The organism is Streptomyces sp. NPDC048612 (assembly GCF_043199295.1).
In the GTDB taxonomy this organism is placed as follows: domain Bacteria; phylum Actinomycetota; class Actinomycetes; order Streptomycetales; family Streptomycetaceae; genus Streptomyces.
On record NZ_JBICVV010000013.1, the window covers coordinates 10,726 to 66,152 of the forward strand.

The following is a 55,427-nucleotide window of genomic DNA, read 5'->3' on the forward strand; positions in this document are numbered from 1 at the left end:
CGGGGGGGGCGGGGGGGCCGCCCGCGGGGGGGGGGGGGGGGGGGGGGGGCCCCCCGGGGGGGGGGGGGGGGGGGGGGGGGCGTGGCCCCCCCCCCCCCCCCCCCCGGGCGCCCCGTCACCTCCCGTGGGTGGAAAAGGTTGAGGTGGGTGGGGTGGTTGGGGTGGCTGTCGTCCGGGGCGATTGACGGGAACCGTCAATATGCGGATAGCCTCCTAACTCTCACGGGGGTACGAGGGCGCCTCTGCCCCGACCATCTTGCGAGGGGCGGAGAATGATCGAGGCAGTCGGCCTGACGAAGCGCTACGGCGCCAAGACGGCCGTGTACAACCTGTCGTTCCAGGTGCGGCCGGGTACGGTGACCGGCTTCCTGGGGCCGAACGGCTCCGGTAAGTCGACGACGATGCGCATGATCCTGGGTCTGGACGCACCGACCTCGGGGCATGCCACCATCGCCGGCCGCCCGTTCCGCAGCCTCCCCAACGCACCCCGCCAGGTCGGCGCGCTGCTCGACGCCAAGGCCGTGCACGGCGGGCGCAGCGCGCGCCAGCATCTGCTCTCGCTCGCCCAGGTGTCCGGCATCCCGGCCCGCCGGGTCGACGAGGTGCTCGGTGTGGTCGGTCTGCAGGAGGTCGCGGGGCGGCGCAGCAAGGGCTTCTCGCTCGGCATGGGCCAGCGGCTCGGTATCGCCGCGGCACTGCTCGGCGACCCGCAGGTGCTGCTCTTCGACGAGCCGGTCAACGGACTCGACCCGGAAGGCATCCTGTGGGTGCGCAACCTGATGAAGCAGCTGGCGAGCGAGGGCCGTACGGTCTTCGTCTCCTCGCACCTGATGAGCGAGATGGCGCTGACCGCCGAGCACTTGATCGTGATCGGCCGTGGACAGCTGCTGGCGGATATGTCCGTGAAGGACTTCATCTCGGCCAACTCCGCCGATTTCGCCCGGGTCCGTACTCCGGACACCGAGCCGGAGCAGCGCGAGAAGCTGACCGCGGCGATCGGTGAGGCGGGCGGGCAGACCGTGCCCGAGCCGGACGGTGCGCTGCGGGTGACCGGGCTGCCGCTCCCCCGCATCAGTGAGCTCGCGCACCAGGCCGACGTCCGGCTGTGGGAGCTGTCGCCGCACCAGGCGTCCCTGGAAGAGGCGTACATGCAGCTGACGCAGGGCGCCGTGGACTACCGCTCGACGGCGGACGCGCGGGCCGGCCTCCAGGAGGCCGCCGCCGGGTACGCACCGCAGGGCGGCGCACCGCAGGGCTTCGCGGGCGGCCCGGGGTACCCGGGCGGTCAGCCGGGTGTTCCCGGTCAGGTGCCGGCCGGGGTTCCCGGCCAGGTGCCGGCCGGGGTTCCCGGTCAGGGGCAGCCGAATCCGTACGCCCAGCAGGCACCGGGCTACCCGCCGCCCGCGCAAGGCCACCCGTACGGGGGACCCGAGCCGTACGGTGCGCCTCACCCGTACGGGCAACAGCCCGCCGCGCCGATGCCGCCCACGGCTCCCGCCGCCCCCGCCGCCCAGCCCACGCCGCACCACGAGGACGCCCGATGACCAGCCCTCAGCAGCCGCAGCCCCAGCCGCAGCCTGAGCCCGGCCCCCACGACACCGGCGCGCAGGAGCAGGCGGCGCCGGCCGCGCCGCCGATGCCGCCCGCCGCGCCGCAGGGCGCACCGCAGCAGCCGCAGGGCACGCCGCCGCAGACGCCGCCCGCCCCGCAGCAGCCCGCCCCTCAGCAGTCGGCACCGGAGCAGCCCGCGCCCGCCAAGGAGGCCGGCACGATGATGCTCCAGGCGCAGACCGCGCCCGGCCAGCAGCAGGCGCCCGGCCGGGAAGCCGGCACGATGATGCTTCAGGCCCAGGGCTCGGGCCCGGCGCCCGGCCCGGGCCAGGCCCCGCAGGGCCAGCCGGCCCAGCCCCCGGTCCAGGGTCAGGCCCCCGCGCAGCCCGCCCCGGCCAGGGAGGCCGGGACGATGATGCTCCAGGCCCAGCAGTACCCCGAGCCGCAGCCGCTCGCGGCGCACGGCCCCGGCAGGGAAGCGGGCACGATGATGCTCCAGGCCCAGGCACCGGCCCATGCCCAGGCACCCGCACCGGCCCAGCCCCAGGTCCAGCAGCACCAGCACCAGCAGCCGCCGGCCCCCCAGCCGCACCCCCACCAGGGCTTCGCCGGGGCGGGCGGCTATGTCTCGGCGATCCCGGTGCGCCGCACCCACCTCGGCCACGCGCTGCTCTCCGAGTGGACGAAGATCCGCTCGCTGCGCTCCACGATCTGGACGCTGGGCGTGATGCTGCTGCTGATCGTCGGCATCGGCCTGCTGGCTGCCCTCGCGGCGGGCTCGGACCGCGAGCTGGACCCGGTGCTCGGCCTCGGCTTCGTCGGCGTCCTGCTCGGCAGCCTGTGCGTGATCACCCTGGGTGTGCTGTCGATCTCGTCCGAGTACGGCACCGGCATGGTCCGTACGACGCTGACCGCCTGCCCCAGCCGGGTGCGGATGCTGACCGCCAAGGCGATCGTCTTCTTCACCCTCGCCCTGGTCATCACCACGGTCGCGACCACCGTGGTCGCCCTGCTCGACAGCGCGATGCTCAACGGCCCCGCGCCGACCGGCGACCAGTGGGTGCGCGCCACCCTCGGCGCCGGCCTGTACGTCGCGCTGCTCGGCCTGCTGGCGCTGTCCGTCGGCACGCTGCTGCGGCACTCGGCGGGCGCCATCAGCACGATGATGGGCGTGGTGCTGCTGCCGATGCTGCTGGCGCTGTTCCTGCAGGGCGAGAGCCTCAAGGACGTCCAGCAGGCGCTGATCGAGTACTCGGTGCCCAGCGCGCTGGCGACGCTGTACGACATCCCGTTCCTGAGCACCGGCCCGACCGGCTGGACCCCCGTGTGGATTCTCGCCGGGGTGACCGCGGTGGCGCTGGGCGGCGCCTACGCCGCCCTCATGCAGCGCGACGTCTGACGCCGCGCCCGCCCTCAGTAGCGGGGAGCATTCCGGGACCGCTGGAGCCGCGCGCTCCGGCGGTCCCGTGCGTTCCAGCAGGCCTTGTGCCAGTGCCGGCGGTCGTCGACGTCGCCGTGCTGCGGCCAGGCGACGACATGCGGCACCCCGGGCGGGATCTCCTGGTCGCAGCCGGGGCAGCGGTAGTGCTTGGCCGCGCCGCCGCCCCCGACCAGCCGGACGACCCACTCCTCGCCGCGCCACTCCTCGGTACGTTCCAGGCCGTAGCGGTCACCGCCCATGCGGTCGACGGGCTTCGCGCCGCCGTACTGGCGGTTTCGACGCGGGGACACAGAGCACCTCGGAGAGTGACGGGATCACGGGCTGTCACCAGCGTACGCGGCGCGGTCACGGGCGAACGCCCCTCGGCAGGATTCTGCGATCATCGGGAAATTTGTCGTCAGGCCGTGCCCTTGGCACGTGTCACACGTTGTTGCCTGTAAGGGGGAGTCGCGTCGGCTGCGAGGAGGCAGAGAGCGATGCGCGTTGGGGCTTTCATCCTGGCCGCTCAATTCCCCGGTCAGGGACAGGGGGAAGCACTGCACCGCGCGGTGCGCTCCGCGGAGGTCGCGGAGGAGGCCGGACTCGACGATGTCTGGCTCGCGGAACACCACTTCGTACCGTACGGCGTCTGCCCGAATGCGGTGACGCTGGCCGCGCTGCTGCTGGGGCGGACCCGCCGGATCGGCGTCGGGACGGCGGTGAGCGTGCTGCCGACCCAGCATCCGGTGGCGCTGGGTGAGCAGGCGGCGCTGCTGCATCTCACCTCCGACGGCCGGTTCACGCTCGGTGTCGGCCGGGGCGGGCCCTGGGTCGACCTGGAGGTCTTCGGCGCCGGGCTCGCCGCGTTCGACCACGGCTTCCCGGAGTCACTCGATCTGCTGATGCGCTGGCTGCGGGAGCCCCGGGTCGGCGCGCAGGGCGAGCGCTATGCGTTCCGGGAGGTGGCGGTGGTGCCCCGGCCGGCCGAGGCACTGACCGATCCGGACGCGTCCGGCCCTCCGGGCCCGCCGGTGGTGGTGGCCTGCACCTCCCCCGCGTCGGTGCGGACGGCCGCGGAGCGCGGTCTTCCGATGCTGCTGGGCATGCACTGCGGCGACGAGGAGAAGGCGGAGATGGTCGCGCTGTGGCGGTCGGCCGCCCTGGAGGCCGGCCGGGACGGCGACGAGGTGGCCGCTGCCGCGCATGTCTCGGCGGGGGTGGCACAGATCGCCGACGTCCAGGAGGCGGCGACGGAGACCCTCACGAAGGCGATGCCCGGCTGGCTGCGGCAGGGGCTGGGCGCGCATGTGACGGTCGACGGCCGCTACCGCGCCATGCGTGATCCGCTGGCCTATACGGAGCTGTTGTGCGGACTGCATCCAGTCGGCACGCCACAGCTGTGCGCCGACCGGCTGGCGGCGACCTCGGAGCGTACGGGCATCACCCGCTTCGCGCTGCTCGTCGAGGGCTCCGGCGATGTCGCGGCGACGGAGGAGAACGTACGCCGCCTGGGCACGGAGGTCCTGCCCCAGCTGGGGTGACGGGTACGGCGGACGGCGGTGCGGCGGCGGCCGGGTGCGGACGGCCGTGCCGGTCGTGTGGTGGCGCCGTACGGGGAAGGAACCGGGGGGACGGTGAGTGGTGCTGCCGCTGGCGCACCGGCACGGTGCGTCTGACCACCTTTGCGCAGCGGCAGCAACGCCGTTCAGCAGTCGCGGAGTTCGGGCGACTGGTTCAGCAGCTGGCCCCGGATCGAGGTGAATTTGGCCAGGCGGTCGTCCACCGCCGGGTCGAGCGGGAAGACCGCGACCCGGTGGCAGTTCTGGAAGGCGAGCCGCACACCGAAGTGGCGCTCCAGGGAACCACGGATGGCGTCACTCGCCAGCGCGCGCAGCAGCTGGCCGCGCGCCTGCTCGTCCGGCGGAGGCGTCTGATTGTCGGCGAACTGTCCGCCGTCCACCTTCAGCTGTGCCACCAGAGAGCTGATCATCTCCCATGCGAAGGGCAGGGAGTTCCGGACGCAGTCGACAAATGCGGCTTCGTCGACCTCGCCTCGCTCGGCCTGTTCGAGGAGGGCCGGTGAGACGTCGAGCGACATGAGGTTCTCCTCTCGCGGCCCCGCCGGGACGGACGGGGCCTAGGGACGGGACAAGGGGCTTTGCGACGGAGCGTGTTCGCCTCACAACCCCCCGCTTCAACGGTATGCCGCGCAAGAGGCCCGCACCAGGAGATTGCACATACAACCGGCCATTGGCGTGCGCCGGGGGTGCGGGGGTTTCCCCCGTAAAGGCACCGTGATCCGGGGCGAATCGCGCAGCGGGCCCCTGGTCGAGTAGCGTGACGCCCCATGCGTCTCGTCATCGCCCGCTGCTCCGTGGACTACGCGGGCCGGCTCACCGCCCACCTTCCCTCCGCCCCTCGCCTCATCCTGGTGAAGGCGGACGGCTCCGTCTCCATTCACGCGGACGACCGGGCCTACAAACCCCTCAACTGGATGTCGCCGCCCTGCACTCTCAAGGAGGGCGACGGTGCGGTGTGGACGGTGGAGAACAAGGGCGGCGAGAAGCTCATCATCACCCTTGAGGAGGTCATGCACGACTCCTCGCACGAGCTGGGTGTCGACCCGGGCCTCATCAAGGACGGTGTGGAGGCCCACCTCCAGGAGCTGCTCGCGGACCGGATCGAAACCCTTGGCGAGGGTTACTCCCTGATTCGGCGTGAATACCCCACTGCCATTGGCCCGGTGGATATCTTGTGCCGGGACGCGGATAACCAGACCGTCGCCGTGGAGATCAAGCGGCGTGGTGAGATCGACGGGGTCGAGCAGCTGACCCGCTATCTCGAACTCCTCAACCGCGACCCGCACTTGGCCCCGGTGAAGGGCATCTTCGCGGCTCAGGAGATCAAGCCGCAGGCGCGGGTACTGGCCACCGACCGCGGCATCGGCTGCGTCGTGCTGGACTACGACGCCCTGCGCGGCATCGAGGACGACAAGCTCCGCCTCTTCTGACCCCGCCCGCCCTCCAGGGGCGGCACAGCGCAACGGCCCGGTCGATCGCCGGGCCGTTGCGCTGTTCTGTGCCGGGGTGCGTCCCGTGGGCCGTCAGGAGGCCGGGGCGCTCTGCGTGCCGGAGGAGGTGGCCGTCCCGTCCGAGGGGGTGCCGCCGGAGGGGGTGGTCCCGGACGTGCCGCTCCCGGAGGTGCCGCTCGCCGAGGGGCCGGAGGCGGACTGCGAGGGGCTCTCGGTGGACGGCTTGCCCGTCGGCTCGGTGGACGTCGAACCGCTGGGCGAGGGGTCGGTCGGCTCCTCCGACGGCGTCCCGGTCGGCTCGTCCGTCGGCGGCTGCGTGGGCCGGGTCGGGCGGCCGGTGGGGGTGGTGGGCCGCTCGGTCGGCTCCGTCGGGCGGGCCGTCGGGTCCGTCGGCCCGGTGGCGGGGCCGCTGGGTGAGCCGCCGGCGGTGGGTTCGCTCGCCGAGGGCGACGGGCTGTCCGGCGGTCCGGCGGTGCCGGGGCGGGACGTGTCGGAGCCGGTGGGCGGCAGGCCGGTGTCCGTGGCGGGCTGTTCGGCCGGCAGGTCGGTGCTGTCGCTGTCGTCCGTGGTCTGTTCCGTACTGACCTTGTCGTCGGGCTGGTGGCTGCCCCCCGTCGCCCCGATGGTGACGAGGGTGCCGAGGACGGCCGCCAGCAGGGCACCGGCGCCCGCGGCCACGGCGTTGCGCCGCGCTCCGCCGAACCTTCGCCGGCTGTCCTTGCCCGCCTCGGAGCCGCCGGCCACCGCGGAGGTGACCGTGGGGGTGGCCGCCGCGGCGCCACGGACGGCCGGCGTCGCCGCGGTCCGCTCGGCGCCCGGCTTCTGCAGCTTCGCGGCCAGGCTGTCGAACGGCGTGGCCGCGGTGGCCTTGGCGGCGCCCTGGCGCGGTGTGGCGGCCGCCTGGGCCGTCGGCAGAGCGGTGGTGGGCGCCGCCGCCGAGTCGGCCCGGGTGCGGTCGGTGACCAGCGCCAGGGCGCGCCGGCCGGCCACCGCACCGTTGCGGTCGGAGAGCGCCCCGCGCAGCCCGATGGACGCCTCCAGTTCGGCGCGCGCCCGGTCGAGGCTGCCGGTGCACAGGGCCAGCACGCCCAGCTCGTGGTGGAAGTACGCCTCCTCGGCGACCTCACCGGCGAGCCGGGCGGCCTCCTGGCCGTGCCGCAGGGTGCGCTCCCAGGCGCTCCAGTGCAGAGCAGCGGCGAAGGCCGGGGCGGCCGTACGGGCGAGGAGCACGGCCGCGCTGGCGTGCCCGCTCTCCCTGCTGCCGGTCAGGGCGCCCATCGCGGCCAGCGCCACATCGGCCTCGGCGGCGGCCCGCTCGGGGGTCACCGAGGGGTGTCCGGCCCACCAGGCGTAGTGCTGGGCGGCGGTGTGCGCACGGGCGGCGGCGCCGTCCGCGTAGCCGGCCGCCGTCAGCTGGTCCCCGACCGTGGCGGCGAGCCGGTAGTGGCCGCCGGCCGGGGTGATCAGACCGCAGGCCAGCAGCTCGCCGAGGGCGGCGTCGGCGTGGGTGTCCTGGGTGAGGGCCGGCAGATGCGCCTGGTGCGGCAGCTCGCCGCCGAGCGCGACCGCGAAGCGCAGGGTCTCCCGGGCGGCCCCGGTCAGCCGTGAGGCGAGCAGCGGGGCGGGCGCGGCGGCCTCGCCGAGGGACGGCAGCGGCACGTCCGCGGGCTCGGCCGGCCCGTCGGACTCGGCGGCCGGGGCGGCGGGCTCCGTCCCGTCCTCGGGGAAGAGGCCGTAGCCGTCGTCGAGGGCGCCCGGTCCGGCCCGCAGCCGGTCGTACTGCCGCAGCAGGGCGGCGGCCTGGACGAACCGCAGCGGCAGGCCCTCGGACTCGAACCAGAGGTCGGCGGCCCAGGCCTCCTCGTCGTCGGTGAGCGGCCGGTCCACGGCGCGCTCCAGCAGCCGGCCGCAGGCGCCGCGGCCGATTCCGCCGAGGAAGACCTCTTCGAGGTGCGAGGCGGCGCTGGGGGCGGCGACGTCGGGGGTCGCGGCGATCAGGAAGGCGCATTCGGGGGTGGCGTCGAGCAGCTCGTCGAGCGCGGCGCCGCCGAACTCCAGGTCGTCCAGGACGACGATGGCGCCGATCTCGGCGACCATGCGCAGCATGTCGGGCCGGTCGGGGCGGTGCTGCGGGGCCCGGTAGACGCTGTCGAACAGCGCGTACAGCAGGTCGGTGGAGGTGCGGTGGTAGCCGGAGAGCCGGACCACGCCGTCGGGGGCGAGGTCGGCGCAGGCGGTGGCGACGGCGTCCAGCAGCCGGGTGCGGCCGGAGCCGGAGGGGCCGGTGACGCGGACGGAACGGCCCCGGGAGAGCAGCCGGACCAGGCGTTCGGTGTCCTCGGTGCGCTCTTCGAGTACGGCCTCGTGCCCGGCGAATCCGGGCGGTCCCGGCGGCAGCGGGGGCGTCGCGGCGCGGTCGGTCGCGGCACGGTCGGCCGCGGCGCGTCTGCCGGGGGCCGCGGGGCGCTCACCGGGCGGGCAGGGCTCTATTTCGCTGCCGTCGACGGGGTTGACGGTGACGAGGTAGCGGCCCGAGACGAGCCGGACGACACGGGCGAGCCGCTGGGAGCCGCTCTGCGTGCCGCCGAACGCGGGGGCCGGCGATGCGGCGGGGCCGCCCTGCTCGCCGTACTCCTCGGGCCCCGGGTGAGTGTTCGGGTCCATGCTGCAAGCTCCCAGATACTTTCGTTCCGCTTCGCCCCCGCCCGGCGTCCTCGGCCCAGGAGGCAGCGCGGCGTGCCGGCTGCGCTTCCGGCCGTCCGCACTCCCCCGGCTCCGGCAGGTCGCCCTCAGCCGTCGCGTCCGGTCCGGTACCCGCCGCGGATGATGGCATACGGGCGGGAACCGAACCATAGACCTGGACTGCGGGCCGATGCACCGCCGGGGGCGGGTCCTGACCGGAACTTCCGGGATTGCGCGATATTGCGCGGTTTACGACATTTCCCGGGTCCGGCTCTGCCTTCTTCGGCGCGCATTGCCTGCGAGCCGGATCGTTCCCCGGGCGTCCGCGAGACCACCGGGCGGCGCACCGCCCGTGTCTCACACCCGGGGAACCGATTCCGCTTCGATACCGCCCTCGATCGCGAGGATGCGGTGCAGCCGTGTGGCGACCAGCAGGCGCTGCATCTGCGGCGGCACTCCGCGCAGCACCAGCCTGCGGTTGACGCGGCCGGCGCGGCGGTGCGCGCCCATGATCACGCCGAGGCCGGTGGCGTCCCAGGAGTCCAGCTCGCTCAGGTCGAGCACGAGATCGCCCCGGCCGGAGTCGACGGCGGTGTGCAGGGCCGTCCGGGCGTCCGCCGCGCTGCGGACGTCAAGGCGGCCCCCGACGACCAGCTCGGCGTGGTCGCCCCTGATGTGCATATGCGCTCCCCGGTGTCATGGGTGGTGATGCCTGGACGTCTACAGATCTGACTGCCTCTCGCGCGGCGAAGTTGCCGCCTGTAAGCGAACCGATACCGAATTCACCCCATGGGGTGAGGTCATCGGGCCAATGGGCCTGACGCGGCATCAGTGCTCGTAGAAGCCCTGCCCACTCTTGCGTCCGATATCGCCCGCATCGACCATCCGACGCATGATCTCCGGCGGCGCGAACTTCTCGTCCTGGGACTCGGTGTAGATGTTGTCGGTGGCGTGCATCAGGATGTCGATGCCCGTCAGGTCGGCGGTGGCCAGCGGTCCCATCGCGTGGCCGAAGCCCAACTTGCAGGCGGTGTCGATGTCCTCGGCGCTGGCCACGCCCGATTCGTAGAGCTTGGCGGCCTCGACGACCAGCGCCGAGATCAGGCGGGTGGTGACGAAGCCGGCCACGTCGCGGTTGACGACGACGCAGGTCTTGCCGACCGACTCGGCGAACTGCCGGGCGGTGGCGAGGGTTTCGTCGCTGGTCTTGTAACCGCGGACCAGCTCGCAGAGCTGCATCATCGGCACCGGCGAGAAGAAGTGCGTACCGACGACCCGCTCGGGGCGGGAGGTGGCCGCGGCGATCTTGGTGATCGGGATGGCGGAGGTGTTCGAGGCCAGCACCGCCTCGTCCTTGACCAGCTTGTCCAGCGTCTGGAAGATCTCCCGCTTGATCTCGATCCGCTCGAAGACGGCCTCGACGACGATGTCGGCGTCGGCGGCGGCCTCCAGGTCGGTCGAGGTGGTGATGCGGGCCAGCGCCTGCTCGGCGTCGGACGCCGCCAGCTTGCCCTTGGCGACGAACTTCTCGTACGAGGCCTCGATGCCGCCCTTCCCCCGGGCCAGCGCCTCGTCCGTCACATCGCGGAGGACCACGTCCCAGCCCGCCTGGGCCGAGACCTGCGCGATGCCGGACCCCATGAGTCCGGCGCCGATGACGGCGAGCTTCTTTGCCACTGCTGTCCCCTCACACCCTGTGCATTTGACGGTCTTGGGTGACGTTAGCGGTCGTGAGCGATCCTTTGGAGGGTTAGAGATGCGCGTCACGCCCGCCCGTGGCCCCGCCGACGCCCCGCAACGAGGCCCTTCGCGCCCCGGGCGTCTTCAGCCCATGACGGACATCACACCAACGGGGCACGCCCGCGGGGAACGAACCGGACAGTCCGCCGTCAGCCGGCCGCCCGTACGGCGTAGTTGAGGACCTTCTCGCCCAGCAGCTCTTCCATCTCGTCGAGCAGGGCCAGAGCTTCCCGGGAGACCTCGACGGACTTGCGGCCCTCGATCATCTCGTGCGCGATCCAGCTCATCAGACTCTCGTGCACCCAGCCGATCTGTCCCGCCATCAGGCCGGGCAGCGGGTCGCCGGCCGCGGCCCCGGTCTCCTCCCGGAGGGTTTCCTCCAGGTTGGCGTGGGTCTCCTGCTGCATGTACCAGAGGCGCGCCTTGAGGGCCGACGCCCCGTGCACCACCCGCATGAACCGGTCGTACCCCTCGACGAGCCCGACCCGCGGCGAGACCGCCTCGACCTCGTCGCGCAGTTCCCGCAGCACGGCGGCGGCCGCGGACTCCCCCACCGCCCGGCCCCGCACGAAGCGGGCGAGGCGGTCCACGATGCCCTTGCTCCGGTCGAAGAAGAGGTCCTCCTTGGCCGGGAAGTAGTTGTAGACGGTGTTGACGGAGACCTCGGCCGCCTCGGCGATCTCCGCGACGGTCACCGCGTCGAAGCCGCGCGCCAGGAAGAGGCCGGTGGCCACGTCCGAGATGTACTGGCGGGTCTGCCGCTTCTTCCGCTCCCTGAGCCCCTCTGCCATGCCCTCACCCTACCCCTCGATGGGCACGGTGCAATTTTGGGGACGTTGCAATTTTTCAGTCCCTCTGTTTTTCTGTCACCATGCCAGTCCTCAGCGCGTCCGGACTCGCCCGGACCTTCACGACCAAGCGCGGCGCCGTCGAGGCGGTCCGCGGTATCGATCTCGTCGCCGGGCGCGGTGAGATCCTCGGCTTCCTCGGCCCCAACGGCGCCGGGAAGACCACCACCCTGCGGATGCTCACGACCCTGCTGGCGCCGACCGGCGGCACCGCGACCGTGGCCGGCTGCGACCTCGTCCGCGACCCGGTGGGCGTACGCCGCGCCACCGGCTACGTCGCCCAGTCCGGCGGCGTCGACCCGCACGTCTCGGTACGGGAGGAGCTGGTCACCCAGGCCCGCCTCTACCGCCTCGGCAAGGCCGAAGCGCTCGCCCGTACCGAGGAGTTGGCCGCCGACCTGGGGCTGGAGTCGCTGCTCGACCGCAAGACCGGCGCGCTCTCCGGCGGCCAGCGGCGGCGGCTGGACCTCGCGATGGGGCTCACCCACCGCCCCCAGGTGCTGTTCCTCGACGAGCCCACCACCGGGCTCGACCCGGGCAGCCGTGCCGACCTGTGGGAGCTGGTGCGCCGCATCCGCGCGGAGCAGGGCACCACCGTCTTCCTGACCACCCACTACCTCGACGAGGCCGATGCCCTGGCCGACCGGCTGGTGATCGTCGACAAGGGCGTGGTCGTCGCGGAGGGCACCCCGGAGGCCCTCAAGCGCGCCCACGCCGGGTCCCCCGACGCCTCCCTCCAGGACACCTTCCTCGCCATCACCGGCACCGGCCCCGTATCCCGGGACCAGGCCCCCGTCGCCCTCTAGGAGCTCCCCTTGTCCGCGCTGCTCTCCGACACCGCGCTGGTCTTCGGGCGGTACGCCCGCCAGACGCTGCGCTCCCGGCTCCAGATGCTCTTCGGCGTGCTGATGCCGCTGCTCTACCTGCTCTTCTTCGGCCCGCTGCTGACCGGTCTGCCGCTGTCCTCGTCCGGCAGCTCCTGGCAGGTACTCGTGCCCGGCCTGCTGCTCCAACTCGCCCTGTTCGGGGCCTCGTTCTGCGGCTTCGGCCTCATCGTCGAGAAGCAGTACGGGGTCGTCGAGCGCATGCGGGTGACCCCGGTGAGCCGGCTGGCGCTGCTGCTGGGGCGGGTGCTGCGGGACGCCGCGCTGTTCGTCTTCCAGGCGGTGCTGCTGGTGCTGGCCGCGCTGGTGATGGGGCTGCGCGCGCCCCTGCCCGGCGTGCTCATCGGCTTCGCGTTCACCGCCGTGCTGACCGTGTCACTGGCCTCGCTGTCGTACGCGCTGGCGCTGAGGGTCCGCACCCCGCAGGAGTTCGGGCCGGTCATCAACTCCGTCACGCTGCCCTCGATGCTGCTGTCCGGGCTGATGCTGCCGATGGCGCTGGGGCCCAAGTGGCTCGATGTGCTCTCGCACTTCATGCCGTTCCGCTATCTCGTGGACGCGGTGCGGGCGGGCTTCGTCGGCGCCTACGCGTCCTCGGCCATGCTCCACGGCGTGCTGGTGGCGGCCGCCTTCGCCGCGCTCTCCGTGACCTTCGGCACCCAGGCCTTCCGCAGGTCGGCGGCGTAGGCTCGCCCGTATGGTGAATCTGACGCGCATCTACACCCGCACCGGCGACAAGGGCACCACCGCCCTCGGCGATATGAGCCGCACCGCCAAGACCGATTCGCGGATCGCGGCCTACGCGGACGCCAATGAGGCCAATGCCGCGATCGGCGTGGCCCTGGCGCTCGGCTCCCTGCCCGAGGACGTCGCCGCGGTGCTGCTGCGGGTGCAGAACGACCTGTTCGACGTCGGCGCCGACCTGTCGACACCGGTCGTGGAGAACCCGGAGTTCCCGCCGCTGCGCGTCGAGCAGGGGTACATCGACAAGCTGGAGGCGGACTGCGACCGCTTCCTGGCGGAGCTGGAGAAGCTGCGCAGCTTCATCCTGCCCGGCGGTACGGCCGGCGCCGCGCTGCTGCACCAGGCGTGCACGGTCGTCCGCCGCGCCGAGCGCGCCACCTGGGCGGCCTTCGAGGAGCATGGCGAGACCATGAACCCGCTCACCGCCACCTACCTCAACCGCCTCTCCGACCTCCTGTTCATCCTCGCCCGTACGGCCAACAAGGAGGTCGGGGACGTGCTGTGGGTACCGGGCGGGGAGCGCTGACCGGGGACACGCCCTAGCCGAAGGTCTTCTCCGTCGGCCGGACCGCTTCCCCGTCGGCGGCGGTCCGGCCCGGGCCCTCCTTGTCCTTCTTCCGCCAGACCAGGTAGCTCAGCGCGATCAGTCCGTGGAGGCCGACGATCCGCACGGCGGTCAGCTGCCACTCGTGCAGCGACCGGGTGTCGCCGTCGTCACCGACGTACCAGACCGCGAGCTGCAGCAGTCCCGCGGCGACCGCGGCCATCACCACCGTGCGCACCCACAGCTTCCCCTCGTGCCGGGCGCGGGCCAGCCCGTGACGCGGCGGCTTGACCGGCGGCGGCCCGCCCCCGAGACGGTGCGCGGCATGCCCGTCGACCCACCTGATCGTGTAGTGGCCGTAGCCAACCGTGAAGCCGATGTAGACGGCGGCCAGGCCGTGTTTCCAGTCCGCCGGCGCCCCGTTCTTCAGGTCGATCGCCGTGACGATCAGCAGGATCAGCTCCAGCAGCGGCTCCATCAGCAGCACCGCCGCTCCGGCGCGCGGCATCCGCGCCAGGTAACGCAGCGCCAGACCGACCGCCAGCAGTACCCAGAAGCCGACTTCGCAGGCCACGATCAACGCGACGAGCACCGCTCTCCCCTTTCAGACACCCTCGAACGGACCTCTTCAGCCTTCCAGCGGCCCCCGGCCGGTACCTCGTCACCCATGACGATCCGGGACTGCATCTTTCGATGTAGCGCGCGCTCTGAGGGGAGGACCCGTACGGGGAGGCGGCGGGCCCCGGCGCCGTGTTGGATGGTGGGATGACCGCCGGCCCCCTCGACCCGCCGCGGTCCGCCGACGGCGTGGCAAGGTCTGGCCGAAAGACGCCGTCCGCGCGGGCCCTCGCGGGACCCGGGGATGTCCGGAGGGGGCACGGAGCCCGCCGCGATCCGCACGGTGGCGTGACCCGCCACCGGGGAGGAAGCAGGACCATGACAGCCGACGCCGCTCAGCCGATCCGGGTTCTCGTCGCCGAGGACCAGTCCTCCGTACGGGCCGGTCTGGTCCTCATCCTGCGCTCCGCCCCGGACATCGAGGTCGTCGGCGAGGCGGAGGACGGTGCGGAGGCGGTCCGGCTCGCCCGCGAGCTGCGCCCCGCCCTCGTCCTCATGGACATCCAGATGCCCCGCCTCGACGGGGTCTCCGCCACCCGCCAGCTGGTCTCCGAACGGCTGGCGGACGTGCTGGTGCTGACCACCTTCGACCTGGACGAGTACGTCTTCGGGGCGCTGCGGGCCGGGGCCGCCGGCTTTCTGCTCAAGGACAGCGACGCGGCCGACCTGCTCACCGCGGTGCGCACGGTGGCGTCCGGTGAGGGGCTGATCGCACCGGCGGTGACCCGGCGGCTGATCGCGGAGTTCGCCGGCCCGCGGACGGCGGAGCGCCCGGGGCGGGACGGCCCCGGGCCGGACCGGACGGTCCTGGACCCGCTGACCCCGCGCGAGCGGGAGGTGCTGGGATGTCTGGGGCGGGGGCTGTCGAACGCCGACATCGCGCTACGGCTGTCGATGGCGGAGGCCACCGTGAAGACCCATGTCAGCCGGCTGCTGGCCAAGCTGGATCTGCGCAGCCGGGTACAGGCGGCCGTACTGGCACAGGAGTTGGGCGTGGACGGTCCCGCGGACAGGCCCTAGTTTTCAGGCCACGTTGACGCGCTGGCCGGGCGGTGCCGCCTCCAGCCAGGCGAGGAAGCCGGTCAGCGCGTCCTCGCTCATCGCCAGCTCCAGGCGGGTGCCACGGTGCCGGCAGGCCAGTACGAGGGAGTCGGAGAGCAGTGCCAGCTCCTCCTCCCCCTGGGGAGTGCGGCGCTCCAGGACCTCGATGGCGGAGCGCTCCAGGATGTGTCGGGGCCGGGGCCCGTACGAGAACACCCGGAACCACTCGATCCGGTCTCCGTTGTAGCGGGACACGCCGTAGATCCAGCCCTTGCCGCCGGCCTCGCTCTCCGCGACGTTCCAGCGCAGGCTGCAGTCGAAGGTGCCGCCGGACCGCTGGATAAGCCGCCGCCGCAGCCCGAAGACGAACAACCCCAGCAGCACCAGCAGCACGACGATGCCGCTCACAAGCAGAGCGAGGAACATCTCGACCGACCTCCTCGCCTCGATGGGGGTCCCCCCGCGCCGGTCGAGCGCGAGGGACGGAAACGCACCTGCATTGCCTCAGCCGCGGGCCGCTCCGGACACGTCCGGGCAGCCCGCGGCTGAGGTTCGATCTCGCCGGTGGCGGGGCTCAGTGAACGCCCGTCACCGCACGCAGCCGGACATCGGCGCGACGCTCGGCGGCCGCGTCAGCGTCCGACTTCGCTCGCTCCAGGGCCCGCTCCGCGCGCTGGACATCGATCTCGTCCGACAGCTCGGCGATCTCCGCGAGCAGAGACAGCTTGTTGTCGGCGAAGGAGATGAAGCCGCCGTGCACCGCGGCGACGACGGTGCCGTCCCCGCTCTCGCCGGTCGTACGAATCGTCACCGGGCCCGACTGCAGCACGCCGAGCAGCGGCTGGTGTCCGGGCATGACGCCGATGTCGCCCGACGAGGTGCGCGCGACGACCAGGCTGGCCTCGCCGGACCAGACCTGACGGTCCGCGGCGACCAACTCGACGTGCAGCTCAGCCACGATGGCTCCTCGGGTCTCCACCTGCCTGGCTCGGCAGATGTTGGGTCAAATACTAGTGGTCGTACGGGCCGGGGGCGGCCAGGGCCGCCCCCGGGACCGGTGCCGGGGTCAGGAGACGCCCAGCTCCTTGGCATTGGCCTTCAGGTCCTCGATGCCACCGCACATGAAGAACGCCTGCTCGGGGAAGTGGTCGTAGTCGCCGTCCGCGATCGCGTTGAACGCGGTGATCGACTCGTCGAGCGAGACGTCCGAGCCGTCGACACCGGTGAACTGCTTCGCCACGTGGGTGTTCTGCGACAGGAACCGCTCGATACGACGGGCGCGGTGGACGGTGAGCTTGTCCTCCTCGCCGAGCTCGTCGATACCCAGAATCGCGATGATGTCCTGGAGGTCCTTGTACTTCTGCAGGATCGTCTTGACGCGCGAGGCGCAGTCGTAGTGCTCCTGCGTGATGTAGCGGGGGTCCAGGATGCGGGACGTCGAGTCCAGCGGGTCGACCGCCGGGTAGATGCCCTTCTCCGAGATCGGGCGCGACAGAACGGTGGTCGCGTCCAGGTGGGCGAAGGTGGTGGCCGGCGCCGGGTCGGTCAGGTCGTCCGCGGGGACGTAGATCGCCTGCATCGAGGTGATCGAGTGACCACGGGTCGAGGTGATGCGCTCCTGGAGGAGACCCATCTCGTCGGCCAGGTTCGGCTGGTAACCCACCGCGGAGGGCATACGGCCGAGCAGGGTCGACACCTCGGAACCCGCCTGGGTGTACCGGAAGATGTTGTCGATGAAGAAGAGCACGTCCTGCTTCTGCACATCGCGGAAGTACTCCGCCATGGTCAGACCGGCCAGGGCGACGCGGAGACGGGTGCCCGGGGGCTCGTCCATCTGACCGAAGACCAGCGCGGTCTTGTCGATGACGCCCGAGTCCGTCATTTCCTCGATGAGGTCATTGCCCTCACGGGTGCGCTCACCGACACCGGCGAACACCGACACACCGTCGTGGTTGTTGGCCACGCGGTAGATCATTTCCTGGATCAGAACGGTCTTGCCGACACCGGCACCACCGAACAGACCGATCTTGCCGCCCTTGACGTACGGGGTCAGCAGGTCGATGACCTTGACGCCGGTCTCGAACATCTCGGTCTTGGACTCGAGCTGGTCGAAGGTCGGGGCCTTGCGGTGGATGGGCCAGCGCTCGGTGACCTCGACCGTGGACGGGTCCACGTTCAGGATCTCGCCGAGGGTGTTGAACACCTTGCCCTTGGTGACGTCGCCGACCGGGACGGTGATCCCGGCGCCGGTGTCGGTCACCGCGGCCTGGCGGACCAGACCGTCGGTGGGCTGCATCGAGATCGCACGGACCAGGCCCTCGCCCAGGTGCTGGGCGACTTCGAGGGTCAGGATCTTCTTCGCCCCGGCCTGGGCCGGGTCGGAGACCTCGACGGTCAGCGCGTTGTAGATCTCCGGCATCGCGTCGACGGGGAACTCCACGTCGACGACCGGGCCGATGACCCGGGCGACGCGGCCCGTGGCGGCGGCCGTCTCAACAGTGGTCGTCATTACTTGTCACTCCCCGCGGTCGCGTCGGCCAGGGCGCTGGCGCCACCGACGATCTCGCTGATTTCCTGGGTGATTTCGGCCTGTCGGGCCGCGTTGGCAAGCCGCGAGAGCGACTTGATGAGCTCTTCTGCGTTGTCGGTCGCCGACTTCATCGCACGACGCGTGGCGGCGTGCTTGGAGGCGGCGGCCTGCAGGAGTGCGTTGTAGATCCGCGACTCGACGTACCGCGGAAGCAGGGCGTCGAGGACGTCCTCGGCCGACGGCTCGAAGTCGAACAGCGGAAGGATCTCGCCCTTGGCCGTCTCCTCCGACTCCGCCACCGTCTTGTCGAGGCTGAGCGGCAGCAGCCGGTCGTCGATCGCGGTCTGCGTCATCATCGAGACGAACTCGGTGGTGACGATGTGGAGTTCGTCCACCCCGCCCTCGGCGGTGTCCTGCTGGACAGCGTCGATCAGCGGTGCGGCGATCGCCTTGGCGTCCGCGTACGTCGGGTTGTCGGTGAAACCGGTCCACGACTCCACGACCTTGCGCTCGCGGAAGCCGTAGTACGACACACCCTTGCGCCCGACGATGTAGGCGTCGACCTCCTTGCCCTCGGCCTTGAGCCGCTCGGTGAGCAGCTCGCCGGCCTTGAGCACGTTGGAGGAGTAGCCGCCGGCCAGACCGCGGTCGCTCGTGATGAGCAGCACCGCGGCCCGCGAGGGCTGCTCCGCCTCCGTCGTCAGCGGGTGCTGGGTGTTCGAGCCCGTGGCAACCGCTGTCACCGCGCGGGTCAGTTCACTCGCGTACGGCGTCGACGCCGCCACCTGGCGCTGCGCCTTGACGACGCGCGAGGCGGCGATCATCTCCATCGCCTTGGTGATCTTCTTGGTCGCGGTGACGGAGCGGATGCGACGCTTGTAGACCCGGAGCTTGGCTCCCATGGATCAGGTCCCTTCCGTCGTCACTTGCTGGTGCCGGCCGGGGCGTCCTCGCCGAGCAGCTTGCCGTCCGAGGTCTCGAACTGCCGCTTGAAGCCGTCGACGGCCTCGGAGATCGCGCCGATGGTGTCGTCGGACATCTTGCCGCCCTCGACGATGCTGGTCAGCAGGTCCTTCTTCTCCCGGTGGAGGTGGTCGAGGAGCTCCCGCTCGAAGCGGCGGATGTCCTCGACCGGCACGTCGTCCATCTTGCCGTTGGTGCCGGCCCAGACGGAGATGACCTGGTCCTCGGTGGGGTACGGGGCGTACTGACCCTGCTTGAGCAGCTCGGTCATGCGCTTACCGCGCTCCAGCTGCTGCTTGGAGGCCGCGTCCAGGTCGGAACCGAAGGCGGCGAACGCCTCCAGCTCGCGGTACTGGGCGAGGTCCACACGGAGGCGGCCGGAGACCTGCTTCATGGCCTTGTGCTGGGCGGAGCCACCGACACGGGAGACCGAGATACCGACGTTCAGCGCCGGGCGCTGGCCCGCGTTGAACAGGTCCGACTCCAGGAAGCACTGGCCGTCGGTGATGGAGATGACGTTGGTCGGAATGAACGCCGACACGTCGTTCGCCTTGGTCTCGACGATCGGCAGACCGGTCATCGAGCCGGCGCCCATCTCGTCGGAGAGCTTGGCGCAGCGCTCCAGCAGACGCGAGTGCAGGTAGAAGACGTCGCCCGGGTAGGCCTCACGGCCCGGCGGACGGCGCAGCAGCAGGGACACGGCGCGGTAGGCGTCGGCCTGCTTCGAGAGGTCGTCGAAGATGATCAGGACGTGCTTGCCCTCGTACATCCAGTGCTGGCCGATGGCCGAGCCGGTGTAGGGCGCCAGGTACTTGAAGCCCGCCGGGTCGGACGCCGGGGCGGCGACGATGGTGGTGTACTCCAGGGCACCGGCCTCCTCCAGCGCGCCGCGCACGGACGCGATGGTGGAGCCCTTCTGGCCGACGGCGACGTAGATGCAGCGGACCTGCTTCTTCGGGTCGCCCGAGCGCCAGTTGTCGCGCTGGTTGATGATCGTGTCGACGGCCAGGGCGGTCTTGCCGGTCTGGCGGTCACCGATGATCAGCTGACGCTGGCCACGGCCGATCGGCACCATGGAGTCGACGGCCTTGTAGCCGGTCTCCATGGGCTCGTGGACCGACTTACGGACCATGACGCCCGGAGCCTGCAGCTCCAGGGCGCGGCGGCCCTCGGACTCGATCTCGCCGAGGCCGTCGATCGGGTTGCCCAGCGGGTCGACGACGCGGCCGAGGTAGCCCTCGCCCACGGCGACCGAGAGCACCTCACCGGTGCGCTGCACCGGCTGGCCCTCCTCGATGCCGCTGAACTCACCGAGGACCACCGCACCGATCTCGCGCTCTTCCAGGTTCAGCGCAAGACCGAGCGTGCCGTCCTCGAACTTCAGCAGCTCGTTCGCCATCGCCGAGGGAAGGCCCTCGACCTTCGCGATGCCGTCTCCGGCCTCGCTTACCGTGCCGACCTCCTCGCGCGAGGCCGCGTCCGGCTTGTACGCCTGGACGAAGTTCTCCAGCGCGTCCCGGATCTCCTCCGGCCGGATCGTGAGCTCCGCCATCTGGGTTCCCTGCTCTCCTTGTTGGGCCCGAAGTTACTTGCGGGTGTCCGGGGGGCTGTCCCCCGGGGGGTTTCCGCTTACGGCCCAACTCGGGCCGCCGTCATGCTTGTGCTGGTCCCCGGGGCTTCCTCCGGACCGCAGCCGGACCTCGTGGTCCGGCCGGCTGGTCCGGCGTGGCCGCCGGTTGTGCAGCTCTTGAGTTGGTGTGGCTGGGTCAGCCGGCCATCCGCCGGTCCGCCTCTTCGAGGCGTGCCGCGATGGTCCCGTTGATGACCTCGTCGCCGATCCGGACCCGGACTCCGCCGAGGACCTCGGGGTCCACGTCGAGGTTCAGGTGGACCTGCCGTCCGTACAGCTGCGCCAGGGAAGCGCCCAGGCGCTGCCGCTGCCCTTCACTGAGGGGCACCGCGGAGGTGACGACCGCGACCATCCGGTCCCGGCGGCTCGCCGCCAGCTTGGAGAGGGCGTCGAGCCCCGCTTCCAGGCTACGGCCCCGCGGCTGTACGACAAGACGGATCACGATGCGCTCGGTGACCGGGTTGGCCCGGCCGCCCAGCAGCGCACGCAGCAGCTCCGTCTTGGCCGCGACCGTCGCGTTCCGGTCGGTCAGCGCGCCGCGCAGCTCGCCGTTGGAGCCGACGATCCGGCCGAACCGGAAGAGCTCGTCCTCGACGTCGTCGAGCTGGCCGGCCCGCTGTGCGGCGACCAGGTCGGCGCTGTAGGCCAGCTCCTCGAGCGCGTCCGTCAGGTCACGCGAACCCGACCAGCGGGCCCGGACCATGCCGGACACCAGGTCGGCGGCCGGGCCGCCCACCTTGCTGCCCAGCAGGCGTCCGACCAGTTCGGCGCGCGCCTCGGCGGCCTGCGCCGGGTCGGTCAGGACCCGACGCAGCGACACCTCGCGGTCGAGCAGAGCGGTGACGGCAGCCAGCTCCTCGGCGAGCTTCGCGGCGTCGACGGAGGTGTCGTCCGTCAGCGCGTTGAACTGCTCGCGTGCGGAGGCGAGTGCCTCGCGGCTCGCTCCGTTCATCGTCCGGCCTCAGCCTTCGTCGCGTCCGACGCCGCCTTGGCCTCGACGTCGTCGAGGAAGCGGTCGATGGTCCGGCTCTGCCGGGCGTGGTCCTCGAGGGACTCCCCGACGAGCTTGCCGGCCAGGTCGACGGCGAGCTTGCCCACGTCCTGGCGCAGCGACTGCGCGGCCTGCTTCCGGTCCGCCTCGATCTGGGCGTGACCGGCAGCGATGATCTCCTCACGCTGCCGCTGGCCCTCGGCGCGCATCTCAGCGATGAGCGTCGCGCCCTGCTCCTGCGCCTCCTGGCGCAGACGCGCGGCCTCGTGGCGGGCGTCGGCCAGCTGTGCCCGGTAGTCCGCGAGCACCTGCTGGGCCTCGGCCTGAGTCGCCTCGGCGTCGTCCATCCGGCCTTCGATGAGCTTCCTGCGCTCGTCCAGAACCTTGTTGATGTTCGGGAGGAGCTTCTTGGCCAGAATGCCGAAGACGATGAAGAAAGCGATCAGGCCGATGACCAGCTCTGGAATCGGCGGGACCAGGGGGTTCTCGGGAACCTCCGCCGCCATGTTCACCAGGGCGTTCACATCAGTGCCTTCCGTCTGAATGGGTAGTCGAAGGTTCGTTTACTGGTAAACGAAGCCCATGACGATGCCGATCAGGGCGAGCGCCTCACAGAAGGCGAAACCCATGATCTGGTTGGTGCGGATCAGGCCGGCAGCCTCGGGCTGACGGGCCAGGGCCTGGGTGCCGTTACCGAAGATGATGCCGACGCCGACGCCGGGGCCGATCGCGGCGAGGCCGTAACCGATGGAGGCGACGTTGCCGACGACGTTGGTCTTGGCGGAGCCGGCGGCGAGGTTGACCATTTCGAGAGCAGCGGACATGCCGTTACTTCCTTCTCATTTCACGGACCGATGGGGGTTGGCCACCGGACAGCTGTTGGGCTGGGAGGCGAGGGTGCTCAGTGGTGCTCGGCGAGCGCGCCCTGGACGTAGTTGCAGGCCAGGAGGACGAAGACATACGCCTGGACGGCCTGGATGAAGAGCTCGAAGGCAGTCATCACGATGGTCATCACGAAGGATGCGCTCGCGTAGACGATGCCGATGCCGTTCAGCAGGTACCAGCTGGCAAGGGTGAACAGCAGGATCAGCAGGTGACCCGCGAACATGTTCGCGAAGAGCCGGACCGCGTGCGTGAACGGGCGGATGATCAGGTGCTGGAGCAGCTCGAGCACCATGATCAGCGGCAGCACCCAGCCGAGCGACTTGTCGTAACCCGTGATGTTCTTCAGGCCGCCGACGAAGCCCTGCTTCTTGAACGTCAGGGTCAGCCAGAGGACGTAGACCACCAGGGCCAGGCCCATCGGGAAGGCGATGACCGACGTCACCGGGAACGCCATGACCGGGATGATGGACCAGATGTTCATGATCCACACGAAGAAGAACAGCGAGACCATGAAGGGGACGTACTTTTCGCCCTCCTTCTTCCCCAGCGCGTCATAGACGAGCCCGCGGCGCACGAAGTCGTAGCCCGCCTCGCCGATCATCTGCAGCTTGCCCGGGACCACCTTCGCCCGGCCGAATGCGGCCCAGAAGAACCACACCACGACGATCGTGCTGAGGAACGCCAGCAGCATCGGCTTGTTGAACTCGTAGCCGCCGACGGTGAACAGGGGCTTGAAGACGAACGAATGAAGGCCCGGGGCATCGAAGCCACAGCCGGAAAAGATGTGGCAGTCGGTCTCGAAGGCGAGCATCGTTTCAGCACTCACCGCGAGCTCCTTCAGCGTGGCGCATGGGTACGGCAACCTCGTTGTGTCGGCGCGGCGTTGAGCCACGGAGCGGCACTGGACTGGTCTTACGGATTTGGGGGCGGCGGGCGGGCGCTGGGCCCTGCCACATCACAGGCATCGGCCGCGAGAACCGCCCGTTCCATCGAGTGGAACTCGGGAGCTCAGCCGCCTGCGCCAACTGTGCCGCAGTTGGCACCGGACGATAGCAGGCCCGCAAGAGGGCATTTATCTCGGCCCTACGTGTCACGTCGGCGACCCCGCCGTCTCCGCCTTCTTCGATTCGGCGGAGTCGGGTTCCACGTACAGAATCTTCGCCTTCATGTGACCGCGGGTCTGTGCCGCGATCCACACGAGGGTGGCGCCGAGCAGGGTGAACGCAAATGCCTTGGTGTCGAAGAGCGTGGTGTTCTTGAACGCGATCAGGAAGACCGCCACGAAGAGGATCTGCACCGTGTACAGCAGCAGGCCCATCATCTGGAACAGCTGCGGGTGGTTCTTCGCGGTCTTCTGCAGCACCACGAGGCCGGCCCCCATGACGAGCACCACCAGCGCGGTGCCGATGACGGCGCCGAGCGCTCCCGCCACACCCGCGACGACACCGCTCACGGCAACGGCGACAGCGCCGATGGCAAGGGTGGGCACAACGGCGTGAAGGAGTAGTCGGGCGTCATTCGACTGCATGGCGGCGCTCCGGCAAAAGATGTGGGGTGTGTCGTCATGGACGAGCGTAGACCCGGCCTGAGGTGGAACCTGCGGCCCAAGGACAGTCGCACTACGGCCCTTCGGCTCTGTACGCCGGGTTTCGTGAACGGTATCACAAACTATTTGATGAGGTCTTTACCTGGTTCGTGTGGACCCTGTCACACCTGAGCGTGAACGTGCGCGTTGGTGCACTGACGGGCCGCCTTATGTCTGGTATGGGGTCAACCATCCCGATTCCTGGTGCACGTTCGGGCGATCGAACCTGTGGATCAGCGGTGACTGTCCGCCTTCCGGCGTCCCACGAAGCGTGAGCGGTCCCCGATCGCGGTGGCGCCGTGGAGGCCTGCGGGGACCGGCTCGCGCTCCTCCTCGGGCTCCCCGTCCCGCTCGTCGTCCGTCCCCGCGACCGAGGCGTCTCCCGTCGTGGCCGTCGCCGCTGCGGGAGCGACGCGGCGGTAGCGCGGCGGCACCATCCACTCCGCCCAGAGGGGCGCCCGCGGCGTGAAGCGCGGCAGCAGGAGCAGCACCAGGCCCACCGCGCTCAGCAGGACGATGCCGAGCACGATCCACATGCTGGCGTTGTTCGCGGAGTAGGCGACCGCGCCGAAGGCGATCAGCGCCGACCAGAAGTACATGATCAGCACGGCCCGGCTGTGCGAGTGCCCGATCTCCAGCAGCCGGTGGTGCAGATGGCCGCGGTCGGCGGCGAACGGCGACTGGCCCTTCCACGTACGCCGCACGATCGCCAGGATCAGGTCGGCGACCGGCACCGCGATGACCGTCAGCGGCAGCAGCAGCGGGATGTAGACCGGCACCATCGCGTGGGTCGCCTCACGCAGACCGCCCGCCTTCACATTGAGCAGGTCCGGGTCGACCTGGCCGGTCACCGAGACCGCGCCCGCGGCCATGACCAGGCCGATCAGCATCGAACCCGAGTCGCCCATGAAGATCCGCGCCGGGTGCATGTTGTGCGGCAGGAAGCCGAGGCACATGCCCATCAGAACGACCGAGAACAGCGTTGCGGGCGCGGCCGCCTCGATGCCGTAGCCGAACCACATCCGGTACGCGTACATGAAGAACGCCGCGGCCGCGATGCACACCATGCCGGAGGCGAGGCCGTCCAGGCCGTCCACGAAGTTGACGGCGTTGATGGTGATCACGACGAGTGCGACGGTCAGCAGGGTGCCCTGCATCGGGGTGAGGGAGACCGTGCCGACGCCGGGGATCGGAATCCAGAGGATCGTCAGGCCCTGAAGGACCATCACGCCCGCGGCGATCATCTGGCCGCCGAGCTTGACCAGCGCGTCCACGCCCCACTTGTCGTCCAGGACGCCGAGAATCCAGATCAGCGCGGCGCCGGAGAGCAGCGCCCGTGGCTCGTTGGAGCTCTCGAAGACGCTCTTGAGGTTGGTCAGGTGCGAGGCGACCAGCAGGCCGGCGCACAGTCCGCCGAACATCGCGATGCCGCCGAGTCGTGGCGTCGGCTCGCGGTGTACGTCACGCGCGCGGATCTCCGGCATCGCCCCGGCCGCGATCGCGAACTTCCGCACCGGGCCGGTCAGCAGGTAGGTCACCGCGGCCGTGACGCACAGCGTCAGCAGGTATTCACGCACGGGCTGCCCCATTGGTATAGCTGGCCATCACAGCCCCACACCCTATGCGGGTCAGCCCCCTGGCCGTGAATACAGGGAGAGACGCCTGGCGCCGGCGAATGGTTCCCGCCGTCATCCGCGATCGGGATAAGGCGGAAAGCCGTGGACCAAAGCGGCGGTGCGGGAGCGGACCGCGCCGTGCTCCGCCAGCGCGTCCACGATCAGCCCGGCGACCGCCGTCATCTCGTCCTCGCCCATCCCCTGGGTCGTCACCGCCGCGGTGCCCAGCCGGATGCCGGTGCGGCGGGCCGCGAGGACGTCGGGGGTCTCGGCGCACGGCAGCGCGCAGGTGTCCAGCACGATGCCGGCGGCGGCCAGCCGGCCCCGTGCGGTGCGGGCGTCCAGGCCGAGCGGGGCGGTGTCGGCGGTGATCAGATGGGTGTCGGTACCGCCGGTGGTGATCGTCAGACCGTGTCCGGCGAGCGCCGCGGCGAGCGCGCGGGCGTTGGCCGTGACCTGATGGGCATATGCGCCGAAGGCGGGTGTGGCGGCCTCCCCGAAGGCCACGGCCTTGGCGGCGACGGCGTTCATCTGTGCGCCCCCCTGGGTGAAGGGGAACACCGCGCGGTCGATCCGCTCGGCCAGCTTCGCGCCGCACAGGATCAGCCCGCCGCGCGGCCCGCGCAGCACCTTGTGTGTGGTTCCGCACACCACATCGGCGTACGGGACGGGGCTGGGCGCCGCTCCCCCGGCGATCAGCCCCAGGGGGTGGGCGACATCCGCGATCAGGTAGGCGCCGGTCTCGTCGGCGATGTCACGGAAGGCGGCGTAGTCGAGGTGGCGGGGGTAGGAGATCGAGCCGCAGACGATGGCCTTGGGCCGGCGGGCGCGGGCCAGCTCGCGGATCGCGTCGTAGTCGAGGAGCCCGGTCTCCTCGTCGACGCCGTAGCCGGCGAAGTCGAACCAGCGGCCGGAGAAGTTGGCGGGCGAGCCGTGGGTGAGGTGTCCGCCGTGCGGGAGGGACATGGCCAGGACGGTGTCTCCGGGGCGCAGCAGGGCGGCGTAGGCGGCCAGAACGGCCGAAGACCCGGAGTGTGCCTGGACGTTGGCGTGTTCGGCGCCGAAGAGGGCCTTGGCGCGCTCCACCGCGATCCGCTCGGCGAGGTCGACGATCTCGCAGCCGCCGTGGTGCCGGGCGCCCGGATATCCCTCGGCGTATTTGTTGCCCAGCGGGGAGCCGAGGGCGGCGAGGACGGCCGGTGAGGTGAAGTTCTCCGCGGCGATCAGCTGCAGTCCGTCGCTCTGCCGGGCGCTCTCCCCGAGCAGTACGCCGGCGATCTCCGGGTCCTGGCGCAGCAGCGCGGTGAAGTCCGGGGAGCCGGCCGGCCGGGTGCCGGCCTCACGGGCGGCGGCCCGCGCCCGGTCCTCGACGGTTCCGGCCCGCCCGGCACCGGAGGCCGACGCGGTGGCCTGGGAACGGGTGTCCGGGGTCTCGCTACGGGGTGACGCGGTGGTGGCAGGCATCGCTTGCTCCGGGCCTCGTACGGGGACGTAGTCCCAATGTAGGCGCGGCAGGACGATCGGGCGCGGTGTGCGGGCCGCTCGGGGGCCCCGGATGCCGTCCCCGGGGCCCGGACGGCGGCACGCGGAGGCTAGGGGGTGTCTTTCCGATCAGGCCGGATCAGGGAGCGGGGTCTGGTGCGTGCGATCGCAAGGCGGAGGAGGGAGTCGACGCGGAGCGGTTGGGGCCTCCCCTGCTCGAGCGAAGCCGAGAGCTTGGGGAAGAGTGACGACAACGCGGCGAGCGCGCGTGCCAGACCCCGCAAGCCCGGCCTGATCGGAAGACACCCCCTAGGCCCGTGCCGGGACCCCGGTGAGGGCGGTGACGACCGGGTCGAGCGCCTGGTTGATCTCGTCGCCGATGGAGCGGAAGAAGGTGATGGGGGCGCCGTAGGGGTCGTAGACCTCGTCGGACTCCGGGTTGGGCGCCAGCAGCCAGCCGCGCAGCGCGGCGGCGGCGCCGACCAGCGCACGGGCGCGCTCGACCAGCCCGCCGTCCGGCAGACCGGGATCGGGCTCGGGCAGCGTGGCCGGGTCTATGGCCCGCACCAGCCGGTTGAACTCCTTGAGCGTGAACGTGCGCAGCCCCGCCGAGTGGCCCATCGAGATGACCTGGGCCCGGTGGTCGCGGGTGGCGGTGAGTACCAGGTCGGCGCGGATGACGTGCTCGTCGAGCAGCTCACGGCCGAGGAAACCGGCCGGGTCGGCGCCGTAGTCGGAGAGCACGGTGGCGGCGTGCGTCTCCATCGGGGCGCCCTCGTGGCCCCATGTCCCGGCGCTCTCCACGAGCAGCCCGCCGCTGCGTGCCGCGCCGAGCCGCAGTTCCAGGGCATGGCGGTGCAGCCGCTCGGTGATCGGCGAGCGGCACACGTTGCCGGTGCTGACGTGGAGAATCCGAAAAGGGGACGGCGGAGGTACCGGGTTGTCGTCGCCTGGTCCCGCTATGCCACGCCCCAGGGGCGCCATCAATTGGCCACCTCGAGCTCGGGTACCACCTTGCGCAGTTCCTCCGCGCTGATCGCGCCCTCGCGCAGCAGCACCGGAGTGCGGCCGGTGACATCGACGATCGAGGACGGTACGGCGGCGGGCGTGGGCCCGCCGTCCAGGTAGACGGAGACCGAGTCGCCCAGCATCTCCTGTGCGGCGTCGCAGTCCTGCGGGGACGGGTGGCCGGTGAGGTTGGCGCTGGAGACCGCCATCGGGCCGAAGTCGGTGAGCAGCTCGATCGCGACCGGGTGCAGCGGCATCCGCACCGCGACCGTGCCCCGGGTCTCGCCCAGGTCCCAGGTCAGCGACGGCTGGTGCTTGGCGACGAGGGTGAGCGCGCCGGGCCAGAAGGCGTCGACCAGCTCCCAGGCCTGCTCGGAGAAGTCGGTGACCAGGCCGTGCAGGGTGTTCGGGGACCCGACGAGGACCGGGGAGGGCATGCCGCGGCCGCGGCCCTTGGCCTCCAGCAGGTCGCCGACGGCCTCGGCGCTGAAGGCGTCCGCGCCGATGCCGTAGACGGTGTCGGTCGGCAGCACGACCAGCTCACCGCGGCGGACGGCCGAAGCGGCCTCGCGCAGACCGGTGGTGCGGTCGGTCGCGTCGCTGCAGTCGTATCGCCGTGCCATTACGGGACCTCCTCGTGCGAAACGAATACTTCGGTTGCGTCGGCCGCCGGCGCCGGGGCGGGACGCGTCATGGCGTCGCCCGGCGGGCGGTGGCGAAACGGGGCCTGTTGTTGAGGTCCGGGTGATCGGCCGCGTCGGCCCAGCCCCGCTCCTCGGTGAAGATCCACGGCACCTGCCCGCCCTGGGTGTCGGCATGCTCGATGACGACGACACCGCCGGGCCGCAGCAGGCGGTGCGCGGTCCGCTCGATGCCCCGGATGGTGTCCAGGCCGTCCTGGCCCGAGAACAGCGCGAGCTCGGGGTCGTGGTCGCGGGCCTCGGGGGCGACGTACTCCCACTCGGTCAGCGGGATGTACGGCGGGTTGGAGACGACCAGGTCGACCTGCCCGTCCAGTTCGGGAAGCGCGGTCAGCGCGTCGCCGTGATGGAGAACGACGCGGGACCCCTCGACGTTCTTGCGGGCGTAGTCCAGCGCCTGTTCGGACAGCTCCACGGCGTGCACCCGCGAGCGGGGCACCTCCTGGGCCAGGGCGAGGGCGATCGCCCCCGAGCCGGTGCACAGGTCGACGATCAGCGGTTCGACGACGTCCATGGCCCGTACCGCGTCTATCGCCCAGCCGACCACCGACTCGGTCTCCGGGCGGGGCACGAACACCCCGGGCCCGACGGCGAGTTCGAGGTAGCGGAAGAACGCCCGGCCGGTGATGTGCTGGAGCGGCTCACGGGCCTCGCGGCGGGCGACGGCCTCCCAGTAGCGGGCGTCGAAGTCCGCGTCCTTGACGTGGTGCAGCGCACCCCGTTTGACGCCGTGCACGAACGCGGCCAGCTCCTCGGCGTCGAAGCGCGGCGAGGGCACACCGGCGTCGGCCAGCCGCTGGGTGGCCTGGGCCACCTCGGCGAGCAGAAGGTTCACGGGGCCTTCCTCCTAGTGCGCTGCGTCTTCATGGTGCGGGTTCGCCGTCGAGCGGCCGGGGCCGGCGGGAACCGGGGCGTACGGGCTTACTGGGCGGCGGCGAGCTTGGCGGCCGAGTCGGCGTCGACACAGGCCTGGATGACCGGGTCGAGTTCGCCGTCGAGCACCTGGTCCAAGTTGTACGCCTTGAAGCCGACCCGGTGGTCGGAGATGCGGTTTTCCGGGAAGTTGTACGTACGGATGCGCTCGGAGCGGTCAACCGTGCGGACCTGGCTGCGGCGGGCGTCCGACGCCTCCCGCTCGGCCTCCTCCTGGGCGGCGGCCAGCAGCCGGGAGCGCAGGATGCGCAGCGCCTGCTCCTTGTTCTGGAGCTGGCTCTTCTCGTTCTGGCAGGAGACGACGATGCCGCTGGGCAGGTGGGTGATGCGCACCGCGGAGTCGGTGGTGTTGACCGACTGGCCGCCGGGGCCGGACGAGCGGTAGACGTCGATCCGCAGGTCGTTGGGGCCGATCTCGACCTCGACCTCCTCGGCCTCGGGCGTGACCAGCACACCGGCCGCCGAGGTGTGGATGCGGCCCTGCGACTCGGTGGCGGGCACCCGCTGGACGCGGTGCACCCCGCCCTCGTACTTCAGCCGCGCCCAGACGCCCTGTCCGGGCTCGGTGGCACCGCCCCCGCCCTTGGTCTTCACGGCGACCTGGACGTCCTTGTAGCCGCCGAGGTCGGACTCGTTGGCCTCCAGGATCTCGGTCTTCCAGCCGGCCCGCTCGGCGTAGCGCAGATACATCCGCAGCAGGTCGCCGGCGAACAGTGCGGACTCCTCGCCGCCCTCACCGGCCTTGACCTCAAGGATGACGTCCTTGTCGTCGCTGGGGTCGCGCGGGACCAGCAGCAGCCGCAGCTTCTCGGTCAGCTCCCCGCGCCGGGCGTCGAGCTCCTTGACCTCGTCGGCGAAGTCCGGGTCGTCGGCGGCGAGTTCGCGCGCGGTCTCGATGTCCTCGCCGGTCCGCTTCCAGTCGCGGTACGTCGCGATGATCGGGCTCAGCTCGGCATAGCGCTTGTTGAGCCGCATGGCCTCGCGCTGGTCAGCGTGGACCGCGGGGTCGGCCAGCCGCTTCTCGAGATCGGCGTGTTCGCCGATGAGTTCTTCGACCGCCTCGAACATCGTGGAGTTCCTCTGCTGGCTGCTGTGGTGACCGGGGGACCGGGGCGCCGGTACTGCGCCGCGGGGCCCCGGGACGCCCGTACGGGAGCCAAGGGCCAGGACGACAAAACGCCGGTCCGGTCACCCCTGAGCAGGGGCGACCGGAGACCGGCGCCTTGCGGGTCGCTACTTCTTGGCGGCTGCAGCGCCCTTGCCGAAGCGGGCCTCGAAGCGGGCCACGCGGCCGCCCGTGTCCATGATCTTCTGCTTGCCCGTGTAGAACGGGTGGCACTCGGAGCAGATGTCGGCGCGGACCGAGCCGCTGGCGACCGTGCTACGGGTGGTGAAGGACGCGCCACAGGTGCAGCTGACCTGGGTCTCGACGTACTCCGGGTGGATGTCGCGCTTCAAGGGATTCTCCTAGGTTCGGGAGTGCACCGGGTCGTGTCGCGGGTTGCGTCACGTGAACCGGGGCCGACGGTCCAGTCTGCCAGGACTAGCCGTATCTCCCAAAACCGGGGTAGGTCCGCAAGTATTCCCCGGGCCGTTCCGGGGCCCGCCGGGCCCCGGAAGCGCAGCGCGCCGGCTACTTCACGTAGTTGTCGGTGCCGCCCTTGTCACCGGCCGAGCCCTTGATCGCGGACTTGGGGATGTCCTTGTCCTGCCGGAGCGCGTCCCAGACCTGGCGGCTCTGCTTGGTCAGCGGCAGCACCCGGTCGGGGTTCTGGGGGTCGTAGGTCACCGGCAGCGTCACCATGTCGATGTTCTCGGCACCGATGTTGCCCAGGCTCTTGGCCAGCCCGGTCAGTTCGCCGACCGAGTTGAGGTCGGTGTCGGTGGTGATGGCCTTGGTGCCCGTGTCGGCGATGTCGTAGAGCTTGGTGGGGTTGGTGAGCACCCCGACGTTCTTGACCTGCTTCATCAGGGCCTTGATGAACGTCTGCTGCAGCTGGATGCGGCCGAGGTCGCTGCCGTCGCCGCCGGGGACGCCGTGCCGGGTCCGGACGAGGCCGAGCGCGTGCTCGCCGTCGAGCGTGTGGGTGCCGGGCTGCAGATGCAGGTGGCTGTCGTTGTCGTCGATCGGCTTGCTGGTGGTGATCTCCACCCCGCCGAGGGCGTCGATCAGCTTCTTGAAGCCGCTGAAGTCGACCTCCAGGAAGTGGTCCATCCGGACGCCGCTGATCGATTCGACGGTCTTCACGGCGCAGGCCGGGCCGCCGACCTCGAACGCGGTGTTGAACATCGCCCGGCGCGCGCCGGGGACGTCCTTGCCGTCCTTGGTGCAGTCGGGCCGCTTGATCATGGTGTCCCGGGGGACGCTGACCACGCTGGCCTTCTTACGGCCCTTGTAGACGTGCACGATCATCGCCGTGTCGGAGCGGGCGCCGCCCTCGTCCCTGCCGTACTCGCCGTTCTTGCCGGCGCGGGAGTCGGACCCCATCACGAGGAGGTCCATCGAGCCGTCGTCGACGTTCTTCGGCCGGTCGTGTCCGAGGGCGGCGTTGATGTCGACGCCCTTCAGATTGCCGTTGAGCTTGAAGTAGACGTAGCCGAGTGCGGCGCCCCCCAGCAGCACCGTGCTGACCAGTGCGCACAGGGTGATGGTCAGTACCCGCCGGCGCCGGGTCGGCCCCTTGCGCCGGCGTCCCGTGGCACGTATGGCGCGGGCGCGGCTTTCGGCCGTCTTCGCGGCCCCGTTGCTGTCCGCCATCTGCTCCTCAGTCCTCGTTCCCTCGGCTGCCCCTCGCCGCCGCCGTGCGGTGTGCTGCCACGGCCTTTTGCTCCATGTCAGACGGGAGGTCGACGGGAAGGGTTGCACAGCGAGTCATGAGCGCTTTCTTAGAAATCCGCGGCGGCCGGGCGGACCGACCCGGGACCTTCGCCTCCCTCACCTGGCCTTTCGTCCCCTTTTCCGCCATGGCTGGAACCGTGTGAGCTGTGCGGAAGGTCTCAGGCGCGCCCGCGGCGCGGCCGCCGGGACGCGGCCCAGGTCACAGATCACCGCCCGCGGCCGTGCCGTACGGGCGGGCAGCACGAAGCCCCCCTCACCCGTGAGGGCGAGGGGGGCTCGGTGTACGCGCCGGGCGGGCGTCAGTCGTTGCCGTTGCCCGCGGTCGGCGTCGTCTTCTGGATCTGCAGCAGGAACTCCGCGTTGGACTTCGTCTGCTTCATCTTGTCCAGCAGCAGCTCGATGGCCTGCTGCTGGTCCAGGGCGTGCAGCACCCGGCGGAGCTTCCACACCACGGCCAGCTCGTCGCTGCCCATGAGGATCTCTTCCTTACGGGTGCTGGACGCGTCCACGTCCACCGCCGGGAAGATGCGCTTGTCCGAGAGCTTGCGGTCGAGCTTGAGCTCCAGGTTGCCGGTGCCCTTGAACTCCTCGAAGATCACCTCGTCCATCCGCGAGCCGGTCTCGACCAGCGCGGTGGCCAGGATGGTCAGCGAACCGCCGTCCTCGATGTTGCGCGCGGCACCGAAGAAGCGCTTCGGCGGGTAGAGCGCGGTCGAGTCGACACCACCGGACAGGATGCGGCCGGAGGCGGGGGCGGCGAGGTTGTACGCACGTCCCAGACGGGTGATGGAGTCCAGCAGGACGACCACGTCGTGACCCAACTCGACGAGGCGCTTGGCGCGCTCGATGGCCAGCTCGGCGACGGTGGTGTGGTCCTCGGCCGGGCGGTCGAAGGTCGAGGAGATGACCTCGCCCTTGACCGACCGCTGCATGTCGGTGACCTCTTCGGGACGCTCGTCGACGAGGACGACCATCAGGTGGCACTCGGGGTTGTTGCGGGTGATCGAGTTGGCGATCGCCTGCATGATCATGGTCTTGCCGGTCTTCGGCGGGGCCACGATCAGACCACGCTGGCCCTTGCCGATCGGCGTGACCAGGTCGATGATCCGGGTCGTCAGACCGCCCGACTCACCCTCCAGGCGCAGTCGCTCCTGCGGGTAAAGGGGCGTCAGCTTCCCGAACTCCGCGCGCCCGCGGCCCTGTTCGGGCGCCACGCTGTTGACGGTGTCGAGACGGACCAGCGCGTTGAACTTCTCGCGGCGCTCGCCGTCCTTGGGCTGGCGGACCGCGCCGGTGACGTGGTCACCCTTGCGCAGCCCGTTCTTGCGGACCTGGGCGAGCGAGACGTAGACGTCGTTCGGGCCCGGCAGGTAGCCGGAGGTCCGGATGAACGCGTAGTTGTCGAGGATGTCGAGGATGCCCGCGACCGGGATCAGGACGTCGTCCTCGGACACCTGCGGCTCGTTGCCGAAGTCCTCGCGGCCGCCGCGACGGCCCCGGCGGTCGCGGTAACGGCCGCGACGGCCCCGGCGTCCGCCCTCGAAGTCGTCGTCGTCATCGTTGCGGCGGTCGCGCTGACGCTGGCCGCCCTGGCCGCCCTGACCACCCTGGCCGCCGCCGTCACCGGCGTCGCCCTTGCGGCGGTCACCGCGGTCGCGCTGACGCTGGCCGCGGTCACCACGGTCGCCGCGGTCACCCTTCTGGCCACGGTCCTGGCGGTCCCCGCGGTCCTGGCGGTCGCCCTTGCCGGACCGGCCCTCGCCGGTCTCCTGCGGAGCGGTCGCGGTGTCGGTCTTGGCGTCCGCCTTGACCTCGGTCTTCGCCTCGACCTTGGTGTCGGTCTTGAGGTCGCCCGAGGCGGCCTCGGGGCTGCCCGCTGCGGCGGTCGCCCGGCGCCGGCGGCGCTCACCGGCCGGCTGCTCGTCGCTGACCGGCTGGCCGGGGATGTCGATCTGCTGCTGGGCTCCGGCCTGGTCCGCGGCCTTGCCGCCCTTGTCGGACTTGGCGGCCTTGCCGCCTGCCGTGTCCGCACCGTCGTCGCCGGTACGGGCCTTGGAGGTCGCGCGGCGCTTGGGCTTGGTCTCGGTGTCGGCGGGCGCGTCGGCCTTGGCCGAGGAGCCCCCGGCCTGCTTCTCCTTGATGACCTCGATCAGCTGGCTCTTGCGCATCCGCGCGGTGCCCTTGATACCGAGGCCGGAGGCGACCTGCTGCAGCTCTGCCAGGACCATGCCGTCAAGGCCGGTGCCGGAACGGCGGCGCCGCGTGGTAGCGGGCGCGGCGGGAGCGTCCGTGGCGGGCGCGGTGGCACTGCCGTCGGTGCGCGCGCCCATCAGATCGGTGGTGTCGCTCACGAAGGGTCCTTCCCTGGAGCGGGCGTCGGCCTGTCTGGCTCGGCGACCGGTTGTGCTGTCCGGCTGGGTCCTTGGTCTTGTGGACCGGTGCCGGGGCGGTGGTCCCGCCGGAAGTGGCGGAGAGATCAGTTCATGGCGCCGGCGTGAAGAGATGCAGAGTGACTCATGTCGTCACGCCGATTCCGGAGCGTGCTCACTCCTGCTCAGGCCATTGCTCCGAGCAGTTTGGGAGGCTCCCGGAAGAAAGTGGTCCCTATGGGGGACACGAAGCACCGCGCCACTCAGGCGACGAGTACTGACTTGAGGTTAACACTACCGGGTCCAACAAACATTCCCCCTCTCCAAGACCGGCAATCGTCGATCACCCGCGTGATCACCCGGCGAGCGGCAGCACGCAGGTGCCCGCCGCGTCGAGGGTCAGCCGGTTGGCCGCCCACCCCTCTCCCGCCAGTGCCGCGACCTTGTCGGCCGCCGCTTCCTCGACCAGTGCGAGCACCGTGGGGCCCGCACCGGACACGACTGCGGGGACGCCGTCCGCGCGCAGTCGGTTCACCAGGGCCACGCTCTCCGGCATCGCGGGAGCGCGGTATTCCTGGTGGAGTCGGTCCTCGGTCGCGGCGAGCAGCAGCTCGGGGCGCCTGGTCAGGGCCTCGACGAGCAGTGCGGCGCGGCCGGCGTTGGCCGCGGCGTCCACATGCGGGACGGTGCGCGGCAGCAGTCCACGGGCGGTCTCGGTCAGCACCGGCTTTCCGGGCACGAAGACCACCGGAACGATGGAACCGGCGGGGTTCATCCGGATCGCCCGCGCGGTTCCGGTGTCCATCCAGGCGAGCGTGAATCCGCCCAGCAGACAGGCGGCGACGTTGTCGGGGTGGCCCTCGATCTCGGTGGCCAGCTCCAGCAGCGCGCTGTCGTCGAGCTTTTGCTCACCGCCTATCGTCACGGCGCGGGCCGCGACGATGCCGGCGGAGATGGCCGCCGAGGAGGAACCCAGGCCGCGGCCGTGCGGGATGCGGTTGGCGCAGACGATTTCCAGGCCGCGCGGCTGCCCGCCGAGCAGCTCGAAGGCGGCGCGCATCGACCGTACGAGCAGGTGGCTCTCGTCGCGCGGGAGGGTTTCGGCGCCCTCACCTGCGATGTCGATGTGCAGTCCGGAGTCGGCGACGCGCACCACGACATCGTCGTACAGGCCCAGGGAAAGACCCAGGGCATCGAAGCCGGGACCGAGATTGGCGCTGGTAGCGGGGGTGCGCACCCGGACGGCGGCGGCGCGGAACGCGGGACCGGCCATCGCTCGATGACTCTCCTTGATTGATACTGCGGTACTGCCCCGGAGCGCCGCGGCACCGAAGTGCCCGGCCGGCTTCCTGGGGTCTGTTCTGACCTGCCCTGAACACCACTGCGTTATGCCGTGGGGAGGGGAGTTGGCTGCCAGCCTATCGAAGGAAGGTTCTGTCGCGACATAGGGCGCACAGGAGGCGCACGATGCGTGTCGCGCGCCTTCGCGTGCCCCGACGCTGCCTGCCATGACTTTGCAGCCTTTGCACACTTTGCTGTGTGCGGGTGACGGGGCGCGTGCCGCCCCGTCACCGGGAGCCGTACGGACGGTTCCGTCCATACGGCCGCGGGGTGCTAGACGAGGCCCAGGCGCTCGGCCGCGGCGTCCGCGTCGATCGGGACCGTGACCGGCTGCGGCGCTCCGGCCACCGCCCAGTCCGGGTCCTTGAGGCCGTTGCCGGTCACCGTGCAGACGATGCGCTGCCCCGGGTCGACCTTGCCCTCCTCGGCGGCCTTGAGCAGACCGGCCACCGAAGCGGCCGAGGCGGGCTCCACGAAGACGCCCTCCCGGGCCGCCAACAGGCGGTAGGCGGCCAGGATTTGACGGTCGGTCACGTCGTCGATGAAGCCGCCGGACTCGTCCCGTGCCTGCTGGGCGAACGACCACGAGGCCGGGTTGCCGATGCGGATCGCGGTGGCGATGGTGGTCGGGTCCTTGACGACCTCGCCGCGCACGATCGGCGCGCTGCCGGAGGCCTGGAAGCCCCACATCCGCGGGGTGCGCGAGGCGATGCCGTCGGCCGCGTACTCCTGGTAGCCCTTCCAGTACGCCGTGATGTTGCCGGCGTTGCCGACCGGCAGCACATGGATGTCGGGGGCGTCGTCGAGCATGTCGACGATTTCGAAGGCCGCGGTCTTCTGGCCCTCGATACGCACCGGGTTGACGGAGTTCACAAGTGCGACGGGGTAGTTGTCGGACAGGCTCCGGGCCAGCGTCAGACAGTCGTCGAAATTTCCCTCGACCTGGAGGATCTTCGCGCCGTGCACCAGCGCCTGGCCCATCTTGCCGAGCGCGATCTTGCCCTGCGGGACGAGCACGGCGCAGACCATGCCGGCCCGGACCGCGTAGGCCGCGGCCGAGGCGGAGGTGTTGCCGGTGGAGGCGCAGATGACCGCCTTGGCACCCTCCTCCTTGGCGCGCGTGATGGCCATCGTCATGCCGCGGTCCTTGAACGAACCGGTGGGGTTGGCACCCTCGACCTTGAGGTGCACCTCGCAGCCGGTGCGCTCGGAGAGCAGCTGGGCCGGTACGAGGGGGGTACCGCCCTCCCGGAGGGTGACGACCTCGGTCGTGTCGCTGACCGGCAGCCGGTCGCGGTATTCCTCGATGATTCCGCGCCACTGACGGCTCGCGGTGGAATTGGCAGACATGGGTTCCTTTACTCCCCTTCGACCCGCATGATGCTGGCGACACCGCGCACGGTGTCCAGCTCGCGCAGTGCCCCGACGGTCGACGACAGGGCCGCGTCCGCCGCTCGGTGGGTGACGATGACGAGGGATGCCTCGCCGTCCTTGCCCGACTGACGGACCGTATCGATCGATACGCCGTGATCGGCGAAGATGTTCGCGACCTGCGCGAGCACGCCGGGCTTGTCGGCCACATCAAGGCTGATGTGGTAGCGCGTGACGACCGCGCCCATCGGGCTGACGGGCAGCCGGGTGTAGGCGGACTCGCCCGGTCCGGTGGCCCCGGCGAGCTTGTTGCGGCAGACCGCCACGAGGTCGCCGAGGACCGCGGAGGCGGTCGGCGAGCCGCCCGCGCCCGGCCCGTAGAACATCAGCTGACCGGCCGCCTCGGCCTCGACGAAGACCGCGTTGTAGGCCTCGCGGACGGAGGCGAGCGGATGCGTCAGCGGGATCATCGCGGGGTGCACCCGCGCGGTCACCGACGCGCCGTCCTCGGCCCGCTCGCAGATGGCCAGCAGCTTGACCGTGCAGCCCATCCGCTTGGCGGAGGCGATGTCGGACGCGGTGACCTCCGTGAGGCCCTCGCGGTGCACATCGTCGATGGTCACGCGGGTGTGGAAGGCGATACCGGCCAGGATCGCGGCCTTGGCGGCGGCGTCGAAGCCCTCGACGTCGGCGGTCGGGTCGGCCTCGGCATAGCCCAGCGCGGTCGCCTCGTCCAGCGCCTCGCTGTAGCCCGCGCCGGTCGAATCCATCTTGTCGAGGATGAAATTGGTCGTGCCGTTGACGATGCCGAGCACCCGGTTGACCTTGTCGCCGGCCAGCGACTCGCGCAGCGGCCGCACCAGCGGGATCGCGCCCGCGACGGCGGCCTCGTAGTACAGGTCGGCGCCCTTGGCCTCGGCCGCCGCGTGCAGCGCCGCGCCGTCCGCCGCGACCAGCGCCTTGTTGGCGGAGACCACGCTCGCGCCGTGCTCGAAGGCGGTGGTGATCAGGGTGCGGGCCGGCTCGATACCGCCGATGACCTCGATCACGACGTCGATGTCACCGCGTTTGACGAGCGCGGTCGCGTCGGTGGTGACCAGCTCGGCCGGGACGCCCTCACGCACCTTGTCGGGGCGGCGGACGGCGATCCCGGCAAGCTCCACGGGCGCGCCGATGCGGGCGGCGAGGTCGTCGGCGTGCGTCGTCATGATGCGCGTCACCTCTGAGCCGACAACACCACAGCCCAGGAGCGCCACTTTCAGCGGACGCGTACGCATCATTCGACCTCTGCTTCTCATCGATCAGCGATTTCCAGCTTGCTCATGCACAAGTCTCACGCACCGGACGGCAGTTTCCGCCCGTCGTCCAGATGCCGAGACATTTATTTCATTCGGGACGGGTGTCCGGCGATCCGGCCCTACCCGACATCCAACCGCAGGAGATCTTCCTCTGTCTCCCGCCGGACGATCACCCTGGCCGCACCCTCGCGCACCGCGACGACCGGGGGCCGCAGCGCGTGGTTGTAGTTGCTGGCCATGGAGCGGCAGTACGCACCGGTCGCCGGCACCGCGAGCAGGTCCCCCGGCGCCACATCGGCCGGCAGGAAGGCGTCGCGTACGACGATGTCGCCGCTCTCGCAGTGCTTGCCGACCACCCGGGAGAGCATCGGCGCGGCGTCGGACGTACGCGAGACCAGCGCCACGCTGTACTCGGCGTCGTAGAGCGCGGTGCGGATGTTGTCCGACATCCCGCCGTCCACGGAGACGTACGTCCGCAGCCCCTCCAGCTCCTTGACCGTGCCGACCTCGTACAGCGTGAAGGCGGTCGGGCCCACGATCGCGCGCCCCGGCTCGACCGACAGCCGCGGCATCCGCAGCCCGGCCGACTCGCACTCCCGGCGCACGATGTCGCCCAGCGCCGTCGCGATCTCGTGCGGCTCGCGCGGGTCGTCGTCCGAGGTGTACGCGATGCCGAGGCCGCCGCCCAGGTCGATCTCGGGCAGCTCGACGCCGTGCTCGTCCCGCACCTCGGTCAGCAGCTGCACCACCCGGCGGGCCGACACCTCGAAGCCCGCCATGTCGAAGATCTGCGACCCGATGTGGCTGTGAATCCCGATGAGCTCCAGGCCGTCCAGCTTGAGCGCCCGGCGCACGGCCTCCGCGGCCTGCCCGCCGGCCAGCGCGATGCCGAACTTCTGGTCCTCGTGCGCGGTCGCGATGAACTCGTGGGTGTGCGCCTCGACACCGACCGTGACCCGGATCTGCACCCGCTGCCGCTTGCCCAGCCGCTCCGCGACATGGGCGACCCGCACCATCTCCTGGAAGGAGTCGAGCACGATCCGGCCGACCCCCGCCTCGACGGCCCGGGTGATCTCCTCGGTGCTCTTGTTGTTCCCGTGCAGGGCGATCCGCTCGGCCGGCATGCCCGCCGCCAGCGCCGTGGCCAGCTCGCCGGCGGAGCAGACGTCGAGGTTCAGCCCCTCCTCGTGCAGCCACCGGACGATGGCCCGGGACAGAAAGGCCTTCCCGGCGTAGAAGACGTCGGCGTCCGGCCCGAAGGCGTCCTTCCACGCCCGGCAGCGCGCCCGGAAGTCGTCCTCGTCCAGGAAGTACGCCGGCGTGCCGAACTCCGCGGCGAGCGCGGCGACGTCCAGCCCGCCGACGGTGACCACACCGTCGGCGTTGCGCCGGACCGTACGGGACCAGACCTGCGGGTCGAGGCTGTTGAGATCGGCGGGCGGGCCGGCGTAGTGGCCCTCGGGCAGTACATCGGCGTGGCGGGGCCCTGCGGGGTGCGCGGAACGGCTCATGACGGTGGAGATCCCCTCAAAATCGTTCAGAGGTGTTCGGGAGCGGAGATGCCGAGCAGACGCAGGCCGTTGGCGAGCACCGTCCGGCCGGCCTCGGCAAGGGCCAGCCGGGCGCGGTGCACGGCCAAGGGTTTCTGCTCCCCGACGGGCAGCGGCGGATAGTCGTCGTGCCACCGGAAGAACGCGTCCGCCGTCGCCTCCAGATGCCGCACCACCCGGTCCGGCGCCCGCAGCCGCGCGGCGGTCTCGATGACGGAGGGGTAGGTGGCGAGGAGGGTGTGGAAGGTCTGCAGGGTCTGCGCGGCGGACGCGCCCCCGGCCGACAGCCCCGCGCCCCGGGCCCCCACCGGAGCACCGATGTCCCCCGGCTCGCTCCGGAATCCCAGCTCCTGCGCGTACCGCCCGAGCGCCCGCGCCCGCGCATACGCGTACTGCACCCGGAACCGCGGGTTGCTCTCCCGCTGCACGGGCCGCTCGGGCGCCCGCACCGGGTCCTGCGCGGCGGGCCGCAGCAACGCCCAGCGCGCTTCGTCCGCTCCGAGCCGGGCGACGAGCGCGCTCAGCTCGGGCGGCACGGGGTGGGTCACGGCCTCCCCCGCGCCCTCGCCCTCAGCCGGCCCTTCCGCCGCGGCCCGGAGACGCACCAGCGCCTCGGCGACGACGACGTCACGGGCGGTGGGGGTGGAGGGGAGCGCGGCGTCGGGACGGTGGGCGGGGAGGGGTTCGCGCCCGGAAGTGGGGACAGGGCCGGGGGCCTCGCCGCGACCGGCTCCCGCTTCCCCGGCCGGACCGCCGCGCGCACTCCGCGCGCTCCGGTCCCCGTAGCCGTCCCCCTGGGACAGCACCTCCCGTACCAGTGCGGCCTGGGCGCCGTCCCCCAGCGTGAAGTTCAGGAATCCCGGCCCGGCGATCTCGACCCCGGCGATCCCGGCGCTGCCGATCAGCCGCTTCCGCAGGATCTCGGCGACCTCCCGGGCCGGCCGCCCGGCATCCCGGGCGAGTTGCAGCGCGACATTGGAGGCGTAGTCCCCACACCCGGGGCGCGGCGGCGGCTGCACCACGATCCGCGCCGGCACGGGCACGGAGAGTTCCTGCTCCTCCACCGCACCACGCACGGAGCGCAGGACGGTACGGGAGAGCTCAGCGGGGGTCACAGGACAAGCGTATGGGAGACCTGGGGTACCTATGCGACCCGGTTTCGCCCTGTGGACACTCCACGTAATGATCCGGGGCCCGGTCGGCGTTCTGGGCTATTCCCCGGCCGCTTCCAGCATCCCGGCCCCGCCGGACGCCGCGACCCCGCCGGACGAGGTCCCGCGCCCCGCTCCTCCCCCGCCCCCGTCGCTTTCCCCGTCCTCGTCCTCGGCCCCGCCCTCGGGCCCGCGCGCCCGCTGCCGGCCCTCCCGGACCAGCCTCCCCACGGTCCGTACCAGCTCGGCCGGCTCGAACGGCTTCGCGAGGAAGGCGTCCACGCCCACCGACTCGCCGTTGTTCACCTCGCCCTGGGTGCACGCGCTGACGATGGCGATCGGGATGTCCCACGTCCGCGGATCGGAGCGCAACCGCGCCGCGGTGTGCAGACCGTTGAGCCGCGGCATCACGACGTCAAGGGTCACGACATCAGGTCTCACGTGGTGCACGACATCCAGACATTCGGCACCATCAGCCGCGGTCACGACCTCGAAGCCCTCCAGCTCGAGATTGACCCTGATCAACTGGCGGATGACCTTGTTGTCATCGACGACAAGAATCCGACCGGACAAGCCAGGCACACCATGAGACTAGGGCCCCACCTGCGACTGCGTCCCGGTTTTCCCCACTTCCGCCCCCGTGCGAGGGACCTTTCCCGGAGCTTCACCGGCGCCTCCCGCGGATGCGCTAGGGCCGGTCCGGCGGAGCCCGGCCGTGGTCCGCCGGACCGGCCCTGAGACCCCGGCCGTCCCTCCGCGCCACCGCGCCCCGCCTCCCGCGAAACCTGTTCATAGACACCCCATCAGAGCTGGTAGTGTTCTACCCGTCGCCACGAGAACACAGGCGGCAACGCCCCCGTAGCTCAGGGGATAGAGCAACGGCCTCCGGAGCCGTGTGCGCAGGTTCGAATCCTGCCGGGGGCACCTTGGAAGAGGTGCCAGAGGACCCCGCCAGCAGAGATGCTGGGCGGGGTCTTTTCGTATGCGGACGTGCCCTCGATGGCGAGGCCCGGGGCGGCCTTCCGTGACGGTGTCGGACACGCACCGTGGTTCCGGCGGGGCCAGGGGGCGAAGCACGGCACGCGGGGACGCCTTTCCGGTCGCCGTCGCGCGCATGACCCGGGAGTGCCCGAGGTGGCGGCCGGAACCGCTGTGCGCCTTGTGGCAGTTGGCCGTTCGCCGGGTGGTGGCCCGAGTACCGCAAAACCGGGCACCCGGCGTCTTGGCCAAGTGCCCGGTCAGCGGAGGACGTGGGGCCGGTGTGCGGTCAGCCGTTGAGGTGTACCGGCAGGGACTCGATTCCGTAGACGATGGAGAGTTTGCGGAATTCGAGGTCCTCGGGCTTGGCGGCGAGGCGCATGTTCGGGAAGCGGCGCACCAAGGCGGGGTAGGCGGCGCGGAGTTCCATGCGGGCCAGTTCGGCGCCTACACAGCGGTGAATTCCGTAGCCGAAGGCGAGATGCGAGGGGACATTGCGGGTGGGGTCGAACTGTTCCATTTCCGGGCCCAGTTTGCCGTCCCGGTCCGCACCGCTCAGTGAGCACAGCACCACATCTCCGGAGGCGATCTGAACGCCGCCGATTTCCAGGTCCTCGCGGGCGAAGCGCGGGAAGGCCACCTGTACGACGGTCAAGTAACGGAGGAGTTCCTCGACATAGCTGTCGACGACGTCGTCGCCGTCGTGCAGGGCCGCGAAGTGCTTCGGGTCCTGGAGGAGGACCAGGGCGCCGAGGGCCAGCATGCTCGCGGTGGTCTCGAAGCCGCCGGTGAGGACACCGTCGGCGAGGCCCGCCAGCTCTTCGTCGCTGACCGAGTCGCCGTGCTCCTTCACGATCATGCCGAGCAGGCCGTCGCCCGGGTTCTCGCGCTGCTTCTTGACGATGTCCCGGAAGTAGGAAAGCGATTCGGATATGGCACCGAAGGAGGCGTTCGCCCCGCTGAAAAGGTCGAATCGCGCGGCACTGAGGCGCTCGAAATCGGCGCGGTCCTCGTAAGGGACGCCGAGGAGTTCGCAAATGACGAGGGAGGGAATGGGGAGGGCGAATGAGTGGACGATGTCCACCGGGTCGCCGCTCTTTCCCGCCTTTTCCATCGCGTCGAGGCGTTCCTCGACGATCTCATGGATGCGGGGGGTGAGCCGCCCGAGGCGCCGCATGGTGAATTCGGGGGTCAGGAGCCGGCGGAGACGGGTGTGCACGGGCGGGTCGGCGAATCCGAGTCCCCCCGGGTTCTGTTCGGCCCCGGCACCGGCCTTGCCGACGAGGTTGGTGAAGTCCGAGCTGAAGGCACTGGCCTTGCCCAGCACCGCCTTGACCTCGTCGTAGCCGGTGACCAGCCAGACGTTGGCGGCTATCGGCACGGGAAGCTTGCTGACGGGCTCCTGCTCCCGCACGGCCGCCAGATCACCCACCGGGTTGAGGCCGTCACGCCGCAAGGGCATCAGGACGGACTCGGGCAAGAAGGACATTCGAGAGAGGTCGAAGCCCTTCTTCTGTGTTCTCGCCAGATACATACGGCCGGCCCAGGCGATGATCCGGGAACGGAGGGTCGTCATGACGCTAATACTGCCTTTCGTCGAGGGGGACGGTCACCCGCGCTCGGCGGCCCAAGACAGCCGGGACAGCACGGAACCCCCACTCGGCGTGCACGGGTGTGACGTACGCCATAGCCCCTCGCTTGCGGTGGTCATGGCACAGGTCCATGCCATCGACCGGAGTCTTCGGTCGTCCGCATCAGCGTGACGAGCTCGGCCTCGGCCTTCTTCTTCTGTTCGGTCTGGACGAGTTTACAAAGTGCCATTGACAGCGTTCACGGAACAACCCGGGATACCCCTGAGGGACCCCTGGTTCGCCCCTGACTCACCCCTGGTCCTTACCTGACCCATTCCTGACTCCCCCTTGAACGAGTGCCCGCCGCCCCGCGCAGCCGCCGCCGCTCCAGGAGTGCGCGACGGTGAACTGGCGCCTCCGACAGGCCGGATCGTCACCTATGTCCGTCGAGATGTATCACGGGGTGGCGAATGACACCCCGGGGAGGGCGAGTTGCGCGCAGTGTGGGAGCGACAGGGGAGTGCGAGCCGGGGGAAATGGGTGCAGGATCTCCCCCTGCCGGCCCCGCGCGGAGTCCCACGACAAACCCCGTGCGGGGCCTTATGCGGACCACTGGGCGTACCCGGCCATGACGACCCCTGCCGCCCCTGCATTCGGGCCCCACCCCGCGACAGAGTGGGCCACCTCAACGTGAAGTCACTCAGCGTGATGAGTTGCGGACTCTCCGCTCCCTCCTTAGCGTGAGAGGGGAGCGAGGCAGGCGGCACGGCGCGGCGCGAGAGGGCGGCGCGCGACAGAGGAGCCGCATTCGCAGCCAGGGAAGGGTGTGGCAGGCACCGCACCGGCGGGGCGTCGGCCCCGGCCCGTCCATCGAGTGACGCCCGGCGACCCCGCTCCACGCACCCCACAGGGACTCCCCTGGGACTCTCCCCTTCGCAGGAGGAAGCGCATGTTTCCGAAGTCGAAGTCCGGCAAACTCGGCACCTTCGCCCTTTGCTTTCTGTCCGGTGCGCTGGCCGGGATGCTCGCGGCCGGACCCGCGCCGGCGGCCGATGACGACGAGCGGGACGGCCTCGCCGAGTACGAGGGCCGGGTCGTCACCAAGGAGGGGCTGGTGCTGCGTACCGGGCCGAGCACCGATTTCAGCGCGATCGGCCTGAAGGAGTACGGGGACGTGGTGGGGATCGTCTGCCGGCTCAAGGGGCAGCGCGTCGAGGGCAACCCGGTCTGGTACAAGCTCAGCGACGCCTCGTACGTCTGGTCCTCGAAGCGCGACATCGTGAACGACGGGGACGCTCCGCGCTGGTGCTGAGGGCGGAGCGGCGCGTACCGCGGGGCGCCCCTGCGGGACCGGCCGGACTGCGTACGCCCCGAACGTCGTATCCGGCATAACGGAAATAACGGCCTCCGCTTGCTACGTTGCCAGGCATGACGGCACTGGCGAGGGCGGCGGCCGCGCGCCCGGCGGACACTCCCCCACCCTTGCCGCTGCTGCCCCGGCGACGGGGTGTCGAACTGGCCCTCCTCGCAGGCGCGGTCCTGATCAGCGTCTGCGGATATCTCGTGGTGGGGCTGGCCCGCGGGCATGCGCTGCCGGGCGGGGCGGTCCGCTACGGCGCCGGGCTCGCCGGGCTCGCGCTGCTGGCGCATCTGGCCGTCCGCTTCCGCGCCCCGTACGCCGATCCTCTGCTGCTGCCCACCGCCGTGCTGCTCAACGGGCTCGGGCTGGTGCTGATCTTCCGGCTGGACCTGGACACCCCGGCCGACCACGCCGCGCCCACCCAGCTGATGTGGTCGACGGTCGGCGTCGGGCTCTTCATCACGGTGGTGGTGTTGCTGCGCGACCACCGGGTGCTCCAGCGGTACGCCTATGTCTGTGCGGCCCTCGCGCTGTTGCTGATGGCCGCGCCGATCCTCTTTCCCGCCATCAACGGGGCGAAGATCTGGATTCGGGTCGCCGGATTCTCCATTCAGCCGGGCGAGTTCGCCAAGGTGCTGATCACCGTCTTCTTCGCGGCCTATCTGGCCGCCAACCGCAGCGCACTGGCCCATACGGGACGCCGGTTGGGGCGGCTGCGGCTTCCCACCGGCCGGGTGCTCGGGCCGATCGTCGCGATCTGGCTGGTCAGCGTCGCGGTACTGGTCCTGGAGCGCGATCTGGGGACCTCGCTGCTGTTCTTCGGCATCTTCGTCGTCCTGCTGTACGTGGCCACCGGGCGGACCGGCTGGATCGCGGTCGGGCTGGTCCTGGCCGGCGTCGGGGCGGCGGCCGTCGGCACGCTGGAGCCGCATGTGCACGGCCGGGTCGAGGACTGGCAGCATCCGTTCGCCGGTATCGCGGCGGGCCGGGGGCCCGGTCAGCTCGCCCAGTCGCTCTTCGCGTTCGCCGCCGGCGGGATGCTCGGCACCGGTCTCGGCCAGGGCCACTCGTATCTCATCGGCTTCGCCATGAAGTCCGACTTCATCCTGGCGACGTTCGGTGAGGAACTCGGGCTGGCCGGGCTGACCGCGCTGTTCCTGCTGTACGCGCTGCTGGTGGCCCGCGGCTACCGGGCCGCGCTCGGGCTGCGCGATCCGTTCGGCAGCCTGCTGGCCGTGGGGCTGGCGGCGCTGCCCGCCCTCCAGGTCTTCGTCATCGCGGGCGGGGTGACGGGGCTGATTCCGCTCACGGGGATGGCGATGCCGTTCCTCGCGCAGGGCGGGTCGTCCGTCGTCACGAACTGGATCATCATCGCGCTGCTGCTGCGGATCAGCGACCGGGCCCGGACGCCACGGACGGAGGGCGGCGGGGCGGGGAGCGCTGCCGGTGGTGCTGTGGGGGCCGGAGCGGGGTGCGGGACGGGACGTACGGCGGGGAGCGGCACGGGGAGCCGGGTGGGGGCGGAGGCGGGCGCCCCGTCGGGCAGGGCGAACACGGGTGCCCCGTCGGGCAGGGCGGAGGCGGGGACCCCGTCGGCCGCGGCGGAGGCGGGCGCCGGGCCGTCGGGCGGGCCGGCGGGGAGCCCGGTGAGGGGGCAGGGGGCGTACGAGGCCGGTGGGGGCACGGGGTTCGGGGCGAGGAGCTGGGTGGTGGGGTTCCTGAAGCCGACGCGGTCCCCGGCCCCGCCCAGGACGGCACCACCCCCGCCCGCCACCGATGACGCCCCCTCCCCGGAGGCCGGCCGTTGATCCGCTGTATTCGGCACACCGCCGCGTTCTCCTTCCTGCTGCTCGTCGCGCTTCTGGTCAACGCCGCGCGGGTGCAGGTCTTCGAGACCGAGCGCTACGGCGCCAGTCCGGCCAACCGCCGGGGGACGATCGCGCGTTACGAGCAGCCGCGCGGTGCCGTGCTCGTCGCGGGCCGGCCGGTCACCGGGTCCCGGGACAGCGGCGGGCGGCTGCGCTTCGAGCGCACCTACACCCAGGGGCCGCTGTACGCGCCGGTCACCGGCTACTCCTCGCAGATCTACGGGACCTCGCTGCTGGAGAACGCCGAGGACGGGGTGCTCTCCGGATTCGACGAACGGCTCGCGACGTTCCCCTGGTGGGATCAGCTGACCCGCACCCACCGGCCGGGCGGCAGCGTGCACACCACCATCAACCCCCGGATGCAGCGCGCCGCGTTCGACGGGCTGGGGGACAAGAAGGGCGCGGTGGCCGCGATCGAGCCGCGGACGGGGCGGGTGCTGGCGCTGGTGAGCACGCCGTCGTACGACCCGGGTGAACTGTCCGGCAACGACGCCGGGGTCAGCGCGGCCTGGCACCGGCTGAATCGTGCTGGTCAGCGGCCGATGCTCAACCGGGCGCTCCAGCAGACCTATCCGCCCGGCTCCACCTTCAAGGTCGTCACCGCGGCGGCCGCGCTGGAGAGCGGCCGGGTCACCGACATCGAGGCCCCCACGGATTCACCCGACCCCTATCCTCTGCCCGGCACTGCCACCCTGCTCGGCAACGCCGCGGAGGGCTGCGAGGACGCCCCGCTCAAGGACGCCTTCCGGGCCTCCTGCAACACCGTCTTCGCGCGGCTGGGGGCCGGGATCGGGCTGCGGGACATGGCCGGCATGGCCCGCCGGTTCGGCTTCAACGACTCCGGGCTGCGCCTCCCCTCGCCGGTCGCGCCGAGCAACTTCGACACCCGGATGGACGCCTCGCAGGTCGCGCTGTCCGCCATCGGGCAGTTCGACACCACGGCCACCCCGCTCCAGATGGCGATGGTGTCGGCGACGGTCGCCAACGGGGGCCGGCTGGCGCCGCCGTCCCTCGTCGACCGGGTGACCGACGCCAGGGGCGTCATGATCGCGGACGGTCCGCACCGGCCCACCCGCCAGGCGATCGGCCCGGTCACGGCGCAGCAGCTCCAGGAGATGATGATCGACGTCGTCGCGCACGGCAGCGGCAGACGGGCCGCCCTCAAGGGCGTCACGGTCGGCGGCAAGACGGGCACCGCGCAGCACGGGGTGCGCAACGAGGGGACGCCGTACGCCTGGTTCATCTCCTGGGCGCGGGCGAAGGACAGCTACGAACCGGCCGTGGCGGTGGCCGTGGTGGTGGAGGACGCGGCCGCCGACCGGGCGGACATCAGCGGCGGCGGGAGCGCGGCGCCGATCGCGCGGGCGGTGATGGCGGCGGCGCTGCACTGAGGCCCGCGCGGCGCGGATGGCTGCAGTCCTCGCCCGGGGCGCGGTCCGCGCGTCACAATGGCCGTATGGCTGACGCGATCCCGCCCATGGAACCCGCCCCGCCCCCGCTGCTGTCCCTGGCCGAAGTGGAGGCGCTGGCCCGGCGCGTGCACTCGGGGCAGACCGACAAGGCGGGCCGCCCGTATGCCGAGCATCTGGCCGCGGTCGCGTCGGGCGTCCGCGAACGGGGCGGCAGCGACGAGCAGATCGCCGCGGCCTGGCTGCACGACGCGGTCGAGGACGGCGCGCTGAGCGAGGAGTGGCTGGCCGGTGCGGCGCTGAGCGAGGAGGTCAGGGCGATGATCCTGGCCGTCACCAAACGGGCGGGCGAGCCGGTCGAGGAGTACACCGCCCGCATTCTGGCCACGCCGGGGGCGCTGCTGGTCAAGGAGTCCGATCTCGCGCACAACGCCGATCCGGACCGGCTGGCCGTCCTGGACGCGCCGACGCGGGAGCGGCTGACGGCGAAGTACGCGCGGGTGCGGGCGCTGTTGGGGCTGTCCGCGCCGTGACGGCACCGGTCCCGGCACCGCTGTAACCGGGGGCCGGGGGCCGGGGGGGCGCCGGAGTCCGCGTCCCGGACACCCGCACGGAAAGCTGCGGTATGCAGCTAACCTGCCGCGATGAGCGCTACGCAGCCTTCGCAGCCCCGGGAGCCCGCGCAGTCCGCACCGCCCTCCGGGCGGACCGCACCGCCTCCGCTCCCCGGAGCCGCCCGGGTGATCGCCGCCCTGGAGGGGGTGGGCGTCCGCCGCCACACCACCGGGCAGGTCATCCTCGACGGGATCGACTGGACCGTACGGTCCGGTGAGCACTGGGCGCTGCTCGGTGCGAACGGCGCCGGCAAGACCACGCTGCTGCGCCTCGTCGGCGCGCTGATGTTCCCCACCGTCGGCTCCGTCGAGGTGCTCGGCCACCGCCTCGGCACGGTGGACGTCCGCGAGCTGCGCGCCGTCATCGGTCTGGTCTCCGGCGCGCAGAAGGTCCCCCAGGACGCGACCGGCCACACGGTCGTCCTCACCGGTGCGACCGGCACCGTGCAGCCGCTGTGGCGCAAGTACGACGCGGCCACCCGTGAGCGCGCCCACGAGCTGCTCACCGAGCTGGACTGCAAGGAGCTGGCGGACCGCCCGTTCGGGGTGTGCTCGGGCGGCCAGCGGGCCCGCGTCCTGATCGCCCGTGCGCTGATGGCCGAGCCGCGGCTGCTGCTGCTCGACGAGCCGTTCAATGCGCTCGACCTGCCCTCCCGCGAGGATCTGATCGACACGCTGCATCAACTGGCAGACGTGCGACCGGAGTTGGCGACCGTGACGGTCACCCATCACCTGGAGGAGCTGTCCCCGGCCATCCGCCACGCCCTGCTGCTGCGCGACGGCCGGGTGCAGGCCGCCGGCCCGGTGGACGAGGTGCTGACCGGCGCCCGGATGACGGCCTGCTTCGGCCGCCCGATCGAGGTGTCCCGGCACGAGGGGCGCTGGCTGGCGCGGTCGGGCAGGCGCTAGGGCCTGTCGTCAAACTCCCGTCGTTCGCCCGAAGGGCGGCCCCGCGGTGTCTGGTGCGTGCGATCGCAAGGCGGAGGGTCGCCCCGATACTGGGTGTATCGGGGTGAACCCGACAACGCGGCGAGCGGGCGTGCCAGGCGCCGCGGGGCAGGCGGGAGTTTGACGACAGGTCCTAGCGGGCGGCCGTCCGGACAACACGCGACAGCGGGCGCCCCTACGCCCCCTCCTCGTCCGTCACCGCGTCGCGGACCCCGCTCAGGAACCGCCGGATCGCGGCCTGTTCGCCGGGCTCGAAGGTGGTGAGCAGGGCGAGGGTGCGGTCGATCAGGGGGCCGAAGAAGGACTCCCCCAGGGCGAGCGCGCGTGCGTCGACCTCCAGGAGGACACGGCGCCGGTCGCGGGTGTCGCGGACCCGGCGGAGCAGACCGAGCCGCTCCAGGCGGTCGATGAGCGCGGTGGTGCCCGCGGAGTTGAGGCCCAGCCGCTCGCCGAGCCGGCCGGGGGTCGACTCCTCGCCGGCGCGTGCCGCGTCCAGCAGGCCGATCAGGGCCCGGAGGTCGGTGGGGTGCAGTCCGTTGCGGCCGGCGAACCGGGCTCCCGCGAGGTCGAGTCGCAGGGTCACCTCCCGCAGCAGATGGACCAGGTCCATCCCCGCCGGTTCGTCCGCCGCTCGCCGCTCCGCCATGCGCCGCCGCCCTTCTTCCCTGCCCGTGTTTCCCTGCCCCGGTTTCCCGAGCCGGTTTCCCCGACCCCCTGATTATTACCTCGCTCGGCGAGATACTTGCTGAACGAGGCAGTGCGCCGGGCCTCGTGCGTCTCTTCTCCCGTCCCGGAGGTGCACCATGCCAGCAGACACCCCTGCGCCCGCCCCCGCCGCCGCCTTCCGTGCCGCCTACGAGGAGGCCATGGCCCTGTGGCCGGTGCCGGTGGAACGGCTCGACCTGCCCTCGGAGTTCGGCACCACCCGGGTCACCGTCTGCGGCCCGGCGGACGGTCCGCCGCTGGTGCTGCTGCACGGCGGCGGCACCACCTCGGCCGTCTGGTACGCCCTCGCCGGCCCGCTCGCCCGTACACACCGGGTGTACGCCGTGGACCAGATGGGCGGGCCGGGGCTCAGCGCGCACACCGGGCGGCCGCTGCGGCGGCCGGCGGATCTGCTCGACTGGCTCGATGGCGTGTTCCGCGGGCTGGGGCTGACCTCGGCGGCACTGGCCGGGCACTCGTACGGCGGCTGGCTCGCACTGAGTTACGCCGTGCACACCGCTGCCCAAGACCCTGCCGCGGGAGGGCGGGTGGACCGGCTGGTGCTGCTCGATCCGACGCAGTGCTTCGCGGGCTTCCGGCCGTCGTATCTGCTGCGGGCGCTGCCGCTGTTCGTACGGCCCGGGGAGCGGAGCACCCGGCGGTTCCTGGAGTGGGAGACCCGGGGCGCGCCGCCGGCGCCCGCGCTGGTGCGGCTGATGGGCCTGGGCGCCGTCGCGTTCCGTACCGCGAAGGTGGTCACGGGGCCGCGGCCGGACGCCGGACGGGTGGCCGTGCCGGCCCTGCTGCTCCTGGCCGGGCACAGCCGGACGCACCGGCCGCACCGGGTCGCGGCGCGGGCCGAACGGACCCTTCCGGGCGTCCGGATCGCGACCCTGCCGGGTGTCACCCACCACTCGCTGCCGTACGCCGACGCCGGGGAACTCGGCCGCCGGATGCTCGGCTTCCTGATCTCCGGAGTCCCGGACGGGACACCCTGACGGCCGGGTGAGGGCCGCGGACGGGCCGCAGACGCCCGGGGGGTCAGCTCTCCGCGCCCTCGGCGATGGCCGCCGCGACCTCCGCCGTACGGGCCTCCTCCTCGGCCGCGAAGCGCTCCGCGTCCAGTTTCTCGGCGAACTCCTCGTCCTGGTTCATCAGCAGATCGAGGTTGGAGTCGCCCATCTCGAAGACGCCCATGTCGACATAGGCGCGCTGGAGGCGTTCGCCCCACAGGCCGATGTCCTTCACACAGGGCACGATCCGGCTGAACAGCAGCTTGCGGAAGAGATGCAGGAACTCGGAGCGCTCGGTGAATTCGGCGGCCTCGTCATGCGGAATGCCGAAGTTCTCCAGGACTTCCAGGCCGCGCAGCCGGTCGCGCATCAAATAGCAGCCCTCGATGACGAATTCCTCGCGCTCGCGGAGTTCGACATCGGTGAGCTGCTTGTAGTAGTCGCGCAGCGCCATGCGTCCGAAGGCGACATGGCGCGCCTCGTCCTGCATGACGTACGCCAGGATCTGCTTCGGGAGCGGCTTGGTGGTGGTGTCGCGGATCATGCCGAAGGCGGCCAGCGCCAGGCCCTCGATGAGCACCTGCATACCGAGGTACGGCATGTCCCAGCGGGAATCCCGGAGGGTGTCGGACAGCAGCGCCTGGAGATTGTCGTTGACCGGGTAGAGCATCCCGATCTTCTCCTGGAGGAAACGGCTGTATATCTCCGCGTGCCGGGCCTCGTCCATGGTCTGGGTGGCGGAGTAGAACTTCGCGTCGAGATCGGGGACGGATTCGACGATCCGCGCCGCGCACACCATCGCGCCCTGCTCACCGTGCAGGAACTGACTGAACTGCCAGGAGGTGTAGTGCTGGCGCAGTTCTCCCCGGTCCTTCTCGGTCATCCTGTCCCAGTACCTGGTGCCGTACAGGGACATGGACTCGTCCGGGGTACCGAGCGGGTCGTGGGGGTCCACCTCCTGGTCCCAGTCGATCCGCAGGGTGGCGTCCCACTGCTTGTCCTTGCCCTTCTGGTAGAGCGCGAGCAGCCGGTCGCGTCCGTCGTCGTAGTCCCAGCTGAAGCGGGCCGCACCGGTGGCGGGCACCTTCCACACGGGGTCGCCTGGGTCCTGGACGTAGAGATCTCGGGTCGACACGTACGCCTCCTCGGCTCGCAAAAGCCTTGTCATGGGCGGTCGTTGGCAGGCTCACACGTTCCTTACCGGCGGGTCAATAAGTCGTGCACAGGGGATTGACGAGCTTGCTGACAAGCAGTCTCATAAGTGGTGACCGCGGGCAGGACCGGCCCCGAACCCCTGGAGCGAGGTAGCACAGCCATGACGAGCGCGCCCACCGCCATGACCGAAACGGACACCGAAGTGCTGCGGGACGCCCTCGGTCTGCTCAAGGACCGGGAGCAGGTCGCCGAGCGGTTGCTCGACTCCTCGGCCAAGCACTCCTTCGACCCCGACACCGAACTCGACTGGGACGCGCCCCTCGAAGAAGGCAAGTGGTTCTGGCCGCCGGAGCTGGTCTCGCTCTACGACACCCCGCTGTGGCGGAAGATGTCGCCGGAGCAGCAGCAGGACCTGTCCCGGCACGAGGCCGCCTCGCTCGCCTCGCTGGGCATCTGGTTCGAGATCATCCTGATGCAGCTGCTCGTCCGGCACATCTACGACAAGCCGGTGACCAGCGCACACGTCCGCTACGCCCTCACCGAGATCGCCGACGAGTGCCGGCACTCCAAGATGTTCGCGCGCATGATCCAGAAGGGCGGCGCACCGGCGTACCCGGTCTCCCGGCTCAACCACAACCTCGCCCGCGTCCTCAAGACGGTCTCCACCACCCCCGGCTCGTTCGCCTGCACCCTGCTCGGCGAGGAGATCCTGGACTGGATGCAGCGGCTGACCTTCCCGGACGAGCGGGTGCAGACGATCGTGCGCGGGGTGACCCGCATCCATGTCGTCGAGGAGGCCCGGCATGTGCGCTACGCCCGTGAGGAGCTGCGCCGCCAGATGGTCACCGCGCCGCGCTGGGAGCGGGAGTTGACCCGCATCAGCTCCGGCGAGGCGGCCCGGGTGTTCTCCGTCTCCTTCGTCAACCCGGCCGTCTACACCCGGGTCGGGCTGGACCGGCGCGAGGCCGTCGCCCAGGTCAAGGCCAGCGGCCACCGACGTGAGGTGATGCAGTCCGGCGCCCGGCGGCTGACCGACTTCCTGGACGAGATCGGCGTACTGCGGGGTGTGGGCCGCCGGTTGTGGCGGAGCTCGGGCCTGCTGGCCTGAAGCGGACCGCGGGGACCCGGTACACCCCGAGCACCTGTACGAGCCGACATCCGGGCCGGTTACGCTGCTGTTCATGAACGGCAGCGGCACCGCCCCAGCAGTACCCCGACCCGCGTATCGCAGGCTGAGCGTGGAGCAGCGCCGCAGCCAATTGCTCACCGCCGCGCTGGACCTGTTCGCCCAGCGCGCGCCCGAGGACGTCTCCCTGGACGATGTCGCCCTGGCCGCCGGGGTCTCGCGGCCGCTCGTCTACCGCTACTTCCCCGGCGGCAAGCAGCAGCTGTACGAGGCGGCGCTGCGCAGCGCCGCCGACATCCTGGAGCGCTGCTTCGCCGAGCCGGACACCGGCCCGCTCACCCAGCGGCTGTCGCGCGCGCTCGACCGCTACCTGGCGTTCGTCGACGAGCACGACGCCGGGTTCAGCGCACTGCTCCAGGGCGGCAGCGTCGTGGAGACCACCCGTACGACCGCGATCGTCGACGAGGTGCGGCGGGCCGCGGCCGACCAGATCCTGCGGCACCTGGGCGAGCCGGCACCGGGCCTGCGGCTGCGGATGACCGTCCGGATGTGGATCACCGCGGTCGAGGCCGCCTCCCTCATCTGGCTCGACGAGGACAAGCAGCCGGCCCTCGACGAGCTGCGGAACTGGCTCGTCGACCACTTCATCGCGCTGCTGACCGCGACCGCGGCCGGGGACCCGCAGACCGCCCGGGTGACCCGGGCGGCACTGAAGCTGGAGACCGCCGACGGCCCGGCCGGCGACCTGGCCCGCCGCACCCTGCCCGTCGTGAGCGACGCCGCACATCTCCTGTGAACCGCCGCCGGCTCCGCGCGGTGTGACACTGAGGACGTGAGAAGCGAGAACACCCTCTTCGTCGGCGGCCCGCTGGACGGCCGGGTCCTGCCCGTACTGGTCGGCGCGACCGGCCAGCCGCCCAAGACGTACGAGGTCCCGGTACCGGCCGACGACGACCGCCCGCCCACGGTCCACGTCTACCGGCGTGTCCCGGCCCGGGTGAACCGCCTCGGCCTCCCGAGCGGCTGGAAGTACGAGTACGACCCGGAGGGCAAGCCCCCGAACGAGGGCCCCAGGTGGCCCTGGCGCAAGCCCCGTTGAACCGACAGCGCCCCCTGACGCACACCCCGCCGGACGGCCCCGCGCCACGAGCGAAAACCGCCCCACTCCCCCACCAGGGCCAGCCGCGGCACCCATGTGAGGTGGCGGGCCGGAGGCGGGGGGGGGGGGGGGGGGGTGGGGGGGGCCCCCCCCCCCCCCCCCCCCCCCCCCCCCCCCCCCCCCCCCCCGGGGGGGGGGGCCCCCCCCCGGGCCCCCGCGGGCGCCCGGGGCGCCC

At 71.3% G+C, this 55,427-nt stretch carries 51 protein-coding genes, 1 tRNA gene and 1 pseudogene; 18 read left to right on the plus strand and 35 right to left on the minus strand.

The window, feature by feature from the left end; translation table 11 throughout:
• Positions 1 to 272 precede the first annotated feature (272 nt).
• Entirely contained in the window at positions 273 to 1,544 is a 1,272-nt protein-coding gene (locus tag ACGFN2_RS20655) for an ABC transporter ATP-binding protein (protein WP_393362451.1), read from the plus strand.
• A 497-nt stretch (positions 1,545 to 2,041) separates the two neighbouring features.
• Positions 2,042 to 2,950: an ABC transporter permease gene (locus ACGFN2_RS20660; RefSeq protein ID WP_393362729.1), complete on the plus strand. Its 909-nt coding sequence runs from the start codon at positions 2,042 to 2,044 to the stop codon at positions 2,948 to 2,950.
• 14 nt (positions 2,951 to 2,964) lie between these two features.
• Here the strand turns inward: ACGFN2_RS20660 and ACGFN2_RS20665 are convergent, their stop codons facing one another.
• A complete protein-coding gene (locus ACGFN2_RS20665) occupies positions 2,965 to 3,282 on the minus strand; it encodes an ATP/GTP-binding protein (RefSeq protein WP_362611593.1) in 318 nt (105 codons plus the stop codon).
• 186 nt (positions 3,283 to 3,468) lie between these two features.
• On the opposite strand from ACGFN2_RS20665, the gene ACGFN2_RS20670 reads away from it, so the two are divergent.
• A complete protein-coding gene (locus ACGFN2_RS20670) occupies positions 3,469 to 4,512 on the plus strand; it encodes an LLM class flavin-dependent oxidoreductase (RefSeq protein ID WP_393362454.1) in 1,044 nt (347 codons plus the stop codon).
• Positions 4,513 to 4,676: 164 nt separating this feature from the next.
• Here ACGFN2_RS20670 and ACGFN2_RS20675 read toward each other — a convergent pair whose 3' ends face one another.
• On the minus strand, positions 4,677 to 5,069 hold the full coding sequence (locus tag ACGFN2_RS20675) for an SCO5389 family protein (RefSeq protein ID WP_030065560.1): 393 nt from the start codon (positions 5,067 to 5,069) through the stop codon (positions 4,677 to 4,679).
• Between the two features lie 249 nt (positions 5,070 to 5,318).
• On the opposite strand from ACGFN2_RS20675, the gene nucS reads away from it, so the two are divergent.
• Positions 5,319 to 5,981 (plus strand): endonuclease NucS, encoded by a 663-nt coding sequence (nucS, locus tag ACGFN2_RS20680; protein ID WP_362611589.1) that lies wholly within the window; start codon positions 5,319 to 5,321, stop codon positions 5,979 to 5,981.
• 93 nt (positions 5,982 to 6,074) lie between these two features.
• Here the strand turns inward: nucS and ACGFN2_RS20685 are convergent, their stop codons facing one another.
• The 4 genes from ACGFN2_RS20685 to ACGFN2_RS20700 form a co-directional block, all read right to left on the minus strand.
• Positions 6,075 to 8,666 carry an ATP-binding protein gene (locus ACGFN2_RS20685; RefSeq protein WP_393362458.1) on the minus strand — a complete coding sequence of 864 codons (2,592 nt, stop codon included), beginning with the start codon at positions 8,664 to 8,666 and terminating at the stop codon, positions 6,075 to 6,077.
• Positions 8,667 to 9,041: 375 nt separating this feature from the next.
• Positions 9,042 to 9,365, minus strand: coding sequence for an STAS domain-containing protein (locus tag ACGFN2_RS20690; protein ID WP_362611584.1), 324 nt, complete (start codon positions 9,363 to 9,365; stop codon positions 9,042 to 9,044).
• Between the two features lie 147 nt (positions 9,366 to 9,512).
• Positions 9,513 to 10,361 carry a 3-hydroxyacyl-CoA dehydrogenase family protein gene (locus ACGFN2_RS20695; RefSeq protein ID WP_362611582.1) on the minus strand — a complete coding sequence of 283 codons (849 nt, stop codon included), beginning with the start codon at positions 10,359 to 10,361 and terminating at the stop codon, positions 9,513 to 9,515.
• 212 nt (positions 10,362 to 10,573) lie between these two features.
• Positions 10,574 to 11,215: a TetR/AcrR family transcriptional regulator gene (locus tag ACGFN2_RS20700; protein WP_393362462.1), complete on the minus strand. Its 642-nt coding sequence runs from the start codon at positions 11,213 to 11,215 to the stop codon at positions 10,574 to 10,576.
• An 80-nt stretch (positions 11,216 to 11,295) separates the two neighbouring features.
• Here ACGFN2_RS20700 and ACGFN2_RS20705 point away from each other — a divergent pair, with 80 nt between their 5' ends.
• From ACGFN2_RS20705 to ACGFN2_RS20715, 3 genes are read left to right on the plus strand one after another with little or no spacing between them, the layout of a single operon-like run.
• Positions 11,296 to 12,078: an ABC transporter ATP-binding protein gene (locus ACGFN2_RS20705; RefSeq protein WP_393362465.1), complete on the plus strand. Its 783-nt coding sequence runs from the start codon at positions 11,296 to 11,298 to the stop codon at positions 12,076 to 12,078.
• Positions 12,079 to 12,087: 9 nt separating this feature from the next.
• On the plus strand, positions 12,088 to 12,843 hold the full coding sequence (locus ACGFN2_RS20710) for an ABC transporter permease (RefSeq protein WP_393362468.1): 756 nt from the start codon (positions 12,088 to 12,090) through the stop codon (positions 12,841 to 12,843).
• Positions 12,844 to 12,853: 10 nt separating this feature from the next.
• On the plus strand, positions 12,854 to 13,426 hold the full coding sequence (locus ACGFN2_RS20715; protein ID WP_393362471.1) for a cob(I)yrinic acid a,c-diamide adenosyltransferase: 573 nt from the start codon (positions 12,854 to 12,856) through the stop codon (positions 13,424 to 13,426).
• A 13-nt stretch (positions 13,427 to 13,439) separates the two neighbouring features.
• Here ACGFN2_RS20715 and ACGFN2_RS20720 read toward each other — a convergent pair whose 3' ends face one another.
• Positions 13,440 to 14,036 carry a hypothetical protein gene (locus ACGFN2_RS20720; RefSeq protein ID WP_393362474.1) on the minus strand — a complete coding sequence of 199 codons (597 nt, stop codon included), beginning with the start codon at positions 14,034 to 14,036 and terminating at the stop codon, positions 13,440 to 13,442.
• A gap of 344 nt (positions 14,037 to 14,380) precedes the next feature.
• Between ACGFN2_RS20720 and ACGFN2_RS20725 the strand changes: the two genes are divergently transcribed.
• Positions 14,381 to 15,082, plus strand: a complete 702-nt coding sequence (locus tag ACGFN2_RS20725; protein ID WP_393362477.1) for a response regulator — start codon at positions 14,381 to 14,383, stop codon at positions 15,080 to 15,082.
• A 3-nt stretch (positions 15,083 to 15,085) separates the two neighbouring features.
• Here the strand turns inward: ACGFN2_RS20725 and ACGFN2_RS20730 are convergent, their stop codons facing one another.
• The 25 genes from ACGFN2_RS20730 to ACGFN2_RS20850 form a co-directional block, all read right to left on the minus strand.
• Positions 15,086 to 15,529, minus strand: a complete 444-nt coding sequence (locus tag ACGFN2_RS20730; RefSeq protein ID WP_362611566.1) for a DUF2550 domain-containing protein — start codon at positions 15,527 to 15,529, stop codon at positions 15,086 to 15,088.
• A gap of 148 nt (positions 15,530 to 15,677) precedes the next feature.
• Positions 15,678 to 16,061, minus strand: coding sequence for a F0F1 ATP synthase subunit epsilon (locus ACGFN2_RS20735; RefSeq protein WP_018087383.1), 384 nt, complete (start codon positions 16,059 to 16,061; stop codon positions 15,678 to 15,680).
• Positions 16,062 to 16,169: 108 nt separating this feature from the next.
• Positions 16,170 to 17,612, minus strand: a complete 1,443-nt coding sequence (gene atpD, locus ACGFN2_RS20740; RefSeq protein WP_362611563.1) for a F0F1 ATP synthase subunit beta — start codon at positions 17,610 to 17,612, stop codon at positions 16,170 to 16,172.
• Positions 17,612 to 18,535: a F0F1 ATP synthase subunit gamma gene (locus tag ACGFN2_RS20745; RefSeq protein ID WP_393362482.1), complete on the minus strand. Its 924-nt coding sequence runs from the start codon at positions 18,533 to 18,535 to the stop codon at positions 17,612 to 17,614. The genes atpD and ACGFN2_RS20745 overlap by 1 nt, the downstream gene beginning before the upstream one ends.
• Before the next feature lie 20 nt (positions 18,536 to 18,555).
• Positions 18,556 to 20,148 carry a F0F1 ATP synthase subunit alpha gene (gene atpA, locus ACGFN2_RS20750; protein ID WP_362611558.1) on the minus strand — a complete coding sequence of 531 codons (1,593 nt, stop codon included), beginning with the start codon at positions 20,146 to 20,148 and terminating at the stop codon, positions 18,556 to 18,558.
• Positions 20,149 to 20,362: 214 nt separating this feature from the next.
• A complete protein-coding gene (locus tag ACGFN2_RS20755) occupies positions 20,363 to 21,178 on the minus strand; it encodes a F0F1 ATP synthase subunit delta (protein ID WP_362611555.1) in 816 nt (271 codons plus the stop codon).
• On the minus strand, positions 21,175 to 21,741 hold the full coding sequence (locus tag ACGFN2_RS20760) for a F0F1 ATP synthase subunit B (RefSeq protein WP_393362485.1): 567 nt from the start codon (positions 21,739 to 21,741) through the stop codon (positions 21,175 to 21,177). Before ACGFN2_RS20760 ends, ACGFN2_RS20755 begins: the two co-directional genes overlap by 4 nt.
• A gap of 39 nt (positions 21,742 to 21,780) precedes the next feature.
• Entirely contained in the window at positions 21,781 to 22,041 is a 261-nt protein-coding gene (atpE, locus tag ACGFN2_RS20765) for an ATP synthase F0 subunit C (RefSeq protein WP_085922929.1), read from the minus strand.
• A gap of 77 nt (positions 22,042 to 22,118) precedes the next feature.
• Complete coding sequence (gene atpB, locus ACGFN2_RS20770; protein ID WP_393362732.1) at positions 22,119 to 22,913, minus strand: F0F1 ATP synthase subunit A; 795 nt, start codon at positions 22,911 to 22,913, stop codon at positions 22,119 to 22,121.
• Between the two features lie 279 nt (positions 22,914 to 23,192).
• Positions 23,193 to 23,630 carry a hypothetical protein gene (locus ACGFN2_RS20775; RefSeq protein WP_393362489.1) on the minus strand — a complete coding sequence of 146 codons (438 nt, stop codon included), beginning with the start codon at positions 23,628 to 23,630 and terminating at the stop codon, positions 23,193 to 23,195.
• 290 nt (positions 23,631 to 23,920) lie between these two features.
• Complete coding sequence (locus ACGFN2_RS20780; protein WP_362611545.1) at positions 23,921 to 25,276, minus strand: MraY family glycosyltransferase; 1,356 nt, start codon at positions 25,274 to 25,276, stop codon at positions 23,921 to 23,923.
• A gap of 99 nt (positions 25,277 to 25,375) precedes the next feature.
• Complete coding sequence (glyA, locus tag ACGFN2_RS20785) at positions 25,376 to 26,767, minus strand: serine hydroxymethyltransferase (protein ID WP_393362492.1); 1,392 nt, start codon at positions 26,765 to 26,767, stop codon at positions 25,376 to 25,378.
• 327 nt (positions 26,768 to 27,094) lie between these two features.
• Positions 27,095 to 27,772 (minus strand): protein-tyrosine-phosphatase, encoded by a 678-nt coding sequence (locus tag ACGFN2_RS20790; protein WP_393362495.1) that lies wholly within the window; start codon positions 27,770 to 27,772, stop codon positions 27,095 to 27,097.
• Positions 27,769 to 28,416 (minus strand): L-threonylcarbamoyladenylate synthase, encoded by a 648-nt coding sequence (locus tag ACGFN2_RS20795; RefSeq protein ID WP_018087395.1) that lies wholly within the window; start codon positions 28,414 to 28,416, stop codon positions 27,769 to 27,771. The genes ACGFN2_RS20790 and ACGFN2_RS20795 overlap by 4 nt, the downstream gene beginning before the upstream one ends.
• Positions 28,417 to 28,483: 67 nt before the next feature.
• A complete protein-coding gene (gene prmC / locus ACGFN2_RS20800) occupies positions 28,484 to 29,329 on the minus strand; it encodes a peptide chain release factor N(5)-glutamine methyltransferase (RefSeq protein ID WP_362611537.1) in 846 nt (281 codons plus the stop codon).
• An 86-nt stretch (positions 29,330 to 29,415) separates the two neighbouring features.
• The gene (gene prfA, locus ACGFN2_RS20805) at positions 29,416 to 30,495 is read right to left on the minus strand and encodes a peptide chain release factor 1 (protein ID WP_362611535.1); all 1,080 of its coding nucleotides are present in this window, start codon (positions 30,493 to 30,495) and stop codon (positions 29,416 to 29,418) included.
• 165 nt (positions 30,496 to 30,660) lie between these two features.
• Entirely contained in the window at positions 30,661 to 30,885 is a 225-nt protein-coding gene (gene rpmE, locus ACGFN2_RS20810; protein WP_018087398.1) for a 50S ribosomal protein L31, read from the minus strand.
• 175 nt (positions 30,886 to 31,060) lie between these two features.
• Complete coding sequence (locus tag ACGFN2_RS20815) at positions 31,061 to 32,185, minus strand: LCP family protein (RefSeq protein WP_362611532.1); 1,125 nt, start codon at positions 32,183 to 32,185, stop codon at positions 31,061 to 31,063.
• A gap of 380 nt (positions 32,186 to 32,565) precedes the next feature.
• Entirely contained in the window at positions 32,566 to 34,617 is a 2,052-nt protein-coding gene (gene rho, locus ACGFN2_RS20820) for a transcription termination factor Rho (RefSeq protein ID WP_362611529.1), read from the minus strand.
• 373 nt (positions 34,618 to 34,990) lie between these two features.
• Complete coding sequence (gene thrB, locus ACGFN2_RS20825; RefSeq protein ID WP_362611526.1) at positions 34,991 to 35,908, minus strand: homoserine kinase; 918 nt, start codon at positions 35,906 to 35,908, stop codon at positions 34,991 to 34,993.
• Between the two features lie 341 nt (positions 35,909 to 36,249).
• Positions 36,250 to 37,326: a threonine synthase gene (gene thrC / locus ACGFN2_RS20830; protein ID WP_362614111.1), complete on the minus strand. Its 1,077-nt coding sequence runs from the start codon at positions 37,324 to 37,326 to the stop codon at positions 36,250 to 36,252.
• Positions 37,327 to 37,334: 8 nt separating this feature from the next.
• A complete protein-coding gene (locus ACGFN2_RS20835) occupies positions 37,335 to 38,627 on the minus strand; it encodes a homoserine dehydrogenase (RefSeq protein WP_362614114.1) in 1,293 nt (430 codons plus the stop codon).
• Positions 38,628 to 38,764: 137 nt separating this feature from the next.
• Complete coding sequence (gene lysA, locus ACGFN2_RS20840; protein WP_362614116.1) at positions 38,765 to 40,156, minus strand: diaminopimelate decarboxylase; 1,392 nt, start codon at positions 40,154 to 40,156, stop codon at positions 38,765 to 38,767.
• 26 nt (positions 40,157 to 40,182) lie between these two features.
• On the minus strand, positions 40,183 to 41,310 hold the full coding sequence (gene nrtL / locus ACGFN2_RS20845; RefSeq protein ID WP_393362503.1) for an ArgS-related anticodon-binding protein NrtL: 1,128 nt from the start codon (positions 41,308 to 41,310) through the stop codon (positions 40,183 to 40,185).
• A 96-nt stretch (positions 41,311 to 41,406) separates the two neighbouring features.
• Entirely contained in the window at positions 41,407 to 41,928 is a 522-nt protein-coding gene (locus tag ACGFN2_RS20850; protein WP_362614121.1) for a response regulator, read from the minus strand.
• A 270-nt stretch (positions 41,929 to 42,198) separates the two neighbouring features.
• Between ACGFN2_RS20850 and ACGFN2_RS20855 the strand changes: the two genes are divergently transcribed.
• Positions 42,199 to 42,270, plus strand: a tRNA-Arg gene (locus ACGFN2_RS20855).
• A gap of 343 nt (positions 42,271 to 42,613) precedes the next feature.
• On the opposite strand, the gene ACGFN2_RS20860 is transcribed toward ACGFN2_RS20855, so the two are convergent.
• Positions 42,614 to 43,900 (minus strand): cytochrome P450, encoded by a 1,287-nt coding sequence (locus ACGFN2_RS20860; RefSeq protein WP_362614123.1) that lies wholly within the window; start codon positions 43,898 to 43,900, stop codon positions 42,614 to 42,616.
• Positions 43,901 to 44,844: 944 nt separating this feature from the next.
• Between ACGFN2_RS20860 and ACGFN2_RS20865 the strand changes: the two genes are divergently transcribed.
• From ACGFN2_RS20865 to ACGFN2_RS20885, 5 genes and pseudogenes are all read left to right on the plus strand, one after another.
• On the plus strand, positions 44,845 to 45,207 hold the full coding sequence (locus ACGFN2_RS20865; protein ID WP_362614125.1) for a hypothetical protein: 363 nt from the start codon (positions 44,845 to 44,847) through the stop codon (positions 45,205 to 45,207).
• Positions 45,208 to 45,323: 116 nt separating this feature from the next.
• Positions 45,324 to 46,676 (plus strand): annotated as a pseudogene (locus ACGFN2_RS20870) (FtsW/RodA/SpoVE family cell cycle protein); the annotation flags it as partial.
• Between the two features lie 383 nt (positions 46,677 to 47,059).
• On the plus strand, positions 47,060 to 48,514 hold the full coding sequence (locus ACGFN2_RS20875) for a penicillin-binding transpeptidase domain-containing protein (protein WP_393362507.1): 1,455 nt from the start codon (positions 47,060 to 47,062) through the stop codon (positions 48,512 to 48,514).
• Positions 48,515 to 48,579: 65 nt separating this feature from the next.
• A complete protein-coding gene (locus tag ACGFN2_RS20880) occupies positions 48,580 to 49,065 on the plus strand; it encodes an HD domain-containing protein (protein ID WP_362614129.1) in 486 nt (161 codons plus the stop codon).
• A 207-nt stretch (positions 49,066 to 49,272) separates the two neighbouring features.
• Complete coding sequence (locus ACGFN2_RS20885; protein WP_362614131.1) at positions 49,273 to 50,055, plus strand: ATP-binding cassette domain-containing protein; 783 nt, start codon at positions 49,273 to 49,275, stop codon at positions 50,053 to 50,055.
• Positions 50,056 to 50,269: 214 nt separating this feature from the next.
• On the opposite strand, the gene ACGFN2_RS20890 is transcribed toward ACGFN2_RS20885, so the two are convergent.
• Positions 50,270 to 50,740, minus strand: a complete 471-nt coding sequence (locus ACGFN2_RS20890; RefSeq protein WP_362615087.1) for a MarR family transcriptional regulator — start codon at positions 50,738 to 50,740, stop codon at positions 50,270 to 50,272.
• Positions 50,741 to 50,897: 157 nt separating this feature from the next.
• On the opposite strand from ACGFN2_RS20890, the gene ACGFN2_RS20895 reads away from it, so the two are divergent.
• On the plus strand, positions 50,898 to 51,797 hold the full coding sequence (locus ACGFN2_RS20895) for an alpha/beta fold hydrolase (protein ID WP_393362510.1): 900 nt from the start codon (positions 50,898 to 50,900) through the stop codon (positions 51,795 to 51,797).
• Positions 51,798 to 51,840: 43 nt separating this feature from the next.
• On the opposite strand, the gene ACGFN2_RS20900 is transcribed toward ACGFN2_RS20895, so the two are convergent.
• Positions 51,841 to 52,947, minus strand: a complete 1,107-nt coding sequence (locus tag ACGFN2_RS20900) for a ferritin-like domain-containing protein (protein ID WP_362615092.1) — start codon at positions 52,945 to 52,947, stop codon at positions 51,841 to 51,843.
• A 180-nt stretch (positions 52,948 to 53,127) separates the two neighbouring features.
• Here ACGFN2_RS20900 and ACGFN2_RS20905 point away from each other — a divergent pair, with 180 nt between their 5' ends.
• From ACGFN2_RS20905 to ACGFN2_RS20915, 3 genes are all read left to right on the plus strand, one after another.
• The gene (locus ACGFN2_RS20905; protein WP_362615094.1) at positions 53,128 to 54,075 is read left to right on the plus strand and encodes a diiron oxygenase; all 948 of its coding nucleotides are present in this window, start codon (positions 53,128 to 53,130) and stop codon (positions 54,073 to 54,075) included.
• Positions 54,076 to 54,148: 73 nt separating this feature from the next.
• Positions 54,149 to 54,889 (plus strand): helix-turn-helix domain-containing protein, encoded by a 741-nt coding sequence (locus ACGFN2_RS20910; protein ID WP_362615095.1) that lies wholly within the window; start codon positions 54,149 to 54,151, stop codon positions 54,887 to 54,889.
• 36 nt (positions 54,890 to 54,925) lie between these two features.
• A complete protein-coding gene (locus ACGFN2_RS20915; RefSeq protein ID WP_393362514.1) occupies positions 54,926 to 55,192 on the plus strand; it encodes a hypothetical protein in 267 nt (88 codons plus the stop codon).
• Positions 55,193 to 55,427: the final 235 nt, after the last annotated feature.

Coding starts and splice junctions, on each gene's coding strand:
- ACGFN2_RS20655 (WP_393362451.1), top strand. CDS start 273: ATGATCGAGGCAGTCGGCCTGACGAAGCGCTACGGCGCCAAGACGGCC.
- ACGFN2_RS20660 (WP_393362729.1), top strand. CDS start 2,042: ATGCTCCAGGCCCAGGCACCGGCCCATGCCCAGGCACCCGCACCGGCC.
- ACGFN2_RS20670 (WP_393362454.1), top strand. CDS start 3,469: ATGCGCGTTGGGGCTTTCATCCTGGCCGCTCAATTCCCCGGTCAGGGA.
- ACGFN2_RS20675 (WP_030065560.1), bottom strand. CDS start 5,069: ATGTCGCTCGACGTCTCACCGGCCCTCCTCGAACAGGCCGAGCGAGGC.
- nucS (WP_362611589.1), top strand. CDS start 5,319: ATGCGTCTCGTCATCGCCCGCTGCTCCGTGGACTACGCGGGCCGGCTC.
- ACGFN2_RS20685 (WP_393362458.1), bottom strand. CDS start 8,666: ATGGACCCGAACACTCACCCGGGGCCCGAGGAGTACGGCGAGCAGGGC.
- ACGFN2_RS20690 (WP_362611584.1), bottom strand. CDS start 9,365: ATGCACATCAGGGGCGACCACGCCGAGCTGGTCGTCGGGGGCCGCCTT.
- ACGFN2_RS20700 (WP_393362462.1), bottom strand. CDS start 11,215: ATGGCAGAGGGGCTCAGGGAGCGGAAGAAGCGGCAGACCCGCCAGTAC.
- ACGFN2_RS20705 (WP_393362465.1), top strand. CDS start 11,296: ATGCCAGTCCTCAGCGCGTCCGGACTCGCCCGGACCTTCACGACCAAG.
- ACGFN2_RS20715 (WP_393362471.1), top strand. CDS start 12,854: ATGGTGAATCTGACGCGCATCTACACCCGCACCGGCGACAAGGGCACC.
- ACGFN2_RS20725 (WP_393362477.1), top strand. CDS start 14,381: ATGACAGCCGACGCCGCTCAGCCGATCCGGGTTCTCGTCGCCGAGGAC.
- ACGFN2_RS20730 (WP_362611566.1), bottom strand. CDS start 15,529: ATGTTCCTCGCTCTGCTTGTGAGCGGCATCGTCGTGCTGCTGGTGCTG.
- atpD (WP_362611563.1), bottom strand. CDS start 17,612: ATGACGACCACTGTTGAGACGGCCGCCGCCACGGGCCGCGTCGCCCGG.
- ACGFN2_RS20745 (WP_393362482.1), bottom strand. CDS start 18,535: ATGGGAGCCAAGCTCCGGGTCTACAAGCGTCGCATCCGCTCCGTCACC.
- atpA (WP_362611558.1), bottom strand. CDS start 20,148: ATGGCGGAGCTCACGATCCGGCCGGAGGAGATCCGGGACGCGCTGGAG.
- ACGFN2_RS20755 (WP_362611555.1), bottom strand. CDS start 21,178: ATGAACGGAGCGAGCCGCGAGGCACTCGCCTCCGCACGCGAGCAGTTC.
- atpE (WP_085922929.1), bottom strand. CDS start 22,041: ATGTCCGCTGCTCTCGAAATGGTCAACCTCGCCGCCGGCTCCGCCAAG.
- atpB (WP_393362732.1), bottom strand. CDS start 22,913: ATGCTCGCCTTCGAGACCGACTGCCACATCTTTTCCGGCTGTGGCTTC.
- ACGFN2_RS20775 (WP_393362489.1), bottom strand. CDS start 23,630: ATGCAGTCGAATGACGCCCGACTACTCCTTCACGCCGTTGTGCCCACC.
- ACGFN2_RS20780 (WP_362611545.1), bottom strand. CDS start 25,276: ATGGGGCAGCCCGTGCGTGAATACCTGCTGACGCTGTGCGTCACGGCC.
- glyA (WP_393362492.1), bottom strand. CDS start 26,767: ATGCCTGCCACCACCGCGTCACCCCGTAGCGAGACCCCGGACACCCGT.
- ACGFN2_RS20795 (WP_018087395.1), bottom strand. CDS start 28,416: ATGGCACGGCGATACGACTGCAGCGACGCGACCGACCGCACCACCGGT.
- prfA (WP_362611535.1), bottom strand. CDS start 30,495: ATGTTCGAGGCGGTCGAAGAACTCATCGGCGAACACGCCGATCTCGAG.
- ACGFN2_RS20815 (WP_362611532.1), bottom strand. CDS start 32,185: ATGGCGGACAGCAACGGGGCCGCGAAGACGGCCGAAAGCCGCGCCCGC.
- thrB (WP_362611526.1), bottom strand. CDS start 35,908: ATGGCCGGTCCCGCGTTCCGCGCCGCCGCCGTCCGGGTGCGCACCCCC.
- thrC (WP_362614111.1), bottom strand. CDS start 37,326: ATGTCTGCCAATTCCACCGCGAGCCGTCAGTGGCGCGGAATCATCGAG.
- ACGFN2_RS20835 (WP_362614114.1), bottom strand. CDS start 38,627: ATGATGCGTACGCGTCCGCTGAAAGTGGCGCTCCTGGGCTGTGGTGTT.
- lysA (WP_362614116.1), bottom strand. CDS start 40,156: ATGAGCCGTTCCGCGCACCCCGCAGGGCCCCGCCACGCCGATGTACTG.
- ACGFN2_RS20860 (WP_362614123.1), bottom strand. CDS start 43,900: ATGACGACCCTCCGTTCCCGGATCATCGCCTGGGCCGGCCGTATGTAT.
- ACGFN2_RS20865 (WP_362614125.1), top strand. CDS start 44,845: ATGTTTCCGAAGTCGAAGTCCGGCAAACTCGGCACCTTCGCCCTTTGC.
- ACGFN2_RS20880 (WP_362614129.1), top strand. CDS start 48,580: ATGGCTGACGCGATCCCGCCCATGGAACCCGCCCCGCCCCCGCTGCTG.
- ACGFN2_RS20890 (WP_362615087.1), bottom strand. CDS start 50,740: ATGGCGGAGCGGCGAGCGGCGGACGAACCGGCGGGGATGGACCTGGTC.
- ACGFN2_RS20895 (WP_393362510.1), top strand. CDS start 50,898: ATGCCAGCAGACACCCCTGCGCCCGCCCCCGCCGCCGCCTTCCGTGCC.
- ACGFN2_RS20905 (WP_362615094.1), top strand. CDS start 53,128: ATGACGAGCGCGCCCACCGCCATGACCGAAACGGACACCGAAGTGCTG.
- ACGFN2_RS20910 (WP_362615095.1), top strand. CDS start 54,149: ATGAACGGCAGCGGCACCGCCCCAGCAGTACCCCGACCCGCGTATCGC.